Origin of the sequence: Mycobacterium sp. IS-1496, assembly GCF_001499995.1 — a bacterium.
In the GTDB taxonomy this organism is placed as follows: domain Bacteria; phylum Actinomycetota; class Actinomycetes; order Mycobacteriales; family Mycobacteriaceae; genus Mycobacterium.
Genome location: NZ_LQIU01000076.1, coordinates 1 through 57,284 on the forward strand (window position 1 = coordinate 1; position 57,284 = coordinate 57,284).

The 57,284-nt window shown below is 69.9% G+C and carries 56 protein-coding genes; 14 read left to right on the forward strand and 42 right to left on the reverse strand.

All coding sequences use genetic code 11. The features are described from left to right. The 6 genes from AU195_RS24280 to AU195_RS24305 all read right to left on the reverse strand — a co-directional run. A partial coding sequence (locus tag AU195_RS24280; RefSeq protein WP_172800712.1) for a prolipoprotein diacylglyceryl transferase family protein occupies positions 1-313 on the reverse strand: 313 nt, incomplete at its 3' end. Beyond that, positions 310-1,098, reverse strand: coding sequence for a tryptophan synthase subunit alpha (gene trpA, locus AU195_RS24285; RefSeq protein ID WP_059161574.1), 789 nt, complete (start codon positions 1,096-1,098; stop codon positions 310-312). The genes trpA and AU195_RS24280, both read right to left, overlap by 4 nt. After that, a complete protein-coding gene (gene trpB / locus AU195_RS24290) occupies positions 1,095-2,357 on the reverse strand; it encodes a tryptophan synthase subunit beta (protein ID WP_059161575.1) in 1,263 nt (420 codons plus the stop codon). Before trpB ends, trpA begins: the two co-directional genes overlap by 4 nt. 1 nt (position 2,358) lies before the next feature. After that, on the reverse strand, positions 2,359-3,177 hold the full coding sequence (gene trpC / locus AU195_RS24295) for an indole-3-glycerol phosphate synthase TrpC (protein ID WP_059094785.1): 819 nt from the start codon (positions 3,175-3,177) through the stop codon (positions 2,359-2,361). 84 nt (positions 3,178-3,261) lie between these two features. Beyond that, positions 3,262-3,858: a TIGR02234 family membrane protein gene (locus AU195_RS24300; protein WP_059161576.1), complete on the reverse strand. Its 597-nt coding sequence runs from the start codon at positions 3,856-3,858 to the stop codon at positions 3,262-3,264. Beyond that, positions 3,855-5,363 carry an anthranilate synthase component I gene (locus tag AU195_RS24305; RefSeq protein WP_172800718.1) on the reverse strand — a complete coding sequence of 503 codons (1,509 nt, stop codon included), beginning with the start codon at positions 5,361-5,363 and terminating at the stop codon, positions 3,855-3,857. Before AU195_RS24305 ends, AU195_RS24300 begins: the two co-directional genes overlap by 4 nt. A 113-nt stretch (positions 5,364-5,476) precedes the next feature. Between AU195_RS24305 and AU195_RS24310 the strand changes: the two genes are divergently transcribed. Further along, entirely contained in the window at positions 5,477-5,941 is a 465-nt protein-coding gene (locus AU195_RS24310; RefSeq protein ID WP_059161578.1) for a peroxiredoxin, read from the forward strand. Here the strand turns inward: AU195_RS24310 and AU195_RS24315 are convergent. The 9 genes from AU195_RS24315 to hisD form a co-directional block, all read right to left on the reverse strand. Beyond that, positions 5,938-6,924 (reverse strand): alpha/beta hydrolase, encoded by a 987-nt coding sequence (locus tag AU195_RS24315; protein WP_059161579.1) that lies wholly within the window; start codon positions 6,922-6,924, stop codon positions 5,938-5,940. The genes AU195_RS24310 and AU195_RS24315 overlap by 4 nt on opposite strands. 10 nt (positions 6,925-6,934) lie before the next feature. Further along, positions 6,935-7,282 (reverse strand): phosphoribosyl-AMP cyclohydrolase, encoded by a 348-nt coding sequence (gene hisI, locus AU195_RS24320; RefSeq protein WP_059161580.1) that lies wholly within the window; start codon positions 7,280-7,282, stop codon positions 6,935-6,937. A gap of 63 nt (positions 7,283-7,345) precedes the next feature. Further along, positions 7,346-8,131 carry an imidazole glycerol phosphate synthase subunit HisF gene (gene hisF / locus AU195_RS24325; protein ID WP_059094790.1) on the reverse strand — a complete coding sequence of 262 codons (786 nt, stop codon included), beginning with the start codon at positions 8,129-8,131 and terminating at the stop codon, positions 7,346-7,348. After that, entirely contained in the window at positions 8,131-8,946 is an 816-nt protein-coding gene (locus tag AU195_RS24330; RefSeq protein WP_059161581.1) for an inositol monophosphatase family protein, read from the reverse strand. Before AU195_RS24330 ends, hisF begins: the two co-directional genes overlap by 1 nt. A 7-nt stretch (positions 8,947-8,953) precedes the next feature. Continuing rightward, positions 8,954-9,700 carry a bifunctional 1-(5-phosphoribosyl)-5-((5-phosphoribosylamino)methylideneamino)imidazole-4-carboxamide isomerase/phosphoribosylanthranilate isomerase PriA gene (gene priA / locus AU195_RS24335; RefSeq protein ID WP_059161582.1) on the reverse strand — a complete coding sequence of 249 codons (747 nt, stop codon included), beginning with the start codon at positions 9,698-9,700 and terminating at the stop codon, positions 8,954-8,956. Between the two features lie 31 nt (positions 9,701-9,731). After that, the gene (hisH, locus tag AU195_RS24340; RefSeq protein WP_059161583.1) at positions 9,732-10,349 is read right to left on the reverse strand and encodes an imidazole glycerol phosphate synthase subunit HisH; all 618 of its coding nucleotides are present in this window, start codon (positions 10,347-10,349) and stop codon (positions 9,732-9,734) included. Then, complete coding sequence (gene hisB, locus AU195_RS24345; RefSeq protein ID WP_059161584.1) at positions 10,346-10,972, reverse strand: imidazoleglycerol-phosphate dehydratase HisB; 627 nt, start codon at positions 10,970-10,972, stop codon at positions 10,346-10,348. The genes hisH and hisB overlap by 4 nt, the downstream gene beginning before the upstream one ends. Further along, positions 10,969-12,102, reverse strand: a complete 1,134-nt coding sequence (locus AU195_RS24350; protein WP_059161585.1) for a histidinol-phosphate transaminase — start codon at positions 12,100-12,102, stop codon at positions 10,969-10,971. Before AU195_RS24350 ends, hisB begins: the two co-directional genes overlap by 4 nt. Beyond that, positions 12,099-13,412 carry a histidinol dehydrogenase gene (gene hisD, locus AU195_RS24355; protein WP_172800719.1) on the reverse strand — a complete coding sequence of 438 codons (1,314 nt, stop codon included), beginning with the start codon at positions 13,410-13,412 and terminating at the stop codon, positions 12,099-12,101. Before hisD ends, AU195_RS24350 begins: the two co-directional genes overlap by 4 nt. 65 nt (positions 13,413-13,477) lie before the next feature. On the opposite strand from hisD, the gene AU195_RS24360 reads away from it, so the two are divergent. After that, complete coding sequence (locus tag AU195_RS24360) at positions 13,478-13,861, forward strand: nitroreductase family deazaflavin-dependent oxidoreductase (protein WP_059161587.1); 384 nt, start codon at positions 13,478-13,480, stop codon at positions 13,859-13,861. Here AU195_RS24360 and AU195_RS24365 read toward each other — a convergent pair. Continuing rightward, positions 13,819-14,112 carry a helix-turn-helix domain-containing protein gene (locus tag AU195_RS24365; RefSeq protein WP_059161588.1) on the reverse strand — a complete coding sequence of 98 codons (294 nt, stop codon included), beginning with the start codon at positions 14,110-14,112 and terminating at the stop codon, positions 13,819-13,821. The two genes, AU195_RS24360 and AU195_RS24365, sit on opposite strands and share 43 nt — an antisense overlap. Positions 14,113-14,193: 81 nt before the next feature. On the opposite strand from AU195_RS24365, the gene map reads away from it, so the two are divergent. Then, entirely contained in the window at positions 14,194-14,964 is a 771-nt protein-coding gene (gene map / locus AU195_RS24370) for a type I methionyl aminopeptidase (protein WP_059161589.1), read from the forward strand. Between the two features lie 13 nt (positions 14,965-14,977). Here the strand turns inward: map and nadC are convergent, their stop codons facing one another. From nadC to nadA, 3 genes are read right to left on the reverse strand one after another with little or no spacing between them, the layout of a single operon-like run. After that, a complete protein-coding gene (gene nadC / locus AU195_RS24375; RefSeq protein ID WP_059161590.1) occupies positions 14,978-15,844 on the reverse strand; it encodes a carboxylating nicotinate-nucleotide diphosphorylase in 867 nt (288 codons plus the stop codon). Then, the gene (locus AU195_RS24380) at positions 15,835-17,481 is read right to left on the reverse strand and encodes an L-aspartate oxidase (RefSeq protein WP_059161591.1); all 1,647 of its coding nucleotides are present in this window, start codon (positions 17,479-17,481) and stop codon (positions 15,835-15,837) included. Before AU195_RS24380 ends, nadC begins: the two co-directional genes overlap by 10 nt. Then, positions 17,478-18,545, reverse strand: a complete 1,068-nt coding sequence (gene nadA / locus AU195_RS24385; protein ID WP_502687385.1) for a quinolinate synthase NadA — start codon at positions 18,543-18,545, stop codon at positions 17,478-17,480. The genes AU195_RS24380 and nadA overlap by 4 nt, the downstream gene beginning before the upstream one ends. On the opposite strand from nadA, the gene AU195_RS24390 reads away from it, so the two are divergent. Then, positions 18,537-19,235: an NUDIX hydrolase gene (locus AU195_RS24390; RefSeq protein WP_059161593.1), complete on the forward strand. Its 699-nt coding sequence runs from the start codon at positions 18,537-18,539 to the stop codon at positions 19,233-19,235. The genes nadA and AU195_RS24390 overlap by 9 nt on opposite strands. A gap of 42 nt (positions 19,236-19,277) precedes the next feature. Next, the gene (locus AU195_RS24395) at positions 19,278-20,630 is read left to right on the forward strand and encodes a lipase family protein (protein WP_059161594.1); all 1,353 of its coding nucleotides are present in this window, start codon (positions 19,278-19,280) and stop codon (positions 20,628-20,630) included. Here the strand turns inward: AU195_RS24395 and AU195_RS24400 are convergent. The 3 genes from AU195_RS24400 to bioB are packed head-to-tail and all read right to left on the reverse strand — an operon-like array spanning position 20,566 to position 22,408. Then, positions 20,566-21,216, reverse strand: a complete 651-nt coding sequence (locus AU195_RS24400) for a DUF2567 domain-containing protein (protein ID WP_059161595.1) — start codon at positions 21,214-21,216, stop codon at positions 20,566-20,568. The two genes, AU195_RS24395 and AU195_RS24400, sit on opposite strands and share 65 nt — an antisense overlap. After that, positions 21,213-21,413: a biotin synthase auxiliary protein BsaP gene (gene bsaP / locus AU195_RS24405; RefSeq protein ID WP_059161596.1), complete on the reverse strand. Its 201-nt coding sequence runs from the start codon at positions 21,411-21,413 to the stop codon at positions 21,213-21,215. Before bsaP ends, AU195_RS24400 begins: the two co-directional genes overlap by 4 nt. Beyond that, positions 21,413-22,408, reverse strand: a complete 996-nt coding sequence (gene bioB, locus AU195_RS24410) for a biotin synthase BioB (RefSeq protein ID WP_059161597.1) — start codon at positions 22,406-22,408, stop codon at positions 21,413-21,415. The genes bsaP and bioB overlap by 1 nt, the downstream gene beginning before the upstream one ends. A 47-nt stretch (positions 22,409-22,455) precedes the next feature. On the opposite strand from bioB, the gene AU195_RS24415 reads away from it, so the two are divergent. After that, a complete protein-coding gene (locus tag AU195_RS24415; protein WP_059161598.1) occupies positions 22,456-23,052 on the forward strand; it encodes a TetR/AcrR family transcriptional regulator in 597 nt (198 codons plus the stop codon). A gap of 19 nt (positions 23,053-23,071) precedes the next feature. On the opposite strand, the gene AU195_RS24420 is transcribed toward AU195_RS24415, so the two are convergent. Genes AU195_RS24420 through AU195_RS24440 form a run of 5 tightly spaced genes read right to left on the reverse strand, consistent with a single transcriptional unit; the run spans position 23,072 to position 27,633 of the window. Further along, a complete protein-coding gene (locus tag AU195_RS24420) occupies positions 23,072-23,848 on the reverse strand; it encodes a hypothetical protein (RefSeq protein WP_059161599.1) in 777 nt (258 codons plus the stop codon). 34 nt (positions 23,849-23,882) lie between these two features. Continuing rightward, positions 23,883-24,404 (reverse strand): 2'-5' RNA ligase family protein, encoded by a 522-nt coding sequence (locus tag AU195_RS24425; protein ID WP_059161600.1) that lies wholly within the window; start codon positions 24,402-24,404, stop codon positions 23,883-23,885. Then, positions 24,405-25,094: a dethiobiotin synthase gene (bioD, locus tag AU195_RS24430; protein ID WP_059161601.1), complete on the reverse strand. Its 690-nt coding sequence runs from the start codon at positions 25,092-25,094 to the stop codon at positions 24,405-24,407. Then, complete coding sequence (locus tag AU195_RS24435) at positions 25,091-26,239, reverse strand: 8-amino-7-oxononanoate synthase (protein WP_059161602.1); 1,149 nt, start codon at positions 26,237-26,239, stop codon at positions 25,091-25,093. Before AU195_RS24435 ends, bioD begins: the two co-directional genes overlap by 4 nt. A 41-nt stretch (positions 26,240-26,280) precedes the next feature. Then, positions 26,281-27,633 carry an adenosylmethionine--8-amino-7-oxononanoate transaminase gene (locus AU195_RS24440; RefSeq protein ID WP_082703201.1) on the reverse strand — a complete coding sequence of 451 codons (1,353 nt, stop codon included), beginning with the start codon at positions 27,631-27,633 and terminating at the stop codon, positions 26,281-26,283. 38 nt (positions 27,634-27,671) lie between these two features. Here AU195_RS24440 and sucT point away from each other — a divergent pair, with 38 nt between their 5' ends. Genes sucT through treZ form a run of 4 tightly spaced genes read left to right on the forward strand, consistent with a single transcriptional unit; the run spans position 27,672 to position 35,979 of the window. After that, entirely contained in the window at positions 27,672-29,822 is a 2,151-nt protein-coding gene (gene sucT / locus AU195_RS24445; protein WP_059161604.1) for an acetyltransferase SucT, read from the forward strand. 1 nt (position 29,823) lies between these two features. Further along, complete coding sequence (gene glgX / locus AU195_RS24450) at positions 29,824-31,956, forward strand: glycogen debranching protein GlgX (protein WP_059161605.1); 2,133 nt, start codon at positions 29,824-29,826, stop codon at positions 31,954-31,956. Then, a complete protein-coding gene (gene treY, locus AU195_RS24455; RefSeq protein ID WP_059161606.1) occupies positions 31,956-34,250 on the forward strand; it encodes a malto-oligosyltrehalose synthase in 2,295 nt (764 codons plus the stop codon). Before glgX ends, treY begins: the two co-directional genes overlap by 1 nt. After that, positions 34,243-35,979: a malto-oligosyltrehalose trehalohydrolase gene (gene treZ / locus AU195_RS24460; RefSeq protein WP_059161688.1), complete on the forward strand. Its 1,737-nt coding sequence runs from the start codon at positions 34,243-34,245 to the stop codon at positions 35,977-35,979. The genes treY and treZ overlap by 8 nt, the downstream gene beginning before the upstream one ends. A gap of 1 nt (position 35,980) precedes the next feature. Here treZ and ilvA read toward each other — a convergent pair whose 3' ends face one another. Beyond that, entirely contained in the window at positions 35,981-37,261 is a 1,281-nt protein-coding gene (gene ilvA / locus AU195_RS24465) for a threonine ammonia-lyase IlvA (protein WP_059161607.1), read from the reverse strand. A 43-nt stretch (positions 37,262-37,304) separates the two neighbouring features. Next, positions 37,305-37,742, reverse strand: a complete 438-nt coding sequence (locus AU195_RS24470; protein WP_059161608.1) for a nitroreductase family deazaflavin-dependent oxidoreductase — start codon at positions 37,740-37,742, stop codon at positions 37,305-37,307. An 87-nt stretch (positions 37,743-37,829) separates the two neighbouring features. Between AU195_RS24470 and AU195_RS24475 the strand changes: the two genes are divergently transcribed. Beyond that, positions 37,830-38,060, forward strand: a complete 231-nt coding sequence (locus AU195_RS24475) for a hypothetical protein (protein WP_059161609.1) — start codon at positions 37,830-37,832, stop codon at positions 38,058-38,060. On the opposite strand, the gene AU195_RS24480 is transcribed toward AU195_RS24475, so the two are convergent. From AU195_RS24480 to lspA, 8 genes are read right to left on the reverse strand one after another with little or no spacing between them, the layout of a single operon-like run. Then, positions 38,057-38,476: an SRPBCC family protein gene (locus tag AU195_RS24480; RefSeq protein ID WP_059161610.1), complete on the reverse strand. Its 420-nt coding sequence runs from the start codon at positions 38,474-38,476 to the stop codon at positions 38,057-38,059. The genes AU195_RS24475 and AU195_RS24480 overlap by 4 nt on opposite strands. Before the next feature lies 1 nt (position 38,477). Beyond that, a complete protein-coding gene (dnaE, locus tag AU195_RS24485; RefSeq protein WP_059161611.1) occupies positions 38,478-42,041 on the reverse strand; it encodes a DNA polymerase III subunit alpha in 3,564 nt (1,187 codons plus the stop codon). A gap of 12 nt (positions 42,042-42,053) precedes the next feature. Further along, entirely contained in the window at positions 42,054-42,761 is a 708-nt protein-coding gene (locus AU195_RS24490) for a TetR/AcrR family transcriptional regulator (RefSeq protein WP_059161612.1), read from the reverse strand. Positions 42,762-42,801: 40 nt separating this feature from the next. Then, positions 42,802-43,965 carry an RNA polymerase sigma factor gene (locus tag AU195_RS24495; protein ID WP_059161613.1) on the reverse strand — a complete coding sequence of 388 codons (1,164 nt, stop codon included), beginning with the start codon at positions 43,963-43,965 and terminating at the stop codon, positions 42,802-42,804. A 49-nt stretch (positions 43,966-44,014) separates the two neighbouring features. Beyond that, positions 44,015-44,395: a YciI family protein gene (locus AU195_RS24500; protein WP_059161614.1), complete on the reverse strand. Its 381-nt coding sequence runs from the start codon at positions 44,393-44,395 to the stop codon at positions 44,015-44,017. A 36-nt stretch (positions 44,396-44,431) separates the two neighbouring features. Then, positions 44,432-45,364, reverse strand: a complete 933-nt coding sequence (gene rarD, locus AU195_RS24505; protein ID WP_059161615.1) for an EamA family transporter RarD — start codon at positions 45,362-45,364, stop codon at positions 44,432-44,434. Next, positions 45,361-46,290 (reverse strand): RluA family pseudouridine synthase, encoded by a 930-nt coding sequence (locus AU195_RS24510; RefSeq protein ID WP_059161616.1) that lies wholly within the window; start codon positions 46,288-46,290, stop codon positions 45,361-45,363. Before AU195_RS24510 ends, rarD begins: the two co-directional genes overlap by 4 nt. Then, a complete protein-coding gene (lspA, locus tag AU195_RS24515; protein ID WP_059161689.1) occupies positions 46,290-46,937 on the reverse strand; it encodes a signal peptidase II in 648 nt (215 codons plus the stop codon). Before lspA ends, AU195_RS24510 begins: the two co-directional genes overlap by 1 nt. Positions 46,938-46,979: 42 nt before the next feature. On the opposite strand from lspA, the gene AU195_RS24520 reads away from it, so the two are divergent. After that, positions 46,980-47,912: an asparaginase gene (locus AU195_RS24520; protein ID WP_059161617.1), complete on the forward strand. Its 933-nt coding sequence runs from the start codon at positions 46,980-46,982 to the stop codon at positions 47,910-47,912. Positions 47,913-47,915: 3 nt separating this feature from the next. Here AU195_RS24520 and AU195_RS24525 read toward each other — a convergent pair whose 3' ends face one another. Continuing rightward, complete coding sequence (locus AU195_RS24525; protein ID WP_172800714.1) at positions 47,916-49,280, reverse strand: DNA polymerase IV; 1,365 nt, start codon at positions 49,278-49,280, stop codon at positions 47,916-47,918. Between the two features lie 33 nt (positions 49,281-49,313). Between AU195_RS24525 and AU195_RS24530 the strand changes: the two genes are divergently transcribed. Next, positions 49,314-49,532, forward strand: a complete 219-nt coding sequence (locus AU195_RS24530) for an RNA-binding S4 domain-containing protein (protein ID WP_059161618.1) — start codon at positions 49,314-49,316, stop codon at positions 49,530-49,532. Here AU195_RS24530 and AU195_RS24535 read toward each other — a convergent pair. Further along, positions 49,519-50,421 carry a winged helix-turn-helix transcriptional regulator gene (locus AU195_RS24535; RefSeq protein ID WP_059161691.1) on the reverse strand — a complete coding sequence of 301 codons (903 nt, stop codon included), beginning with the start codon at positions 50,419-50,421 and terminating at the stop codon, positions 49,519-49,521. The two genes, AU195_RS24530 and AU195_RS24535, sit on opposite strands and share 14 nt — an antisense overlap. A gap of 32 nt (positions 50,422-50,453) precedes the next feature. After that, entirely contained in the window at positions 50,454-51,944 is a 1,491-nt protein-coding gene (locus tag AU195_RS24540; protein WP_059161619.1) for a carotenoid oxygenase family protein, read from the reverse strand. Between the two features lie 52 nt (positions 51,945-51,996). Between AU195_RS24540 and AU195_RS24545 the strand changes: the two genes are divergently transcribed. Then, positions 51,997-53,217, forward strand: a complete 1,221-nt coding sequence (locus AU195_RS24545) for an acetyl-CoA acetyltransferase (protein ID WP_059161620.1) — start codon at positions 51,997-51,999, stop codon at positions 53,215-53,217. A 1-nt stretch (position 53,218) separates the two neighbouring features. On the opposite strand, the gene ileS is transcribed toward AU195_RS24545, so the two are convergent. Further along, positions 53,219-56,356, reverse strand: coding sequence for an isoleucine--tRNA ligase (gene ileS, locus AU195_RS24550; RefSeq protein ID WP_059161621.1), 3,138 nt, complete (start codon positions 56,354-56,356; stop codon positions 53,219-53,221). Between the two features lie 224 nt (positions 56,357-56,580). Next, positions 56,581-57,231: a hypothetical protein gene (locus AU195_RS24555; RefSeq protein ID WP_059161692.1), complete on the reverse strand. Its 651-nt coding sequence runs from the start codon at positions 57,229-57,231 to the stop codon at positions 56,581-56,583. Positions 57,232-57,284: the final 53 nt, after the last annotated feature.

The following is a 57,284-nucleotide window of genomic DNA, read 5'->3' on the forward strand; positions in this document are numbered from 1 at the left end:
CCCAGATGCCCAGCCCGCCCTCCCAGATCCGGAACGCGGCGATCAGGCCCGCGCCGTCCGGTCCGAAGTACGTCTGCCAGTCCGTGATGACGTGGTAGAGCCGGCCGCCGATCAGCCCGAAAGGCACCGCCCACAGGGCGATGTCGTAGATGACGCCGCGCTCACCGCCGCGCGCCTCCCAACGGCGGTCGCCCAGCACCAGCGCGACGATGATGCCCACGATGATGCACAGCGCATACGCCCGCAGCGGGAACGGCCCGAGCTGCCACACGCCCTGCGACGGGCTGGGGATGTAGGCCAGCGTGCTCGTCACGCGGGGACCCTCTGGCGCACTCCCTCGGCTAGTTCCTCGGTCAGCGCCCGCACCGCAGGCAATCCGTCCTTCAGCGCCGAGACGAGTGCCGAACCCACGATCACCCCGTCGGCGTACGCGCCGATCTCGGCGGCCTGCTCCCGCGACCGCACGCCGAGGCCGACGCCGACCGGGATGTCGGACACCTCCTTGACGCGCGCTACGAGTTCGGGTGCGGCGCTCGAGACCGCGTCGCGGGCACCGGTGACCCCCATGGTCGACGCGGCGTAGACGAATCCGCGGGTCGCCTCGACGGTCCTGGCGAGCCGCTCGGGCGTCGACGCCGGCGCCACCAGGAAGATCCGGTCCAGATCGTGAGCGTCCGAAGCGGCCATCCACTCGTCGGCCTCGTCGGGGATGAGGTCGGGGGTGATCAGGCCCAACCCGCCCGCGGCGGCGAGGTCCCTCGCGAACGCGTCGATCCCCCACCGCAGCACCGGATTCCAGTACGTCATCACCACTGCGCGGCCACCCGCGTTGCTGATGGCCTCGACCGCCGCCAGCGTGTCACGCACCCGCACACCGCCCTGCAGCGCCGCCTCCGTGGCGGCGGCGATGACCGGGCCGTCCATCCCCGGATCGGAGTACGGGATGCCGACTTCGATGATGTCGCAACCGGATTCGACCAACGCCGTCATCGCCGAGATCGACGCCGGCACGTCGGGGAACCCGGTCGGCAGGTATCCGATGAGCGCCGCGCGCTTCTCCGCGCGGCAAGCGTCGAACAAGCCACCCAACCGACTCATGAACCGCCTTTGTCCAGCAGACCGAACCATTTCGCCGCGGTCTCGACGTCTTTGTCACCACGCCCCGAGAGGTTGACCAGGATCATCGAACCCGGCCCGAGCTCCTGGCCCAGTTTGAGCGCACCGGCGACCGCGTGCGCGGACTCGATGGCCGGGATGATGCCTTCCGTGCGGCACAGCAGCGAGAACGCGTCCATGGCCTCGGAGTCGGTGATCGGCCGGTATTCGGCGCGGCCGATGTCCTTGAGCAGCGCGTGCTCGGGACCCACGCCCGGGTAGTCCAGACCGGCCGAGATCGAATGCGATTCGATGGTCTGGCCGTCCTCGTCCTGCAGCAGGTAGGAGAACGACCCCTGGAACGCGCCGGGTGAGCCGCCGGTGAACGTGGCGGCGTGCCGACCGGTCTCGACGCCGTCACCGGCCGCCTCGTACCCGATCAACCGCACGCCGGGATCGTCGATGAAGGCGTGGAAGACACCGATCGCATTGGACCCGCCGCCGACGCACGCCGTCACCGCGTCCGGAAGCCGGCCGGCCTGCGCCTGGATTTGCGCCCGCGCCTCGAGGCCGATGATCCGCTGGAAGTCGCGCACCATCAGCGGGAACGGGTGCGGGCCCGCCGCCGTGCCGAAGCAGTAGTACGTCTCGTCGGCGTTGGTGACCCAGTCGCGGAACGCCTCGTTGATCGCGTCCTTCAACGTCTTGGAGCCGGACTCAACCGAGACCACCTCGGCGCCGAGCAGGCGCATCCGCGCCACGTTGAGCGCCTGGCGGGCCGTGTCGACGGCGCCCATGTAGATCACGCAGTCCAGGCCGAGCAGTGCACAGGCCGTGGCCGTCGCGACGCCGTGCTGGCCTGCGCCGGTCTCGGCGATGACCCGGGTCTTGCCCATCTGGCGGGCGAGCAGGGCCTGCCCGAGAACGTTGTTGATCTTGTGGGATCCCGTGTGGTTGAGGTCTTCCCGCTTGAGGAAGATGCGGGCGCCGCCGGCGTGTTCGCTCAGTCGGGTGGCCTCGTACAGCGGCGACGGGCGCCCGCTGTAGTGGCGCTGCAGCCGGTCGAGTTCGTCGAGGAACGTCTGGTCGCCGCGGGCTTTCTCGTACGCCGCGGTGACCTCCTCGATGACCGCCATCAGCGCCTCGGGAACCAGACGTCCGCCGTACGGGCCGAAGTGGCCGCGGGCGTCGGGGTCGTGGCTGGTGGGTTCGGCGACGGCCGCACTGGAGCGCGGCAGGTCCGAGTCGAGGAGTTCGGCCACGCTATCGGGACGGCTTCGGGCAGGACGGATGTGTTCCGGCGGTCACCAGATCGGCCACCGCGCTGCGGGGGTCGCGGCTGGTGACCAGGCCCTCGCCGACGAGCACGGCGTCCGCCCCTGCGCCGGCGTAGGCCAGCAAATCGGCCGGGCCGCGCACGCCGGACTCCGCGACGCGGATGACGTTGGACGGTAGCCCCGGGGCGATCCGCGCGAAGCAGTTCCGGTCCACCGACAGCGTCTTGAGGTCACGGGCGTTGACGCCGATCACCCGGGCACCGGCCTGCAGGGCACGGTCGGCTTCGGCTTCGGTGTGGACCTCGACCAGCGCCGTCATCCCCAGCGACTCGGTGCGCTCCAGCAACGACTCCAACACGGGCTGCTCGAGGGCAGCCACAATGAGCAGCAACATGTCGGCGCCGTGGGCGCGCGCCTCGTGGATCTGGTACGGCCGGACGATGAAGTCCTTGCGCAGGACGGGGATGGACACCGCGGCCCGGACGGCGTCGAGATCGTCGAGCGAGCCGTTGAACCGGCGCTGTTCGGTCAGCACGCTGATCACGCGGGCGCCGCCGTCCTGATAGGCGCGGGCCAGGTCGGCCGGATCACCGATGTGGGCCAGCGCCCCACGCGACGGACTGGCCCGCTTGACCTCGGCGATGACACCGATGCCGGGTTCACGCAGGGCGGCCATCACATCCAGCGGAGGCTTCGCGCGCTGCGCCCGTTCCTTGATTTCGGTAAGGCTGACCACGGCCTCTCGAGCGGCAACGTCGGCGCGGACTCCCTCGATGATGGAGTCGAGCACGGTCGCCGAACTCATAGCCCGTCGATCCCCCTCTGGTACGTCGCCGGCAGATGCCGGATGGTTCTCATCGAAGGGTAGTCGCAGCGACCCCATCGCCTGTCACCGACCCTTCGTGTCGCGATCGGTGGGATCGTGGCCCTCGTCGAGCGCGTCCCACAGCATCCGTTCCGACATCGGCTCCCCCTGTTCCTCCTGTTTCACCGCGGTGGCGCGCCGCGCCGACGGCGCCGCGTACCTGTTCGCCGTCGCGGTCCCCTTCACCGCCGCGCGCATCAGCAACACCGCGCCGGCCAGCACCAGCGCGGCCGCCACCAGCGTGAGCACCGCCCCGGCGAAGTGACGTTCGGTGCCGGTCAGGTCGGCGACCGGCACCTCGGCCAGGTTGGCCGCCCGCGGGGCGACGTCGACGATCACCCACAGCGTGATCCCGAGATAGGCCATCCCCGCGCTCGCCGCCGCCACCAGCACGGCCAGGATCCGCAGCGGCCATCCCCGCACCGCGAGCACCGCGACGGCCGCCGCCGACACCAGCAGCGCAAGTGGGATCAGCGCGGTGGACCACTCCGCCCCGGGCAACGTCGAGGTCTTCGGCTGACCCAGCCCGTCGAACGAGTGCACGTCGACCCATGTCAGCCGCGACGCCACCCACAGCACCGCGGCACCGAGGACGAGGACGAGTTGGGCGATCCGGGTCATGGTTCGCGCAGAGTCTCGGCGGCGGCGACGGCGGCCAGCACCGCCTTGGCCTTGTTGGCCGCCTCGTTGAACTCGTAGGGACCGTTGGAGTCGGCCACAACTCCCCCGCCGGCCTGCACGTAGGCGATCCCGTCACGCATCAGCGCGGTGCGGATCGCGATCGCGAAGTCGGCGTTACCGGCGAAGTCGAGGTAGCCCAGCACCCCACCGTAAAGTCCGCGGCGGGTCTTCTCGACCTCCTCGATGAGCTCCATGGCCCGCACCTTGGGGGCGCCCGACAGCGTGCCCGCCGGGAAACAGGCCGTCACCGCGTCGAGTGCGGTCCTGCCCTCGGCCAGCCGCCCGGTGACCGTCGACACCAGGTGCATGACGTGGCTGTACCGCTCGATGTGGCTGTAGTCCTCGACCCGGACGGTGCCCGGCTCACACACCCGGCCCAGGTCGTTGCGGCCCAGGTCCACCAGCATCAGGTGCTCGGCGCGTTCCTTCTCGTCGGCCAGCAGCTCCTTCTCGAGCAGCAGATCCTCCTCCTCGGTGTCGCCCCGCCAGCGGGTGCCGGCGATCGGATGGGTCGTGGCCTTGCCGTCGGCGACGGTCACCAGCGCCTCCGGACTGGAGCCGACCACCGAGAAGTCCAGTCCCCCAGCCTCATCGGGCACGTTGAGCAGGTACATGTAGGGGCTGGGGTTGGTGACCCGCAGCATCCGGTAGACGTCGAGAGGATCGGCGGCGGTGTCCATCTCGAACCGCTGCGACGGCACCACCTGGAACGCCTCACCGGCCTCGATGTCGCCGACGAGCTTGTCGACGATCGCGGTGTACTCCTCGACGGTGCGCTGCGCCCGGTGCGTGGGGGCCGGCCGGGCGAACGTCGCCACCGCCGAGGGCAGCGACTGTCCCAGCGCCTGAGTCATCACGTCGAGCCTGGCGACGGCGTCGTCGTACGCCCCGTCGACGTTCTCGTCGGTGCCGTTCCAGTTCACGGCGTTCGCGATCAGGGTGATGGTGCCCTCGTGGTGGTCGACGGCGGCGATGTCTGTCGCCAGCAGCAGCAACATGTCGGGCAGTCCGAGATCGTCGACGGCCAGCGAGGGCAGCCGCTCCAACCGGCGGACCATGTCGTAGGCGAAGAACCCGACCAGACCGCTCGACAGCGGCGGCAGACCCGGCAGCGGCGCGGTCTCCAGCAACGCCAGCGTCGACCGCAGCGCCTGCAGCGGATCACCGCCGCTCGGCGCGTCCTTCGGCGTCACACCGAGCCACACCGCCTCGCCGTCGCGGACCGTCAGCGCCGACGGTGCGCCCGCCCCGATGAACGACCACCGCGACCACGACCGTCCGTTCTCGGCGGATTCGAGCAGGAAGGTCCCGGGCCGGTTGGCGGCGAGCTTGCGGTACGCCGACAGCGGCGTCTCGCTGTCGGCGAGCACCTTGCGCACCACCGGCACCACGCGGTGCTCGGCGGCCAGTGCCCGGAAGTCCTCGCGAGAGGTGGTCGTGGCCAGCGACGAGCGCTCGCGCGCGGTGTCGAGGGCGGAGCCGGCGGTGGTCTGCACGTCGCGATTCTCCCAGACCGGTGCGGACCCGTTCGCCGGCAGGAGGCGTAGCGTGAGCGCTCATGAAACGCGGTGACCGAGTCGAGGATTTCCAACTGCCCGACCAGACGGGCGCTGCACGCAGCCTGACGGGTTTGCTGGCCGACGGGCCGGTGGTCATGTTCTTCTACCCGGCGGCGATGACGCCCGGGTGCACGAAGGAGGCCTGCCACTTCCGCGACCTCGCCGCCGAGTTCGCAGCCGTGGGCGCAACGCGCGTCGGCATCAGCACCGACACGGTCGACAAACAGGCCCGCTTCGCCGATACGCAGCGTTTCGACTATCCGCTGCTCTCCGACACCGACGGGGCGATCGCCGAACGGTTCGGCGTCAAGCGGGGCCTATTGGGCAAGTTGATGCCGGTCAAGCGGACGACGTTCGTGATCGACACCGACCGCACGGTGCTCGAGGTGTTCTCCAGTGAGCTCAACATGGACGCCCACGCGGACAAGGCGCTGACCGTGCTGCGCCAGCGCCAGTCCGCCTAAACCAGCTGTGCCCGCATGAAATTCAGCATGCTGGCGCGAAACGTCTTCATCGACAACGCCCTGGCGGCGATGGCGTCGGCGGCGTGGTACATCCCGGGCACGGTGATGAGTTCGCACGGCACCCCACCGGCCGTCAGGCGCTCGGCGTAGTCGACACCTTCGTCGTAAAGCAGGTCGAGCTCACCGACGCCGAGCCAGGCAGGGGGCAGGCCGCCCTGGTCGTGCCTGCGGGCGGCCGCCGCGTACTCGGGAGCGTCGGACACGCGGGGCTCGTGGCCCAGATACGAGGTCCAGCCGAACCGGTTGGACGCCGGCGTCCACACGAACCGACCGCGCCCGGCGTGGTCGTCGCGAAGGACGGTGCGGTCGTCGAGCATCGGGTACACGAGCGCCTGACCCCGCAGCCGAACACCCTGGTCATGACTGCGCTGCGCAACCGTGGCAGCCAGGCCGCCACCGGCGCTCGCGCCGCCGACCACGATCCGGTCCGCGTCGATGCCGAGCGTGGCTGCGTTGGCGCGCATCCACATCAGAACCGCCATGCAGTCGTCGAGCGCTGCGGGGAACGGGTGTTCCGGCGCCAGCCGGTAGTCCGGCGCCACCACGGTGGCGCCGAGTTCGCGCGCCAGCTGACCGGTGATGAAGGCCTCGAATTGCGGTGAGCCGACGACGAACCCGCCGCTGTGAATCCACAGCACGGCGGGACGCGACGAACCGCTTCCCGTCGGAGAGGTGATCACGACCCGGCACCGATGGTCGCCGACACGCGCCTCCGTCACGGTGACACCGCGACCGGACGGGGTGGGCAACCTCATCGCCCTGCGGGTCACGAGCATCGTCGCTCGGTTCGACGGTGCGGACACCAACGGCAGGACCGGGCTGCGCAGATCGCGAGCCACGGAGGCCAACGCCTTCCGCGCGACGATGTACCGCCCCGCCACGACCGCCGCCGCGACACCGAGGATGGCCGCCGACTTCTTCACACCCGGGAGCTTAAGCCTCCGGGGTCAGCAGCACGTCGGCGTCGAAGCAGGTGTGCGTGCCGGTGTGGCATGCCGCGCCGGTCTGGTCGACCTCGAGCAGGACGGTGTCACCGTCGCAGTCCAACCGAACCGAGTGCACGTACTGGGTGTGGCCCGACGTCTCGCCCTTGACCCAGTGCTCACCACGGGAGCGCGACCAGTAGGTGGCCTTGCGGGTGCGCAGTGTGCGGTCCAGTGCGATGTCGTCCATCCACGCCACCATCAGCACCTGACCGGTGCCGCGCTCCTGCGCGACCGCGGTGAACAGGCCGCTGGCGTCGCGCTTGAGGCGCGATGCGATATCCGGGTCGAGAGGCATCAGTGCCCTCTGTTCTTCGCGCAAGCGCTCACCAGTGCCCTCCGTTCTTCGCGCAAGCGCTCATCACCGCACCGTGATCCCTTCCGCCGCCATCGCCGCCTTGACCTGACCGATCGTCAGTTCCTTGAAGTGAAAGACGCTGGCGGCCAACACGGCGTCGGCGCCCGCTTTCACCGCGGGCGCGAAGTGCTCCACCGCACCCGCGCCGCCGCTCGCAATGACGGGCACGGTGACCGCGCCCCGCACCGCACGCAGCATCGGCAGGTCGAACCCGGCTTTGGTGCCGTCGAAGTCCATCGAGTTCAGCAGGATCTCGCCCACGCCGAGTTCCGCTCCGCGCGTTGCCCATTCGACGGCGTCGATACCCGTGCCGCGGCGTCCGCCGTGCGTGGTCACCTCCCACCCGGACGGGGTGGGCGGTTCCCCCTGCGGCACGGTCCTGGCGTCCACCGACAGCACGATGCACTGCGAGCCGAACTGACGGGCCAGTTCGGCCAACAGTTCCGGGCGCGCGATGGCGGCGGTGTTCACCGAGACCTTGTCGGCGCCGGCCCGCAGCAACGCGTCGACATCGGCGATCGCCCGCACACCGCCACCGACGGTCAACGGGATGAACACCTGCTCGGCCGTGCGGCGCACCACGTCGAGCATCGTGGAACGGCCCGACGACGACGCGGTGACGTCGAGGAACGTCAACTCGTCGGCGCCCTCCGCGTCGTAGACCGCGGCGAGTTCGACCGGATCGCCGGCGTCGCGCAGGTTCTCGAAGTTCACGCCCTTCACGACGCGGCCCGCGTCGACGTCCAGGCACGGGATCACGCGGACGGCGAGTTCTCTGTCGGCGGCCATCAGAAGTCCTCCGGCGCGCCGACCGACGCGACGATGTCGAGGATCTCGCCGTGCACCTGTGGCGAACCGGCCAGCACCGACCTCGACTGCGGGGTCCAGTCCGCCCCGGCCAGATCGGTGACCACACCACCGGCGGCCCGCACCAGCGCGACGCCGGCGGCGTGATCCCAGATGTGGTGACCGAAGCTGATCGACGCACCGAGGACACCGGCGGCGGTGTAGGCCAGGTCGAGTCCGGTGGCGCCGTGCATCCGGATCCGATTGCACTGCCTGCTCAGGTTCTCCAGCAGCGCCACCCGCCAGCGGCCGGGGAAGCGCCCACGCGAGTCGATGTTGAACGTCCCGGTGCCGACGACGCAGTCCGACAGCGCACCCTTCTGCAGCGCGGGTTGCTCGACACCGTTGACGTACAACGGTTTTCCCGCAACAGCGGTGTAGCGCTGGGACATGAACGGCAGCCACGTCAGCCCGGCGACCGGCTCCCCGTCGCGCAGCAGGCCGAGCAGGATCGCGGCGGTGGGCAGCCCGGCGGCGTAGTTGAAGGTGCCGTCGATCGGGTCGAGCACCCACACCAGCGGTGAGTCGATGTCGGCGCCGCCGTACTCCTCACCGTGCACCTCGATGCCGGTCGCCGCGGTCAGCGCATCGACGACCTGGCGCTCGATCCTCAGGTCCACCTCGGTGGCGAAGTCGTTGCCCTTCTTCTGCACCGCCGAGTCGGCGCGGTGACCGTTGATGAAGGGTTCGGACGCGGCGTCGAGAATCGCCGCGGCCTCGTCGACCAGACCTTGCAGGTCGGTCTCGTCCAGTGCCATCGACGCCCTACTGCCCCATCGCTGCCAACGCCTCGGGCAGCGTGAAACGCCCGGCGTACAACGCCTTGCCGACGATCGCACCCTCGACGCCACGGTCGGTCAGCGTGCCGATCGCGCGCAGATCGTCGAGGCTCGACACCCCGCCGGAGGCGATCACCGGCACATCGGTGCGGTCGGCGACGCGGCCGAGCAGATCGAGGTTCGGGCCCTCCAGGGTGCCGTCCTTGGTCACGTCGGTGACGACGTAGCGCGAACAGCCCTCGGAGTCGAGGCGGCTGAGCACCTCCCACAGGTCCCCACCGTCGGTCTCCCAGCCCCGCCCGCGCAGGCGGTGCCTGCCGTCCTCGATGAGGACGTCGAGCCCGACCGCGACCCGGTCGCCGTATTCGGCGACGACCTTCGCGCACCACTGCGGGTTCTCCAGCGCGGCGGTGCCGATGTTGACCCGCGCACATCCGGTGGCCAAGGCCGCCTCGAGCGAATCGTCGTCGCGGATGCCCCCGGACAGTTCGACCGCCACATCGAGCTGACCCACCACCTCGGCGAGCAGTTCGCGGTTCGACCCGCGGCCGAAGGCGGCGTCGAGATCGACGAGATGGATCCACTCCGCCCCGTCGCGCTGCCAGCCGAGTGCGGCGTCGAGCGCCGACCCGTATTCGGTCTCACTGCCGGCCTTGCCCTGGACCAGGCGCACGGCACGGCCTTCGACGACGTCGACGGCGGGAAGGAGGATCAACGGCCTTTTCTCAGACACGGACTTCTCTGGCACGACGGACAACCTTAGATCAGAGCCCCTCGACCCAGTTGCGGAGCAGCGTCGCACCGGCGTCGCCGCTCTTCTCGGGGTGGAACTGGGTGGCCGACAACGGACCGTCCTCGACGGCGGCGAGGAACGGCACGTGGTGGGTGGCCCAGGTGAGCAGGGCGTCCGGACTGCCCTCCCACTGCTGGGCGGCGTAGGAGTGCACGAAGTAGAACCGTGTGTCGGGGTCGAGTCCGCGGAACAGCGTCGTCCCGGCCGGGGCGTCGACGACGTTCCAGCCCATGTGCGGGATCACCGGAGCGTCGAGCCGCACCACCGATCCGGGCCACTGCCCGCATCCGGCGGTCTCGACGCCGAATTCGACCCCGCGCGCGAACAGGATCTGCATGCCCACGCAGACGCCGAGGACCGGTCGGCCTGCGGCGATCCGCTCGGCGATGATCTTGTCCCCGCCGATCTCGCGCAGGCCGGCCATGCACGCCTCGAACGCCCCGACGCCCGGCACCACCAGGCCGTCGGCGTTCAGCGCGGCGTCCGCATCGGCGGTGACCTCGACGTCGGCGCCGGTCCGCTCGACCGCGCGCTGCGCCGACCGCAGATTGCCCGAGCCGTAGTCGAGAACTGTGACTTTCTTGCTCACAGGGAGCCTTTCGTGGACGGCACCCCGGTCACGCGCGGGTCGGGTTCGACGGCCTGGCGCAACGCCCGGGCCACGGCCTTGTACTGCGCCTCGGTGATGTGGTGCGGATCCCGGCCGTACAGCGTGCGCACGTGCAGCGCGATGCGGGCGTTGAAGGCCAGCGACTCGAAGACGTGCCGGTTGATCACCGTGTGATACGGCGCGCTCGACCCGGCGATGGTGAACTCGACCATGTAGTCGGGCTCGCCGGTGTGCACGAAGTACGGCCGGCCGGACACGTCGACCGCGGCGTGCGCGAGCGTCTCGTCCATCGGGATGAACGCGTCACCGAAACGACGGATGCCCTTCTTGTCGCCGAGCGCCTGCCCGAGGGCCTGCCCGAGCACGATCGCGGTGTCCTCGACCGTGTGGTGGCCTTCGATCTCGATGTCGCCCGTGGCGTGCACGGTGAGGTCGAAGCTGGCGTGGCTGCCCAGCGAGGTGAGCATGTGGTCGAAAAACGGCACACCCGTGCGGATGTCGACGATCCCGGTGCCGTCGAGGTCCAGATCGACGACGATGTCGGATTCCTTGGTCCTGCGTTCGACGCGGGCCCGGCGGGTGCCGGTCAGCATGTCGGTCATGAGGCTCCTAATCTTGCCGCGAGTTCGGTCTCGACGAGGCGGGCTGAGGCGGCCAGCAGCGCATCGTTCTCTTCGGCCAGCCCGGTGGTGGCCCGCAGATAGCCTGGTATGCCCACATCGCGGATGAGCACACCCTGATCGAGGTAGCGCTGCCAGGTGGCGGGTGCGTCGGCGAACTCCCCGAACAGGATGAAGTTGGCGTCACTGGGCACGACGCGGAAACCGAGCTGGCTCAGGCCGTTCGCCGTCCGGTCCCGTTCGGCGATCAGGGTGGCGACGCTGGCCAGCGTGTCGTCGGCGTGGCGCAGCGCCGCCCTGGCGGCGGCCTGGGTCAGCGACGACAGGTGATACGGCAACCGCACCAGCAGCATCGCGTCGATCACCGCAGGGGCGGCGACCAGATAGCCGAGCCGCCCGCCGGCGAACGCGAACGCCTTGCTCATGGTGCGGCTGACGACCAGCTTGGTCGGGTACTCGTCGATCAGCGCCACACCGCTGGGCTGCGCGGAGAACTCACCGTAGGCCTCGTCGAGGATGAGGATGCCCCCGGTCATCGCGTCGAGCAGCTGCCGGAGGTCATCGAGCGGAACGCTCTGCCCGGACGGGTTGTTCGGGCTGGTGACGAACACCAGGTCGGGGCGCCGGGCGGTGATCTCACCCACGGCGGTGTCGACGTCCAGAGAGAAGTCGTCGGCGCGCAGCGCCTGCAGCCATTCGGTGCGGGTGGCGTCGGCGATGATCGGGTGCATCGAATACGACGGCACGAACCCGATCGCGCTGCGCCCCGGGCCGCCGAACGCCTGCAGCAGCTGCTGCAGCACTTCGTTCGAACCGTTTGCCGCCCAGAGGTTCTCCACGCTCAGCTCGACGCCCGTCCGCAGGTTCAGGTAATCGGCGAGATCGCTGCGCAGTGCCACCGCGTCGCGGTCGGGATAACGGTGCAGCTCGGCGGCCGCCTCGCCCACCGAGCGGGTCACGTCGTCGACGAGCGCCTGGCTCGGCGGGTGCGGGTTCTCGTTCGTGTTGAGCCGCACCGGCACCTGCAATTGCGGTGCGCCGTAGGGCGACTTGCCCCGCAGGTCCTCACGCAGGGGCAGATCCGCCAGGGTGATGCGCTCCCCCACGCTCATGACTCGAACCTCCGCCGCACCGCTTCGCCGTGGGCGGGCAGGTTCTCGGCCTTCGCCAGCGTGATGACGTGACCCGACACGTCCTTGAGCGCCGCCTCGGTGTAGTCGACGACGTGGATGCCGCGCAGGAACGTCTGCACCGACAGACCGCTCTGATGACGCGCGCAACCGGCCGTCGGCAGGACGTGGTTTGACCCGGCGCAATAGTCACCGAGGCTGACCGGGGCGTAGGGACCGACGAAGATGGCTCCGGCGGAACGGATCCGGCCGGCCACCTCGGCGGCGTCGACGGTCTGGATCTCGAGATGCTCTGCGGCGTAGGCGTTGACGACCCGCACCCCGCTGTCGAGGTCGTCGACGAGCACGATCGCGGACTGCTCGCCGGTCAGCGCCGTGCTGACGCGCTGCCGGTGCACCGTGGTCTCCAGCTGCCGCCGCAGTTCGCGGTCGGTGGCGTCGGCCAGATCGGTGCTGGTGGTCACGAGCACGCTGGCGGCCATCTCGTCGTGTTCGGCCTGGCTGATCAGGTCGGCCGCCACGTGGACCGGGTCGGCGGTGTGGTCGGCCAGCACCGCGATCTCGGTCGGCCCTGCCTCGGCGTCGATGCCCACGGCCGACCGGCAGATCCGCTTGGCGGCGGTGACGTAGATGTTGCCCGGCCCGGTGATCATGTCGACCGGCGCGAGTTCGGTGCCGTCGGTGTCGGTGCCCCCGTAGGCCAGCAGCGCGACGGCCTGGGCGCCGCCGACCGCCCACACCTCGTCGACGCCCAGCAGTGCGGCGGCCGCGAGGATGGTGGGGTGCGGCAGACCGCCGTGTTCCGCCTGCGGCGGGCTGGTGATGACCAGTGAGTCGACGCCCGCGGTCTGGGCGGGCACCACGTTCATCACCACGCTCGACGGGTAGACGGCGTTGCCGCCCGGTACGTAGAGGCCGACCCGTTCGACGGGCACCCATCGTTCGCTGACCGTGGCCCCGGGCGCCAGGGTGGTGGTGGTGTCGGTTCGGCGCTGATCGGCGTGGACGGCCCTGGCCCGGTCGATCGCGACCTGCAGCGCCGCGCGGACGTCGGGGTCGAGGTCGGCCAGCGCCGAGGCCAGCCGCTCGGCGGGCACGCGCACCGCGCCGGGACGGACGCCGTCGAACGACTCGCCGTATTCGAGTGCGGCCTCGGCGCCGCGGTCGGCCACGGCGTCGACGATCGGACGGACCTTCGGCACGACGGCGTCCACGTCGACGCCCCCGCGAGGCAGCGCCGACCGCAACTGCGCGGCGGACAGCGTCCTGCCGCGCAAGTCGATGCGGGCCATCGTCACCGGCGATACATTCACGCTGTCCATTGTCCCAGAGCAGGCCAAATCGTATTGGAGCCGTCGTGTCGGAGCTACCGAAGATGTTCCCGGAGTGGCTGGATCGCCTTCAGATCAAGTACTTCAATCCGGTCATCAGGCCGCTGGCGGGCCGCGTACCCGGCCTGGCGCTCATCAAACACACTGGTAGACGGTCCGGGCGGCAGTTCGAGACGCCGGTGACGGCCTACCGCAAAGGCGATGAGCTCGCGATCGTGCTGGGCCACGGGATGACCGACTGGGCGCGCAACGCGATCGCCGCGGGCGAGGCCGACCTGCGGCTGTTCCGTGACGAAGTGCACATCGTCAACCCGCGGATCGTGCCCAACGGGCGCGAGGTCGCGGCCCTGCCGTCGTTCGCCCGCCGTCAGGCCCGCAACATCGCGGTGTTCGTCGCCGACGTGAGCTGAGGGTCCGGTTCGGGCAGGCAGGTGCGGGCGAGGTCCTCCAGGGGGATCCCCAGCACGGCCGCCAGCGCGGCGACCGTGGCGAACGCGGGCGTCGCCAGGCGCCCGGACTCGATCTTGCGGAGCGTCTCGGGTGAGATCGACGCGGCCTGCGCGACCTCGACGAGCTTGCGGTCGCCCCGTGCCTGCCGAAGGTGGGCGCCGAGCCGCTTGCCGGCGGCGCGTTGCTGCGGCGTCAGGGGCGATCGGACCATGGAACGAGGATACGCCATCTCCGGTATGAAAATACCGGTCGCTCCGCTACTCTGGTATTTCTATACCGACAAGGAGAGCGTGTGCTGGAACTCAAGACCCCCCGCGAGATCGCGGCGATGCGCACCACCGGCGCCTTCATCGCAGACCTGCTCGACGATATGGCGTCGCGGGCACAGGTCGGGGTGAACCTGCTCGACCTCGAACACCGCGCCCGCCAGTTGATCGCCGAGCGCGGCGCGGTGTCCTGCTACTGGGACTATGCGCCGTCGTTCGGCCGCGGCCCGTTCCGCAACGTCATCTGCCTGTCGGTCAACGACGCAGTCCTGCACGGCCTCCCGCACGACTACACGCTGCTCGACGGCGACCTGCTCAGCATGGACATCGCGGTCTCGATCGATGGGTGGGTGGCCGACTCGGCACGCAGCATCATCGTCGGCACTCCACGCGACGGCGATCAGCGGCTGATCGAGGCCACCGAACAGGCGCTGGCCGCCGGCATCGACGCCGCCCGGCCGGGCAACCGCCTCGGCGACATCTCGGCGGCGATCGGGACCGTCGCCGCCGACTACGGCTATCCGGTCAACACCGACTTCGGTGGGCATGGACTCGGCAGGACCATGCACGAAGACCCCCACGTGCCCAACCGCGGACGGCCAGGGCGCGGCCTGACGCTGCGACCCGGACTGACACTCGCCCTCGAGCCCTGGCTGGCCCGCGGCACCGACCGGATCGTCTACGACCCCGACGGCTGGACCATCCGGTCGGCCGACGGCTCACGCACCGCCCACAGCGAACACACCATCGCCGTCACCGACGGCGACCCGCTGGTGTTGACGCGTCGCGCGGCCTGACGCGGACCGCGTCTCAGATGTCCAGTCCGATGTCGAGGACACGGACCGAGTGGGTGAGCGCCCCGACGGCGAGGTAGTCGACCCCGGTGCCCGCGTATTCGGCCGCCGTCGCCAGGGACAGCCCGCCGGAGGACTCCAGCCGGGTCGCCGGCGAGCGGGAGTCGCGACGCTGCACGGCGATCTGGGTCTGCCAGACCGGGAAGTTGTCGAGCAGGACCAGCTCGACGTCCTCGGCGAGCACCTCGTCGAGTTGTTCGAGCGAATCCACCTCGACCTCGCAGGTCAGCCCCGGCGCGGCGGCCCGCACGGCCCGCAGCGCGGCGACCACGGAACCGGCGGCCGCCACGTGGTTGTCCTTGATCAGCGCCGCATCGCCCAGACCCATGCGGTGGTTCTCGCCGCCGCCGACGCGCACCGCGTACTTCTGCAACGTGCGCAGGCCCGGCAGCGTCTTGCGGGTGTCCCGGATCCTGGCGTTGGTTCCCGCAACCGCGTCCACCCAGGTCGCGGTCGTGGTCGCGATGCCCGACAGGTGTGAGACGAGGTTGAGCATCGTGCGTTCGGCGGTGAGCAGACCGCGGGTCGGGGCCTCGAGGGTGAGCAGCGCCGCGCCGGGCAGCAGGCTGGCGCCGTCCTCGACGCGGTCGGTCACGCGGTAGCCGTCGGGACCGAGGACCTCGTCGAGCACGAGCAGCGCCACGTCGATGCCCGCGGCGACCCCTGGTTCGCGGGTGCGCATCGCCGCGGTGGTGGCCGCGTCGGCGGGAACGGTCGCCTGAGTGGTGATGTCCGGTCCGTACCGCAGATCCTCCTCGAGTGCGCGCGACACCACCGCACGCGCCTCGGCGATCTCCGCTTTCGACAGTTGACTCAGCAGCACGCGTCCGCCCTCACCTTCAGTCGTACGTGTCCGTGTTCGTCCAGGTCTACCGCGCCGCTGACGGCGTGCGCCGGGTCGGCGCCGGGGTGGTCGGCGCGGTGGTGGCACCCCCGCGACTCGGCGCGCTGCAGCGCGGCGACCGACACCGCCTGCGCCGTCAGGGTGAGCGCGGCGTCCTCGACGTCGGTGCGGGAGCGCAGTGGGCGCGCGGTCGCCGTCGCGAGGAGGTCGCCCAGACGCAGCAGCCCCTCGACGTCGCGCACCACCGAGGCGTCGCGGCTCATCGCCGCCTGCAGGCCCCGGCGGCCGAGCGCCTCACCCACGAGGGTCTCGGGGGCGACGGCCCGGCTCGGACCCGCCGCGGCCGCGTGATCAGCGGCGCCGCGGCCCGCGCGGCCCCCGACGACCAGGCCTTCGAGCAGGCTGTTGGACGCCAGCCGGTTGGCGCCGTGCATCCCGGTGCGGGCCACCTCGCCGGCGGCGAACAGCCCGGGCAGCGTGGTGCGACCGTCGACGTCGGTGACGACGCCGCCGCAGCTGTAGTGCGCCCCGGGCACGACGGGAATGGGCTGACGCGCGGGGTCGATGCCGGCCTGCCGGCACGCCGCCGTGACGGTCGGGAAACGGTGCGCGATCCCGCTCAGATGACGCGCGTCGAGATAGACGCACAGATCCCCGGTGGACCTCAGCCGCGCGTCGATCGCGCCGGCGACCACATCACGCGGAGCCAGGTCACCGAGCGGATGCACCCCCGCGGTCACCGGATCCCCGTGCGCGTCGACCAGCCGTGCGCCTTCTCCGCGCAGCGCCTCGGTGATCAGCGGGCGCCTGCCGCCGGTGCGCCCGTCGAACAGCATGGTCGGGTGGAACTGCACGAACTCGATGTCGCTGACCGGTACGCCGGCCCACAGCGCCAGCGCGATCCCGTCGCCGGTGGCGGCCTCCGGATTCGTGGTGGCGGCGTAGAGGTGGCCGAGACCGCCGGTCGCCAGGATAACCGCCGGGGCGTGCACGATGCCGGGTCCGTCCTCGTTGAGGACCAGCACGCCGGTCACCGCGGCGTCGTCGCGCAGCACCCGGACCGCCACGTGGTCGTGGCGGATGTCGAGCACCCGCGCCGCGCAGTCGAGCGCACGCTGCACTTCGGCGCCGGTCGCGTCGCCGCCGGCGTGGATGATCCGTCGCCGGGAATGGCCGCCCTCGCGCGTCAGCGCCCAGCGGCCGGCGGTGGATTCGTCGAAGCGGGCGCCGTCGTCCACGAGATCGCACACCCCGCGGTACCCGTCGGCCACGATGGACCGAACCGCCTCGGCGTCACACAGACCCCCACCCGCGGCGAGCGTGTCATCGACGTGCGCGTCCACCGAGTCGCCGTCGTCCCGCAACGCGCCGGGCAGCACCACCGCGATCCCGCCCTGGGCGTATCCGGTGGCCGTCGACCCGGCCTGTTCGGAGGCCTTGCTGAGCACGATGACGCGGCGGCCGCGGCGGTGCGCCGCCAGCCCCGCCACCAGACCGGCGACCCCGGTGCCGATCACCACGACGTCAGCGCGCTGCTGCCAGTGCGTGGTGCCGCCGCAACCGCGAAGGGACGCCTTCCCCCCGGTCGCTGCGCTCCTGCCCCCGGGGAGGGTCATTCCCCGCCGCCGGGCTGCCCGATCTCGATCATCCGCTGCACGCTGCGCCGAGCCAGCCGTGCGGTCTCGTGGTCGACGTGCACCTCGTCGGCGCCGACGGTCAGGCAACGCAGCAGCGCGGCGGGCGTGATCATCTTCATGTACCGGCACGAGGCCCGGTCGTTGACCGCCTGGAAGTCGATCTCGGGGGCCGCACGGCGCAGCTGGTGCAGCATGCCGACCTCGGTGGCGACCAGCACCTGACTCGCGCGGCTCTCACGGGCCGCGTCGAGCATGCCGCCGGTCGAGAGGATCTTCACCCGGTCGGCCGGAAACGCGCCCTCGCCGGCGAGGTAGAGCGCCGAGGTGGCGCACCCGCACTCGGGGTGGACGAACAGTTCGGCCTCCGGATGCGCGCGGGCCTGATCGGCCAGTTCGTCACCGTTGATGCCGGCGTGGACGTGGCACTCCCCCGCCCAGATGTGCATGTTCGTCCGGCCGGTGACGCGGCGGACGTGGGCTCCGAGGAACTGGTCCGGGCAGAACAGCACGTCACGGTCGGCCGGGATGGACGCGACGACGTCGACGGCGTTCGAGGACGTGCAGCAGATGTCGGTCTCGGCCTTCACCGCGGCGGTGGTGTTCACGTACGACACCACCACCGCGCCGGGGAACTCGGCCTTCCACTCCCGCAGTTCGTCGGCGGTGATGGAGTCGGCCAGCGAGCAGCCCGCCCTGGCGTCGGGGATCAGGACCGTCTTGTCCGGCGACAAGATCTTGGCCGTCTCCGCCATGAAGTGCACGCCGCAGAACACGATGGTGTCCTCGGGCGCCTCGGCCGCGATCCGCGACAGTGCCAGGGAGTCCCCGACGTGATCGGCGACGTCCTGGATGGCCGGCAGCTGGTAGTTGTGCGCGAGCACGGTCGCCCCGCGCTGCCGGGCCAGGCGGCGCACTTCGGCGGCCCACTCCTCGGTGGGTTCGACGTCGCCGAACTCCGCCGGAAACGTCTCGTCAAGCAGCGTCACGGTGGGCTCCCTCGGTGTCGATTCGGTTTTCGACTTACAATCGAAAACATGGCTCATACTAGCACCGCGCACGAAGTGCTCGCCGTCGTGTTCCAGATTCGCGGCATCGGCCCCGGCGCGGGACACCCCGCCCTGCACGTGCTGTTGTGGCAGCGAGCACTCGATCCGGAGCGGGGCCGGTGGTCGCTGCCGGGCGGCCGGCTCGGCCACGACGAGGACCTCACCACGTCCGTGCGGCGCCAGCTGGCCGAGAAGGTGGACCTGCGTGAGGTAGCCCACCTCGAACAACTCGCCGTGTTCTCCGACCCGGCCCGCGTGCCCGGCGCGCGCACCATCGCCTCGACGTTCCTGGGCCTGGTGCCCTCGCCCGCCACCCCGGCGCTACCGCCGGACACCTGCTGGCACCCGGTGTCCGAGTTGCCGCAGATGGCGTTCGACCACCGCCCGATGGTCGAACACGCCCATACCCGCCTGGCGGCCAAGCTGTCCTACACCAATATCGGATTCGCGCTCACACCAACGGAATTCGCGATCTCGACGCTACGGGACATCTACGGTGCGGCGCTGGGCTACCAGGTGGACGCCACCAATCTGCAACGCGTGCTCGAACGCCGCAACGTCATCACCAGGACCGGCTCCACCGCCCGCTCCGGCCGGGCGGGGGGCCGGCCACCGGCCCTCTACCGGTTCACCGAGTCCCGCTATCGGGTGACCGACGAATTCGCCGCACTTCGCCCGCCCGGGTGAGGCGAGTGGAATCTCATAGACCTCTTAAGTAGCCTTGGCCGGATGGACTTGGGCAGTGTGGCGCGGGAAACCGGCGCCGAGTGGATCGGCCAGCCGTACCACGAGGACGTTTCCCGGGGGGCGCGGCCGTCGGTACCGGCCAAGGACCACTTCTACGAACCGCCCGCGGGTTTCGAACACGCCCGGCCCGGCACGATCCTGCGCTCACGTGACGTCGAATTGGCTTTCATGGGGCTCGTCCCCCAGAAGTTCACCGCCACCCAGCTGCTGTACCGCACGACCGACTTCCGCGGTGATCCGCAGGCCACCGTGACCACCGTCGTGGCACCGACGCAGCGGGATCCCAAGAAGCCGTGCCCGATCGTGTCCTACCAGTGCGCGATCGACGCGGTCGCCGGGCGCTGCTTCCCCTCCTACGCGCTGCGGCGCGGCGCCAAGGCCGTCGGTGCGCTGGCCCAGGCCGAGTTCCTGCTGATCGCCGCCGCGCTCGCCGAGGGCTGGGCCGTCTCCGTACCCGACCACGAGGGCCGGCACGGTATCTGGGGTGCGCCCCACGAACCCGGCTACCACGTGCTCGACGGGGTCAGGGCCGCGCTGAACAGCGACCGTCTCGGGCTGTCGGCGGAGGCGCCGGTCGGCCTGTGGGGCTACTCCGGGGGTGGGCTGGCCACCGCCTGGGCGGCGGAGACCTGTGACGACTACGCCCCCGAGCTCAACATCGTCGGCGCGGTGCTCGGTTCACCGGTGGCCGATCTGGGCAACGCGTTCCGCCGACTCAACGGCAGCCTCTATTCGGGTCTGCCCGCGATGGTCGTGGCGGCGCTGACTCAGAGCTACCCCGACCTCGACCGCGTCATCCAGGAGCACGCGACCGACTCCGGCAAGGCGATGCTGCTGCGCATCCAGAAGATGACGACGGCGCACGCGGTGCTGCGGTGGGTCGGCATGGACATGGGCAAGCTGGTCGACCGGCCGCTGGAGGAGATCCTGCAGACCCAGGAGGTCCAGGAGGTCTTCGACAGCATCAAGCTCGGCACCGCGACCCCGAGGCCGCCGGTGTTGATCGTGCAGGCCGTGCACGACCGCATCGTCTCGGTCGACGACATCGACGCGCTGATCGACACCTACAGCAGCGGCGGCGCCCACGTCACCTATCACCGGGACATGTTCAGCGAGCACATGCTGCTGCACCCGATGTCCGCACCGATGACGTTGCGCTGGCTGCGGGACCGGTTCGCGGGACGCCCGCTGAGCGAGAACCTCACCCGCACCAAGTGGCCGACACTGCTGAACCCGTCGACCTACCGCGGCATGCTTCGGCTCGCGGTAATCAGCGCGAAGGTGATTGCGGGCCAACGGGTAGAGCGCCGTCCACTGTCTCAGTTCGACCGCTGACCGGCTGATACTCCTGCGGCGGCCAGCCGCCGAGGTCGTCCCGGGAGGTCGAGACCGCGCACATCGCGTAGACCAGTGCGCCCAGAGCGGCCGGGAACACCAGCGAACACGCGATCTGCAGCGACGTGTGACCGAAGAACACCGCGGGTGCCTCGACGACGTAGTGCACCCGGCGCTCGGGCGTCACCGGTGCGCCGGCGATGTCGACCACGCCGTACCGCATACGCATCAGGGCCGCTCCGACGCCCGCCGCCGCCGCAGCGGCGCCAGCACCGCCGACCGCGAGCGCCGTGATCAGCACGGGCCCGCGGTGCGCCCGCCACTGCCAGAGCCAGACCGCCGCCACGACGCCGACCACCGACAGCATGCCGACGAACAGGAACGCCGAGGTGAAGAAGTGGTCGGCCTCGCTGCCCAGGTATGCCCGGACGCGGTCACCGGCCCGCGTCAGCGCGACGACACCGTGCACCGGCGGCGCGAGCAGCGACCACAGCGCACCGGTGGCCGCACCGGCCGCCACCAACCCGGCGACCGTGAGCAGCGCGGCCTTTCGCCGCGAATATCGCGGTGCCGCAACATCGTTCACCGTTGTGTCTCCAGATCGTGGGAGTCCAGGACGCCGTGCCTGGAGCACTTCGCCCACCACCCGTCGGGACGGACCTGCACCACCATCCGGCGTCCGCACTCGGCGCAGAACCGGGGCGGTTCCAGACCCAGCTGCGCCGCGGTCGGGACCGCGCCGCCTGCGGGTTCGCCAGTGTAGACGTTGAATTTGGGCGCCATCACAGGCTGGCGTTGAGCGCCTTGATCGGCATCTGCAGGTCGTCGAGCAGTTCGAGATCGGCTTCCGCGGGCCGCCCGAGCGTGGTCAGGTAGTTGCCGACGATGACGGCGTTGATCCCGCCGAGTATGCCCTTCTTGGCGCCGAGGTCACCGAGGGTGATCTCGCGGCCGCCCGCGAAGCGCAGCATGGTCCGGGGCAGCGCGAGCCGGAAGGCGGCGACCGCCTTGAGCGCCTCGGAAGCAGGAAGCACCTCGAGGTCTCCGAAAGGGGTGCCCGGCCGCGGGTTGAGGAAGTTCAACGGCACCTCGTGCGGATCGAGTTCGGCCAAATTCGCGGCGAACTCCGCGCGCTGCTCGAGGGTCTCACCCATGCCGAGGATGCCGCCGCAGCACACCTCCATGCCCGCCTCTCGGACCATGCGCAGGGTCTCCCACCGCTCCTCCCAGGTGTGCGTGGTGACCACGTTGGTGAAGAACGACCGCGCCGTCTCGAGGTTGTGGTTGTAGCGGTGCACGCCCATCGCCGAGAGGCGCTCGACCTGGTCGGCGGTGAGCATGCCCAGCGAGCAGGCGATCTGGATGTCGACCTCGTTGCGGATCGCCTCGATCCCGGCTGCGACCTGCGCCAGCAGTCGCTCGTCGGGGCCGCGGACCGCGGCGACGATGCAGAACTCCGTCGCGCCGGTCTTGGCGGTCTGCTTGGCGGCTTCCACCAGGCTCGGCACGTCGAGCCACGCGCTGCGCACCGGCGAGGCGAACAGGCCGGACTGCGAACAGAAGTGACAGTCCTCGGGGCAGCCGCCCGTCTTGAGGCTGATGATGCCCTCGACCTCGACATCGGGGCCGCACCAGGCCATGCGGACCTCGTGCGCGAGAGCGAGCAGATCGTCGAGACGATCGTCCGACAGTTGCAGCACCTGCAGCGTCTGGTCCTGGTTCAGACCCTCGCCGCGTTCCAGCACCTGTTCGCGCGCCACCGCCAGAATGTCGCTCACCTGGGCTCCCTTCGGTTCTTGAACAGCGTTCAGGTTAGGGTAGCGGTGTGCAGCTGCACAAACGCGACGTGGTGAACGCGGCGACGGCGATCCTGGACGCCTACGGCATCGCCGACCTGACGATGCGCAGGCTCGCCCGCGAGCTCAACGTCTCCCCCGGCGCCCTGTACTGGCACTTCGCCAACAAGCAGGAGCTCCTCGGCGCGGTGGCCGACCAGATCCTGGAACCCGTCGACGATGTGGCCGAAAGTCGGCGCGACCGCGTCACGGCGCTGTGTTCCGCGCTGCGCGACGCGCTGCTGTCGCATACCGATGGCGCCGAGCTGGTGTCGGCCAGCTTCGCGGCCGGCCGGTCGCGGGCGATGACTCGAATCCTCGACTGGCTGGCCGGCGCCGCGGCCGACGCGGGGGTGGCTCCCGAGCACGCCGAACTGGCGGCCCGCACCGTCGTCTACTACGTGCTCGGCTTCACCGTCGACGAGCAGTCGCGCCTCCAGTGGGACGCCGCGGGCGCCCAACTTCCCGACGGGCAGTCCGTGCTCACCGACGACCCGACGGTCAGGTTCACGTTCGGACTGGACCTGCTCGTGGACGGCATGCACGCCCGAACCCGTTCGCGGACATCGACATTCGACCCGACGTGACGGCCGCCGTCGGCCGAGGTCAGAAGCCGCGGTAGCCGGCGATGTCGTTCATCCACTGAGGGTCTCCCGCGTCCACCGACGCGGTCAGCGCCCACATCTGGACTCCCTGATCGTGACCGGACACCACCGCGAAACCGAGTTCACGGCGCGTCTCGCTCGGGCCCGGTCGGATGATCACCTCGACGATCTTGTTCGCACGGCCCTCCGCGGTGACTCCGGCGAATTGGCCCTGCAGGTAAACCGGGCTCTCCGCGACCACCAGATTGTCGGCCTTGGGGACGTCGTTACCGCTGCCGACGAGGGCGTCCACGTCCGGATAGGTGTGGCTCGGACCCGTCCGCAGCGCGGGCGAATAGACACACGAGAGCAGGTTCTCGCCTTCGTCGGTGGGCGCCGACTTCTCGGCGTAGTCGACCACCGCCAGGTACGTGTTGACGATCGCCTGGCCCGAGGCGCCCGCATCGCCGAGCGCCGCGAAGGGCACCGGCGGCTTCTGGTGTGAGCCGCCGGTCTCGCTCAAGGCGCTTCGCCACCGATCGCGCCACGAGTCGAGGTGCTCCGAGATGTACGGAACGCATCGGTCGATCCGGTCCGAGTAACTCAGCTTCATGAACTCCGAGTGGCCGGACTCGATCGTGGTCGGCGGCGCGCCGGGGTGGTAGAAGAAGTTCATGATCAGCGACGTGCCACCGACGATCGCGCCGATGACGGCGATCGCCGTTGTCGTCCACCAGTGCAGTCGACCGGGACTCCAGTGAGAGGCCCCGCCGGACTCCTCGTCGGATCGTTTGGCCACTGACCCGTAAGTTACCCCCAGCAGGTGCGGACGGTCAGCTGATCGGATACTCGACGCGGTTGTCGCCGTCCCAGTGGCGCAGGCCCACGATCCGGCAGCGGATGTCGGAGGCCAGGCCCGGCACCCCCACCGCGGCGGGTAGCTGCTCGGGCGGCATGCGGCGCGCCAGCGTGACGTGGGGGGTCCACTGCCCGGGCGCGGTGTGCGGAAGCGGGGCGCCGTCGACGAAGGGCCGGCACACCCGGTCGACCTCGCGGTGCAGATCGAGCAGGGGCGCCGACGGCACCAGCAGTCGCACGAGGATCAGCGCGCGGACACCGAACAGCATCGGCGCCCCGATCAGCCCGTCGATCGGCAGTCGCTGCAGGAGCGGGCGCAGCGCCTCGTCCACCCCGTCGGCCATGTGCCCGGCCACGGTGAGCGTCACATGCGGTCGGTTGCTGGGTGAGCGGTTGGCGGCCTGACTGCGTACCCCGGCGGCGTCCAGGTCAGCCCAGACGCGGCGCACGGCCGCGTCGGTGCGGGGGTCGAAGAGCAACTCGACCGAGTGGACCATCTACAGCAGGCCCGCGAGCCAGACCGGGTCGAAAGCCGTCGCGCAGATCCGTTCGAAGTCGACGGCGCTGACCGAACCGGCGCCGGCGGGCAGCGCCGCCCGCACCGGGGCGAGCCGGGCCAGCGCGTCGCGGTTGTCGATCTCGGCCGCACCCGGTTGGGCGGGCCAGGCGCCGATCACCAGGCCCGCGCATGGAATGCGCCGGGCGCCGAGCGATTCCAGGGTCAGCGCGGTGTGGTTGAGGGTGCCGAGACCCGGTGCGACCACCACCAGCACGGGCGCGGCGAGTTCGGTGGCGATGTCGCGCAGCGTGACACCGCCCTGGCCGAGTTCGACCAGCAGCCCGCCCGCACCCTCCACGAGCGTCAGCCGGCCCGGCGCGTCGGCCCCGCGGATCATGCCGATCAGCTCGTCGCGCGTCGGCAGTGCGGTGCCCGCGCGCTGCGCCGCGGCCACCGGCGCCAACGGGTCCGGGTAGCGCCATCCCGAGTGCAGGGCGTCCACCCCGGCCAGCCTGCCGATCTCGACGAGGTCGTCGTCCCCCGCACCGCCGGCCGGACCGATCCCGGTCTGGACGGGTTTGCACACCGCGACGTCTATTCCGGCGACACGGGCGGCGCAGGCGAGCGCCGCGGTGGCCACGGTCTTGCCGACGCCGGTGTCGGTCCCGGTGACCACGAGCACGCTCATCGGCGCGCCGCCGTCAGCACGTCGGTGAGCACCCGCCGGGCGGTGTCGAGGTCCTCGGGGGTCAGCGACGCCCGCGCGGTCAGGCGCAGCCGGGAGGTGCCCTCGGGCACGGTGGGCGGCCGGAAGCACCCGACGCGCACACCCCGCTCGAGGCAGGCGGTCGCCGCGGCCAGTGCCACCTCGGGTTCTTCGAGGATCACCGAGACGACGGCGGAGTCGGGCCGTGCGGGCACGTCGCACGCCTGTGCCAGTGCGGCGGCGTTGTCCAGCACCGCGCGGGCACGCGACGGTTCGTCGACGAGCACCTCCATCGCCGCCCACGCCGCACCGACCGCGGCCGGCGCCAGGCCCGTGTCGAAGATGAACGGACGAGCGGCGTCGATCAGGTGGTCGCGCACGGCGAGGGGGCCGAGGACGACCCCGCCCTGGCTGCCCAGGGCCTTGGACAGCGTGGTGGTCATGACCACGTCCGGGGCGCCGGCCAGACCGACCTCGTCGAGCAGCCCGCGGCCGCCGTTGCCGCGCACGCCGAGTCCGTGCGCCTCGTCGACGATGAGCAGTGCGCCGTGTCGGCGGCACACCTCGTGCATGTCCCGAAGCGGCGCCAGCACCCCGTCCGCGGAGAACACCGAATCGGTCACCACGACCGCTCGGTGTTCGTCGCGGGTGGCCAGCGCGGTCTCGATCGCGGTGACGTCACGGTGCGGGGTGACCACGACGCGGGCCCGCGACAGCCGGCTGGCGTCGACGAGCGACGCATGGGTCAGCGCGTCGGACACCAGCAGCGAACCGCGGCCGGACAGTGCCACCACCGCACCGAGGTTGGCGGTGTATCCGGAGGAGAACACCAGCGCGGACTCGGCGCCGGTGAATGCGGCCAGCGCGCGCTCGAAGCCTTCGTGCAGTTCGGTGTTGCCGGTGACCAGCCGCGAACCAGTCGACCCGGCGCCCCACTCGCGCAGCGCGCGCACCGCGCCCTCGACGACGCGTGGATGCGTGGACAGGCCGAGGTAGTCGTTGGAGGCCAGGTCCACCGCGGTACCACCCGGCGGCCTGCTGCGCAGTGCGCGGCGCAGGCCAGCGGCGCGCCGCTGGTCGGCGACATCGTCGAGCCAGGCCAGGGGCGACAGACCGGCGCGGGTCACGGGCGACCTCCTCGGCGACTGAACGGTCAATTGAACACCGTTCAGGCTAGTGCACGGGCCACACCCACCACGGCGGAGGTGATCTGGGCGAGTTCCTCGGCCGTGCAGATGTACGGCGGCATGACGTAGACGAGGTTGCGGAACGGCCGCAGCCAGACCCGGTGGCGCAGCGCCGCGGCGGTCGCCGTCGCCATGTCGACCGGACGTTCCAGTTCGACGACGCCGATCGCGCCGAGCATCCGGACGTCGGCGACTCCCGGCACCTCACGCGCCGGCCGCAGACCGTCGGCCAGTGCCCGTTCGATCCCGGCGATCGTGGCGCGCCAATCCCCCGCCAGCAGCAGTTCGACCGCGGCCACAGCGACCGCGCAGGCCAGCGCGTTGGCCATGAAGGTCGGGCCGTGCATCAACGCACCGGCCTCCCCGGTGCTGATGGTGTGGGCGATCTCGGCGGTGCAGAGCGTCGCGGCCAGGGTCAGATAGCCGCCGGTGAGCCCCTTGCCGACGCACATGATGTCGGGGCTGATCCCAACATGGTCGGCGGCGAACAGTTCGCCGGTGCGCCCGAAGCCGGTGGCGATCTCGTCGAAGATCAGCAGGACGTCGTGCCGGTCGCACAGGGTCCGCAGGTCACGGAGGTAGCGGGGGTCGTGGAACCGCATCCCGCCTGCGCCCTGCACCACCGGCTCCACGATCACCGCGGCCAGTTCGCCGGCGTGCTCGGCGAGCTGCCGCTCGAACGCGGCGACATAGCCGGGGTCGTGGTCGCGCGGCACCGGCGGGGCGAACACCTGCCGGGTCAGGACGTCGGTCCACATTCCGTGCATGCCGCCGTCGGGATCGCACACGCTCATCGGGGTGAAGGTGTCGCCGTGGTAGCCCCCGCGCCAGGTCATCAGGCGGGTCTTGCCCGGCCGTCCGGCGGCCCGCCAGTACTGCAGCGCCATCTTGACGGCCACCTCCACCGACACCGACCCGGAGTCGGAGAAGAACACGGTCTCCAGGCCGGGCGGGGTGATCTGCACCAGCAGCTGCGCCAGCCGGGCGGCGGGTTCGTGGGTCAGCCCGCCGAACATCACGTGGTTCATGGTGGCGAGCTGCCGGCTGATCGCCGCGTCGAGCACCGGGTGGCCGTGGCCGTGGATCGCCGTCCACCACGAGCTCATCGCGTCGATGACGTCCACCGGGCGGCCGTCGTCGGGGTCGGCGATCGTGATCCACGCCCCCTTGGCGGCCAGCGCCACCACGGGCGGCAACGCACCGGCGCCGATGGTGCTGTAGGGATGCCAGACGTGCGCGGCATCGAGGGCGCTGATCTGGTCTGGGGTCAACGCGGACACGGAAATCGACACTAACGCCTGCGCCCGCCGCGGCGTCCCCTCGATGCGCGGCATGAGGTGTGCGGCGTTATTCGGTAAATTAGCCGCCGACCATGATGACCCTCGCCTTCCGGCGGCCGGCGGCCGGCACCGACCCGGAACCCGTCCGGCCCACCGCGACGGGGACCCGGTCATCGGGCTTCTACCGGCACGATCTGGACGGTTTGCGAGGTGTGGCGATCGCGCTCGTCGCGGTCTTCCACGTCTGGTTCGGCAGGGTCTCCGGTGGCGTCGACGTCTTCCTGGCCCTGTCGGGGTTCTTCTTCGGCGGCCGGTTGCTGCGCATGGTGTTGACCCAGGACGCCCCGCTGCGCCCGTTCCCCGAGTTCACGCGGCTGGTGCGGCGCCTGCTGCCCGCGCTGGTGGTGGTGCTGGCCGCCTCGGCGGTGCTGACCATCCTCATCCAGCCGGAGACCCGGTGGGAGACGTTCGCCGACCAGAGCCTGGCCAGCCTCGGGTACTACCAGAACTGGGAACTGGCGATCACCGCGTCGGACTACCTGCGGGCCGGGGAGACGGTCAGCCCCCTGCAGCACATCTGGTCGATGTCGGTGCAGGGCCAGTTCTACATCGCCTTCCTGGCGCTGATCTTCGCGTTCGGGCTGTTGTTCCGGCGGGTCCTGCGCCGCCACCTGCGTGCGGTCCTGGTGGTGCTGCTCACCGCGCTGACCGTCGCCTCGTTCGTCTACGCCGTCATCGCCCACAACGACGACCAGGCCACCGCCTACTACAACAGCTTCGCCCGGGCCTGGGAGCTGCTGCTCGGGGCGCTGGCCGGGGCGCTGGTGCCCTACATCCGATGGCCGATGTGGCTGCGCGGCATCGTCGCCACCGCCGCGTTGGCCGCGATCCTGTCGTGCGGATGGTTCATCGACGGCGTCAAGGAGTTCCCCGGTCCGTGGGCGCTGGTTCCGGTCGGGGCCACGGTCGCCTTCATCCTGTCGGCCGCCAACCGCGGGCCGGGCGGCCGGCTGCCCGCACCCAACCGGCTGCTGGCCACCGCACCGTTCGTGACGCTCGGGTCGATGGCCTATTCGCTGTATCTGTGGCACTGGCCGCTGCTGATCTTCTGGCTGTCGTACACCGGCCACTCGCGGGTCGACTTCTGGCAGGGCGCGGGCGTGCTGGCCGTCTCCGGCGTACTGGCCTGGCTGACCATGCGCTACATCGAGGAGCCGCTGCGCTACCGCGCCCCGGCGACGGCCGTCGCGACGGCGCCGCTGCGCACCCGGCTGCGCAGGCGCACGATCGCGCTGGGCTCGGTGGTGGCGCTGTTGGGCGTCGCGCTCACCGCGACGTCGTTCACCTGGCGCGAGCACGTCACCGTCCAGCGGGCCAACGGCGCGGAACTGGCCGGTCTGTCCCTGCAGGACTATCCCGGTGCGATCGCGTTGCTCGACAAGGTCCGGGTGCCCAAGCTGCCGATGCGCCCGTCGGTTCTCGAGGCCAAGAAGGATCTGCCCGCCAGCACCATCGACGGCTGCATCAGCGACTTCGACAACGTCGGGGTGATCAACTGCACCTACGGCGACAAGTCGGCGCCGCGCACCATCGCGCTGGCAGGCGGCTCGCACGCCGAACACTGGATCACCGCGCTCGACCTGCTCGGCCGGACCCACAACTTCAAGGTGGTCACCTACCTCAAGATGGGCTGTCCGCTCACCACCGAGGAGATGCCGCTGGTGATGGGCGACAACCGGCCCTATCCCAAGTGCCACGAGTGGAACTCCCGGGTGATGCCGAAACTGCTTGCCGACAAACCGGACTACGTGTTCACGACCTCGACGCGGCCGTGGAACGTCAAGGACGGCGACGTCATGCCGTCGACGTACCTGGGCATCTGGGAAACCTTGTCGCGCAACAAGATCCCGATTCTCGCCATGCGCGACACGCCGTGGCTGGTGCGCGACGGCGAACCGTACATCCCGGCGGACTGCCTGGCCGACGGCGGGGATGCGGTGTCCTGCGGTATCGAGCGCTCCAAGGTACTCTCCGACGACAATCCGACACTGGCCTACGTCAACCGGTTCCCGATGCTCAAGCCACTGGACATGAGCGACGCGGTGTGTCGGGAGGAGTACTGCCGGGTGGTGGAGGGAAATGTGTTGCTGTATCACGACGCTCACCACATCTCCACCACTTACATGCGCACCATGACCGACGAACTCGGACGTCAGATCGCCGCCGCCACCGGCTGGTGGTGACGTGACCTCGCATACGGTCTGGCCCGGTGAGGCCTACCCGCTGGGCGCGACGTACGACGGAGCCGGCACCAACTTCTCGCTCTTCTCCGAGGTCGCCGAACGCGTCGAGTTGTGCCTGATCGCCAAGGACGGCAGCGAGGAACGGATCGACCTCGACGAGGTGGACGGTTACGTCTGGCATGCCTACCTGCCCACCGTCAGCCCCGGCCAGCGCTACGGGTTCCGTGTGCACGGCCCGTGGGATCCGCCCGCGGGACACCGGTGCGACCCGAGCAAGCTGCTGCTCGATCCGTACGGGAAATCGTTCCACGGCGACTTCCGCTTCGGTCAGGCGCTGTACTCCTACGACCTCGATGCCGAGGACCTCGCCTCCGGCGGCACTCCCCCGCGGATCGACTCGCTGGGGCACACGATGACCAGCGTCGTCATCAACCCGTTCTTCCAGTGGGGTTCGGACCGCGCGCCGCGCACGCCGTACCACGACACCGTGATCTACGAGGCCCACGTCAAGGGGATGACCCAACGGCACCCCGCCATCCCCGCGCAGTTGCGCGGCACCTACGCCGGGCTCTGCCACCCCGCGATCATCGACCACCTCAGATCGCTGAACGTCACCGCCATCGAGCTGATGCCGGTGCACCAGTTCATGCACGACCACCGGCTCCTCGACCTCGGACTGCGAAACTACTGGGGTTACAACACGTTCGGCTTCTTCGCCCCGCACAACGAGTACGCGGCCAATCAGCACGCCGGCGGCGCGGTCGCCGAGTTCAAGGCCATGGTGCGGTCCTTCCACGCGGCGGGCATCGAGGTCATCCTCGACGTCGTCTACAACCACACCGCTGAGGGCAACCACCTCGGGCCGACGGTCAACTTCCGCGGTATCGACAACGCCGCCTACTACCGGCTCCTCGACGGCGACCGGCGGCTCTACAAGGACTTCACCGGCACCGGCAACAGCCTCAACGCCCGCCATCCGCACACCCTGCAGCTCATCATGGATTCGCTGCGCTACTGGGTGCTGGAGATGCACGTCGACGGGTTCCGCTTCGACCTGGCCTCGACGCTGGCCCGCGAGTTCTACGACGTCGACCGGCTCTCGGCGTTCTTCGACCTCGTGCAGCAGGATCCGGTGGTCAGCCAGGTGAAGCTGATCGCCGAACCGTGGGACGTCGGTGAGGGTGGCTACCAGGTCGGGAACTTCCCAGGTTTGTGGACCGAGTGGAACGGGCAATATCGCGACACTGTGCGTGACTACTGGCGGGGAGAACCCGCAACCCTCGGCGAATTCGCCTCCCGGCTGACGGGATCATCAGACCTCTACGAGGCCACCGGACGGCGCCCCAGCGCCTCGATCAACTTCGTGACCTGCCACGACGGGTTCACGATGCAGGATCTGGTGTCCTACAACGAGAAACACAACGAAGCCAACGGCGAGCACAACCGCGACGGCGAGAGCCACAACCGGTCCTGGAACTGCGGGGTCGAGGGTCCCACCGACGATCCGGAGATCACGGCGTTGCGCGGTAAGCAGATGCGCAACATGCTGGCCACGCTGATGTGCAGCCAGGGCACGCCGATGATCGCCCACGGTGACGAGATCGGCCGCACCCAGCAGGGCAACAACAACGTCTACTGCCAGGACTCCGAACTGTCCTGGATGGACTGGTCGCTGTGCGAGACGAACGCCGATCTGCTGGAGTTCACCCGCAAGGTTGTCGCGTTCCGCAAGAGCCATCCGGTGTTCCGGCGACGGCGGTTCTTCGAGGGCAAACCGATCCGCAGCGCCGATCAGGTCCGCGACATCGCGTGGCTGACACCCGCGGGCGCCGAGATGACCCCCGAGGACTGGGGCACCGGCCTGGGCAGGTGCGTGGCGGTCTTCCTCAACGGCGAGGCGATCCCCACCCCCGACGCGCGCGGCGAACGCGTCGTCGACGACTCGTTCCTGCTGTGCTTCAACGCCCACGACCACGTGCAGGACTTCGTCACCCCCGACGGCGACTACGCCGAGATGTGGACCGCCGACCTGGACACCGCCGACCCGACCGGCCACACCGACGTCGTCGTCCCGGCTGGCGAGAAGATCTCGCTACAACCCAGATCGCTGCTCGTGCTGCGGAAGACCGCCTGATGGCCGCCGCCCGGCCCGTGTTGTCGACCTACCGGCTGCAGATGCGCGGTGACGCCTTCACCCTCGCCGACGCCGAGGCGCTGGTGGACTACCTCGACGCACTCGGGGTCTCACACCTGTACCTGTCGCCGATCCTGACCGCGGTCGAGGGTTCGACCCACGGTTACGACGTCACCGATCCCACGACCGTGTCGGCGGCGCTCGGCGGCGCCGAGGCGCTCGCCTCGCTGTCGGCGGCGGCCAAGAGGCGGAAGGTCGGCCTCATCGTTGACATCGTGCCCAACCACGTCGGCGTCGACGATCCGACGCAGAACCCGTGGTGGTGGGATCTGCTCACCCACGGCCGCGACTCCGCGTACGCCGACTACTTCGACGTCGACTGGACCGCCGACCCGGACGGCCGGATCCTGCTGCCCGTGCTCGGATCCGACGGCGACGTCGCCGATCTCACCGTGGACGGTGACCGGTTGCGCCTGGGCGACCTGGTGTTCCCGATCGCGCCCGGTACGGGTGAGGGCACCGGTCCGGACGTCCACGACCGTCAGCACTACCGGTTGATCGGGTGGAAGCGCGGGATCTGCGGATACCGCCGGTTCTTCTCGATCACGTCGCTGGCGGGACTGCGCCAGGAAGACCCCGCGGTCTTCGAGGCGACCCACACCGAGGTCAAACGGTGGTTCACCGATGACCTCGTCGACGGCATCCGCATCGACCACCCCGACGGATTGTCCGATCCCCCCGGATATCTGGCCTGGCTGCGGGAGCTCGTCGGCCCGCAGGCCTGGATCGTGATCGAGAAGATCCTCGCCGTCGACGAACCGCTGGACCCGACCCTGCCGGTCGCGGGCACCACCGGATACGACGCGTTGCGCGAGGCGGGCGGGGTGTTCATCGATCCCGCAGGCGCCGACGCGCTCGGCACGCTCTACGAATCCACCGGTGTTGACTACGCCGCGATGCCCCGTACCGCGCGGGCGCTCAAGGTGCAGGCCGTCACCACCACCCTGGGCAGTGAGCTGGCTCGGCTCTGCCGCACGATCGTCGCCGCCACCGGCCAGGACCACGACGACCTGCCGAATGCGGTCGCCGCGGTGATCAGCCACCTCGGTGTGTACCGGTCCGACTATCCGGCGCTGGCGACGGTGCTGCCGGTCGCGATCGCCGAAACGCTCTCGGAGCAGCCGCGTTTCGCGCCGGCTCTGCAGATCCTGTCCGCGGCGCTGTCCCGTGGCCGGGAGACCGCGGTGCGGTTCCAGCAGTTGTGCGGTGCGGCCACCGCGAAGGCCATGGAGGACTGTCTGTTCTACCGGGACGCCCGCCTGGTGTCGCTCAACGAGGTCGGCGGCGAACCCGAGTGGTTCGGCGTGTCCATCGCGGAGTTCCATCAGCGCGCCGCGGCCCGGGCCGCGATGTGGCCGCACGCGATGACGACGCTGTCGACCCACGACACCAAACGCGGTGAGGACGTGCGCGCCCGCATCGGCGTGCTCTCCCAGGTGCCGTCGCTGTGGGCGCAGTACGTGGAGGCCTGGGCGGATCGGACCCCGCCGCCCGATTCCGGCACCGGACTGTTCCTGCTGCAGAACGTGTTCGGCGTCTGGCCGGCCGACGGGGTGGTCACCGACGAACTACGCGAGCGCTTACACGCCTACGCGGAGAAGGCGATTCGCGAAGCGGCGACCCACACGACGTGGAACGACCCGGACAGCGAGTTCGAGAGCGGCGTGCACGCGTGGCTGGACAGCGTCATCGACGGCCCGGTGGGCACCGAACTCACCCGCCTAATCGAACAACTCGACCCGCATGCCCGCAACGACAGCCTCGGCCAGAAACTCCTGGCGCTGACCGGCCCCGGCGTCCCCGACGTCTATCAGGGCACCGAGCTGTGGGAGGACAGCCTGGTCGATCCGGACAATCGCCGTCCGGTCGACTACGCGCAGTGCCGCACCGAACTGGAGGCGTTGCGCCATCCCAAGATGCGCGTGGTGCACGCGGCACTGCGCGTCCGCCGCGACCGCCCGGCCACCTTCGTAGAGGGCGGGTACACCCCGATCCTCGCCCGCGGTGCGGCCGCCGAGCACGTCGTGGCGTTCCTACGCGGCGACGACGTGCTGACCGCCGTCAGCCGTCACACCGTGCGACTGCACGAAACTGGCTGGGGTGACACCGAATTGACACTTCCCGACGGCAACTGGACCGACCGCATCACCGGCAGCCGCTTCACCGGCACCGTGACGGCCGCCGATCTGTTCGCCGAACTGCCCACCGTGCTGCTGGAGCGTGACGATGCCTGAGTTCGCGGTGTGGGCGCCGCTGCCCGAGCGGGTGCGACTCGACGTCGACGGGACCCTGCACCCGATGACACGCGGTGACGACGCCTGGTGGCGCGCCGAGGTGGACACCGCGCCGGACGCGCGGTACGGCTTCGTCCTCGACGACGACCCGAAGGTGCTGCCCGACCCCCGCTCGGCGCGTCAGCCCGACGGGGTCCACGAACGCTCCCAGCTGTGGCGGCCGGCTTCCGACGCGTGGACCGACGGAGCATGGGCGGGTCGCGCGATCGAGGGGTCCGAAAAGGGCCAGGTGATCTACGAACTGCACACCGGGACGTTCACCCCCGAGGGCACGTTCGACGCCGCGATCGGCAAGCTCGACCACCTGGTCGACCTCGGTGTCGATTTCGTGGAACTGATGCCGGTCAACGCGTTCGGCGGTACCCACGGCTGGGGGTACGACGGGGTGCTCTGGTATGCCGTGCACGAACCGTACGGTGGCCCCGACGCGCTGATCCGTCTCATCGACGCCTGTCACGCCCGCGGGCTCGGGGTGCTGATCGACGCGGTCTTCAACCACCTCGGACCGTCGGGCAACTATCTGCCCAAGTTCGGCCCGTATCTGTCGTCGGGCAGCAATCCGTGGGGCGAGTCGATCAACATCGCCGACGCCGGCGCCGACGAGGTGCGCCGCTACATCCTCGACTGCGCGCTGCGGTGGATGCGTGACTTCCACGCCGACGGGCTGCGCCTGGACGCGGTGCACGCCCTCGTCGACACCACCGCGATCCACATCCTCGAGGAGCTCTCGGCCGAGACCGACGCGCTGGCAACCGAACTCGGCCGGCCGCTGTCGCTGATCGCCGAGAGCGACATGAACGACCCCCGGCTGATCACCCCGCGTGATCAGGGCGGCCTCGGCATGACCGCGCAGTGGGACGACGACATCCACCACGCGATCCACGCCGCGGTGTCGGGTGAGACGCAGGGCTACTACGGCGACTGGGGCACCGTCGAGGCGCTGGCGCAGACGCTGAAGGGCGGATACTTCCACGCGGGCACGTACTCGACGTTCCGGCACCGGCGCCACGGCCGCCCGCTGGACACCGCGACCATCCCGGCCACCCGGCTGCTCGCCTACACGCTGACTCACGATCAGGTCGGCAACCGGGCGGTCGGCGACCGTCCGTCACAGAACCTCGACACCGGACAGCTCGCGGTCAAGGCCGTCCTCGCGCTCGGGTCACCTTATACAGCAATGCTTTTCATGGGCGAGGAGTGGGGCTCGTCGTCTCCGTTCCAGTTCTTCAGCAGCCATCCGGAGCCGGAACTTGCCCGCGCGACGGCGGAGGGCCGCAAGCGGGAGTTCGCCGAACACGGGTGGGACGCCGACGAGATCCCCGACCCCCAGGACCCGCAGACCTTCCTGCGCTCCAAACTCAAGTGGGACGAGATCGACGACGGCGACCACGGCCGCCTGCGCGCCCTCTACCGGGACCTGATCGCGCTGCGGCACACCGAGCCGGACCTGGCCGACCCGTGGCTGGACCACCTGCGCGTCGAGTACGACGAGGCGCAGCGCTGGATCGTGATGCACCGCGGCGCGCTGTCGATCGCGTGCAACCTGGGCTCCGACGCGGTGACGGTGCCCGTCACCGGCGACGTGGTGCTCGCCTGGGGCGACCCGGCGGCTGACGGCGACGGGACGCGGCTGGCCGGGCATTCGTTCGCGGTCGTGCGGAGCGGGTAGCTCAGAGCAGGTAACGGTAGGCCGGCGAATCCGGCTCCAGCGCTTCGACATGCATGTCCGAGGAGCGCATCCGGGTGAGCAGGCCGTCGAAGTCGGCGGCCGATCCCAGTTCGATCCCGACGAGCGCCTCCCCCGTCTCCCGGTTGTTGCGCTTGACGTACTCGAACAGCGTGATGTCGTCGTTCGGGCCGAGCACCTCGTCGAGGAACCGCCGCAGTGCGCCCGGCTCCTGCGGGAAGTCGACCAGGAAGTAGTGCTTGAGCCCCAGGTGCACCAGCGAGCGCTCGAGGATCTCGCCGTAGCGGGATACGTCGTTGTTGCCGCCCGAGATCAGGCAGACCACGGTCGAGCCGGGTTCCACCGTCGTCTCGAGCAGCCCGGCCACCGACAGCGCGCCTGCGGGTTCGGCGATGATGCCCTCGTTTTGGTACAGGTCCAGCATCGCGGTGCAGACCGCGCCCTCGTCCACGGTGGTCAGCGAGACCATGTCACCGGCCGCCTGCAGCGCGGCGAACGGCAGACGCCCGGCGCGGTTGACCGCCGCACCGTCGACGAACTGGTCGACGTGGTCGAGTGTGACCGGTTCGCCGGCGCTCAGCGCCGCGATCATCGACGCCGCGCCTGCCGGCTCCACGCCGAGCACCGCGGTGCCTGAGGTGCGTTCGGCCAGATAGGTGGTGATGCCGGCGATGCACCCGCCGCCACCGACCGGGACGATCACCAGATCGGGTTCGGCGTCGAGGTCGTCGAGGATCTCCGCGGCGATGGTGCCCTGCCCCGCCATGGTGCGCACGTCGTCGTAGGGCGGAACGAGGGTGGCGCCGGTGCGGGCGACGTCGTCGATCGCCGCCGCGGCCGCCAGATCGTAGGTGGCCCCGACGGCGATCAACTCGATGAACTCGCGGCCGTGGTAGCGGATGCGGTCGCGTTTCTGCTTCGGCGTCTTCGCCGGGACGTAGACCCGGCCCTTGATGCCCATGGTCCGGCACGCCATCGCGAACCCCTGGGCGTGGTTGCCCGCCGACGAGCAGACCACACCGGCGGCGATCTCGTCCTCGGTGAGCTGTGACAGCAGGTTGAACGCGCCGCGCAGCTTGTAGGACCGCACCGCCTGCAGGTCTTCCCGCTTGAGGTAGATGTCGGCGCCGGTGACCTCCGACAACCGCTCGGAGTACTGCAGCGGTGTGCGCACGACGACGTCGACGATCCGCCGGGCCGCCTCGTCGATGTCGGCCGCGGTGATCGGCGACGTGCGAGGGGTCTGGGTCAGTTCAGCGGACACCGGTCAATGGTGCCACTGCTGCGCAGCGGGAGAAAATCCGGTTTCACTCGACCGGAGTGAGCACGAAGACCGGGATCTCCCGGTCGGTCTTCTTCTGGTAGTCCGCGTAATCGGGCCACACCTCGACCGCGCGTTCCCACCATTCGGCCTTCTCCTGGCCGAACACCTCGCGGGCGTCGTACTCCCGGGTGACGGTCTGGTCCTGGAGTTCGACCCGGGGGTTCTTCTTGATGTTGTGGTACCAGACCGGGTGTTTGGGCGCCCCTCCGAGCGATGCGACGACCGCGTACTCGCCCTGGTGCTCGACCCGCATCAGCGGGGTCTTGCGCAGCTTGTTCGACTTGGCGCCGACAGTCGTGAGCAGGATGATCGGCTTGCCGTTGAGTTCGGTCGCCTCGGTTCCGCCCGACTCCATGAACTTCTCGGCCTGTTCGCGGGCCCAGTCCGACGTGCTCGGTTCGTATTCTCCGGTGAGTGGCATGGAACCAGCTTAGGCGGGTACGGACGAGTGCTCCTGAATCGGAGTTTCGGTTGCCCGAAATCTTTGTTGAGAGGTATCGTTGACGTCATGACCACCGCCGGGAACTTCCGTTCGACCGTCGCTCGCGCGGCGTGCGATGTGAGCGTTGCCGGTGTCCCCTGGCCCGCCTACAAGGTGATCGCGCTGATCGTCGGAATCGTGGCGTTCACGGTCGTGGGCCTGCTGACGATGAGCGCCGCGCCCGCGGTGCTGTCGGGCGCGGCCGCCGCCGCCGTCACCTGGGTGGGCTTCGGCACGGTCTGCTCGAGCCGCCGCTAGTCCTCGACGAGGGCGCGCAGCGCCTCGAGGTCGGCCGCCACCGCCGCCGCGTCATCCTCGAACTGGTCGTCGGTCATGTCCGCACGCCGGCGCAGGCTGAACACCACCTCGCAACGCTGCTCCCCCCGGCCGGCCGGCACCACCCGCAACGGGTTGTAGACCGCCTCGCCGGACGGCATGCGTACGACATGGTCGAGTACGCCGAACTCGTTGGCCGGGGAGAACTCGACGGTCACCTCGCCCATCGGCGAGTCGGCGACCCACCCCTGTGCGGTCTGCCGCAACCCACCCTGCGCCAGACCGGCGGCCCACCGCGGCCAGGTCTGCGGATCCGCGGCGAGGTCGTACACCGCGTCGGCCGGGGCGGAGATCCAGACGGCGATGTGGCGGGACTCGGGGTGGTTCGCTGCGGCCACGTCAGCCTCCCAGACACCCAGGGCCGAGCAGCGCCTTGAGGTCACCCATCAGCGCCGACGACGGGGTGACCCGCAACGACTGGTCGAGTTCGAGGGTCGTGATCCGCTCCCCGCTGATCAACCGCAGGTGGACCTGCGAGGTGCCGGGATGGTTGGCCAGCACCTGCTTGAGCGCGGTGACCTTGTCGACCGTGCACTGCCGGGTGGGCAGGCTGACCGCCAGGGGCCGGTCGGCCTGCGCGCTCGAGAAATCGGGCACCACGAGTTCGTGGGCGATCAGCGCGATGCGGTCGTCACGGGCAGCCACCTTGGCCTTGACCAGCACCACCACGTCGTCGGCGATCTCCGCACCGAACACCGAGTAGGTCTGCGGGAAGAACAGCACCTCGATACCGCCGGTGAGGTCTTCCAATTGCGCTGACGCCCAGGGCAACCCGTTCTTGTTCACGCGACGGTTGACCGAGGCGAGAATGCCACCGACGAGCACCTGGGCATCGTTGGCCACATCACCGTCGAGGATCGCGGGGATCTGGGTGTCGACCTGATTGGCGAGCAGATGGGCGACACCGTTGAGGGGATGGCCGGACACATAGAGCCCGAGCATCTCCCGTTCCAGGGCCAGCTTGTGCTTGTCCTCCCACTCCTCCTCGGGCACCTTGATACTGAACGCGGAATCCCCCATGTCGGCGCCCGACCCGTCCGCGCCGCCGAACAGGTCGAACTGACCCATCGCCTCGGCCTTCTTGGTGCCCAGCACCGAGTCGACGGCATCGGTGTGGATGAGGAACAGGCCCTTGCGGGGGTGGCCGAGCGAATCGAACGCGCCCGCCTTGATCAGCGACTCCGTCACCTTCTTGTTGCACGCGGCGATGTCGATCTTGTTCAGGTAGTCCGAGAAGTCGGCGTACTTACCCTTCTCGGTGCGCGTGTTCACCAGCGAGGCAACGACATTGGCGCCCACATTGCGCACCGCGCCCAGCCCGAACCGGATGTCGTTGCCGACCGAGGCGAAATTCTGCACCGATTCGTTGACGTCAGGCGGCAGCACCGTGATCCCCAGCCTGCGGCAGTCCGCCAGGTACACCGCGGCCTTGTCCTTGTCGTCGCCGACGGAGGTGAGCAGGCCCGCCATGTACTCGGCCGGGTAGTTGGCCTTCAGATACGCCGTCCAGTACGACACCAGGCCGTAGCCGGCGGCGTGCGATTTGTTGAACGCATAGCCGGCGAACGGAAGAATGGTGTCCCACAACGCCTTCACCGCCGCCTGCGAGAAGCCGTTGGCGATCATGCCCTCCTGGAAGCCCTTGTACTCGGCTTCGAGCACCTCGAGCTTCTTCTTGCCCATGGCCTTCCGCAGCGCATCGGCCTTGCCCATCGTGTAGGAGGCGACCTTCTGGGCGATGAACATGATCTGCTCTTGGTAGACGATCAGGCCGTAGGTCTCGGCGAGGATCTCCTTGAGCGGTTCCTCGAGCTCGGGGTGGATCGGCTTGATGGCCTGCCGGTTGTTCTTGCGGTCGGCGTAGTCGTTGTGGGCGTTCATGCCCATCGGCCCCGGCCGGTACAGCGCCAGCACGGCGACGATGTCGTTGAACTCGGTGGGTTGCATCCGGCGCAGCAGGTCGCGCATGGGGCCGCCGTCGAGCTGGAACACGCCGAGGGTGTCACCACGGCCGAGGAGTTCGTAGGCCTTGGGATCGTCGAGCGCCAGCGACTCGAGGTCCAGGTCGATACCGCGGTTGGCCTTGATGTTCTCGATGCAGTCGCCGATGATCGTCAGGTTCCGCAGGCCGAGGAAGTCCATCTTCAGCAGGCCGATGGCCTCACAGGACGGATAGTCCCAGCCGGTGATCACCGCACCGTCCTGTGGGCGGCGCCACAGCGGGATGGCGTCGATCAGCGGCTCCGAGCTCATGATCACCGCGCACGCGTGCACACCGGCGTTGCGGACCAGCCCCTCGAGGCCGCGGGCGGTCTCGTAGATGGTCCGCACGTCCGGATCGGTGTCGATCAGGGCGCGCACCTCGGCGGCTTCCTTGTACCGCTCGTGGGTGGGGTCGGTGATGCCCGAGACCGGGATGTCCTTGGCCATGATCGGCGGCGGAAGCGCCTTGGTGATCCGGTCGGCGATCGCGAACCCGGGCTGCCCGTAGTGCACCCGCGCCGAATCCTTCAGGGCGGCCTTGGTTTTGATGGTGCCGAACGTGATGACCTGCGCGACGCGGTCGCTGCCCCACTTGTTGGCCGCATACCGCAGCATCTCGCCACGGCGACGGTCGTCGAAGTCGATGTCGATGTCGGGCGCCGACGGGCGCTCCGGGTTGAGGAACCGCTCGAACAGCAGGCCGTGCGGGATCGGGTCGATGTTGGTGATGCCGAGCGCGTAGGCCACCAGCGACCCGGCGGCCGACCCGCGGCCCGGCCCGACCCGGATGTCGACCGACTTCGCGTAGTTGATCAGGTCGGCCACGATGAGGAAGTACGACGGGAAGCCCTTGTCGCAGATGACCTTGATCTCGTACTCGGCGCGTTCGACGTAGTCCTGGCCGACCCCGGACGGGAAGCGGCGCTCCAGCCCCGCCATCACCTCGTGGTGCAGCCACGACGCCTGATCGTGACCCTCGGGGACGGGGAACACCGGCATCCGGTCGCGCGGTGCCCACACGTCGGCGTAGGACTGCACGCGTTCGGCGATCAGCAGCGTCGAGTCGCAGGCGCCGGGAACCTGGGAGTCCCACAGCGCGCGCATCTCCGCCGCCGACTTCAGGTAGTAACCGTCACCGTCGAACTTGAAGCGGGTGGGGTCCGACAACGTCTTGCCGGTCTGGATGCACAGCAGCGCCTCGTGGTTCTGCGAGGCGTCGCGGGTGACGTAGTGACAGTCGTTGGTCGCCAGCGGCGGGATGCCCAGCTTCTGCCCGATCTCGAGCAGGCCCTCTCGAACGCGGCGTTCGATGTCGAGCCCGTGGTCCATCAACTCGAGGAAGAAGTTCTGCGGCCCGAAGATCTCGCGCCACCTGGCGGCCGCCTCCAACGCCTCACGCTGGTGCCCCAGCCGCAACCGGGTCTGCACCTCGCCGGACGGGCAGCCCGTGGTGGCGATGATGCCCTCGGCATGTTCGGCGATGATCTCGGCGTCCATCCGCGACCACTTGCCGAGTTGACCCTCGAACGACGCCAGCGAGGACAGCTTGAACAGGTTGCGCAGACCGGTCGCGTTCTCGGCGACCATCGTCATGTGGGTGTAGGACCCGCTGCCGGAGACGTCGTCGGACTTCTGGCTCGGATCGCCCCACAGGACGCGCTTGGTGTCGAACCGCGACGCCGGCGCGATGTAGGCCTCGATCCCGATGATCGGCTTGATGCCGGCGTCGGTGGCCGCGTTGTAGAACTCGCTGGCGCCGAACATGTTTCCGTGGTCGGTCATCCCGATCGCCGGCATCTCCAGGCGCTGGGCCTCGGCGAGCATCGGCTTGACCTTCGCGGCGCCGTCCAGCATCGAATACTCGGTGTGGTTGTGCAGGTGAACAAAAGACCCCGAGGACCGACCGTCTGAACCACTCATAGGGTCGCCAGTCTAGGACCGCGGTCCGACACCGTCGGGCGTGTCGCGAAGCGTGTCTCCACCTCCCCCGGCGGGACTGAGTCCGGGCGGGGCGGGGACCAGGCCGTGGGCGAACAGTTCGATCAGTTGCTTGGCAATCACCCCCAGCGCGGCGGGGCCGTCGGTGAAACCGGCGTAGAACGCCATCCCGTAGAGGATGACGTGGAGCATGTCGGAGACGCCTTCGAGGTCGGTGTCCTCGCCGAGTTCCCCGCGACGGATCGCGTCGGACACCAGTCGCACCAGGAACGCCCGGACCGGCGAATCGCTGACCGCCCGCAACTCGGGGTTGCGCTGCGGTTCGAGGCGCGCGGTGATCAGGAACGGCACGATGGACGGGTCCCGCCCGTCCACCCGCCGCACGGCGGCCACGAAGGCCTCCAACCGGTCGAGCAACCGTTCGTGCCGCAGCGACTGGTCGACACAGTCGACGACGACGTCGCGCATCTCCGTCACGATGGCCTCGTACACCTCTTCGCGGGTGGAGAAGTAGTAGTGCAGTGTCGGCCGGCTCAGGCCGGTCCGTTCGGCGATGGCCTGAAACGTCATTCCGGAGTAGCCGCGCTCGATGAGGACCACGCGCCCGGCGCGGACGATCTGCTTGCGGGTTTCCGCGGAATCGGCCCCGACCGGCCGCCCCCGGGCGCGCGCCGCTGCCCTGGCCCGCCCCTTCCGCTGCACGTAGCAAACGCTAGGACATAGCTGCACAGCTGGCAACCGGCTATCCGGCAAACGAACTCCCGTCACGGCCGAGGCGTTGCCGCAGATGCGCACACACGGCGGGATCCCTGGTGAACAAGATCGCCTGCTCGAGTGCCTGGTTTGCCTGCTCGTGTCGGCCCGCGGCGCGCAACAGGTGTGCGCGAGTCGTCCACGCGGGGGCGAACGCCGCCAGCGCGGCGTCGTCGATACCGTCGAGGACCCGCAGACCCGCCGCGGGGCCGTCGATCTCACCTTCCACGGCGGCGAGCGCCACGGCGGCCCCGAGCGACGGAGCGACCCGCGACAGCGCCCGGTAGAGCTTGCGCAGCGCGTGTCGATCGACCGGACGGTGACAGTGGGCGGACTGGATGGCCGCCTCGTACTGGAAGCGGCCCGGCCGGCCCGCGGCATGGGCCCGCCTCAGCAGTGCTTCGGCGTGCTCGATGAGCCCGTCGTCCCAGAGCGAGCGGTCCTGGTCGTCGAGCGGGACGAAGGTTCCGTCCGCCGCCCGCCGGGCCGGCCGGCGCGCCTCGATGAAGCACATGAGCGCGGCCAGGCCGAGCACCTCGGGCTCGGTGGGCAGCAGGTCGGTCAGCAGCGTCGCCAGGTGCATCGCCTCGGCCGACAGCGACGTGGGCCCCGGCACGACCGCGGTCTCCCAGTCGATGGCGTAGGCGCCGTAGACCGCCGAGAGCACCGCCGGCAGTCGCTCGGCGAGATCGGTCTGTTGGGGGATCACGAAAGGGATTGCGGCGTCGCGAATTCGCCGTTTGGCTCGCACCAGGCGCTGCGCCATCGTGGCGGGCCGGACCGCGAACGCGCGGGCGATCGCGGCCGCGTCGACTCCGAGTACCGCCTGCAGCATCAGCGGGGTGCGGGCATCGGGGGCGACGGCCGGATGGGCGCACACCAGCATCAGCTCCAGCCGCTTGTCCGCAAAGACCGGTAACTCGGCATCGTCGGATGGGGTGTCGGGAAGATCCTCGAGGCGGCCGGTCATGCGGTGGCCGGCGGACCTCCACCGGTCGCGCAGCCTGTTGCGGGCGACCGTGAGCACCCAGGCAGCCGGGTTGTCGGGCACGCCGTCGCGACGCCACCGCTCGAACGCGCGCTCGAGCGCGTCGGCAAGTGCGTCCTCGGCCGCGGCGATGTCACGGCTCGGTGCGGCCAGGATCGCCAGCAGTCGTCCGTAGGAGTCGCGGGTCAGAGCGGTCAGGGCTTCGGCCGCGGGGTCATTCAGGGCGCCACCACCCCCGTCCGCGGGTGTAGGTCACCGCGACCGGCCGGATCTCGATGGAGCCGAACGCCGCGGCCGGGTTGCGCTTCGCCCACGCGAGCGCCTCGTCGAGGTCGGCGACGTCGATGACGAAGATGCCGCCCAGCCGCTCCTTCGTGTCGGCGAACGGGCCGTCGTGCACGTCGACCGTTCCGGTCCGGGCAGTGACGGTCGTGCTCAGCGCCGCCGGTGCCAGCACCTGCGTGCCGACCAGCACCCCGGCGGCGTCGAGATCATCGGCGTACCGGGCGAACGCCGCCTGGGTCGGCGCCATGTCCTGTTCGGTCAGCCCGGCGTCGGGGCCCTCCTGGTAGTGCATGATCAGGCAGTACTGCATGGTGTCCTCCGCTGTCGTCGACCCGGTGTGTCACCGTCATGACGATCGTGGCGCAGCCGGATCGACAGTCGCCGGAGATTCGGCCACTGCCGGCTCCCGTGGAGTCCTGCGCCGCACCGCGTCCGCGGCGAGCAGCGCCAGCGCCACCCAGATCAGCGCGAAGCCGACCCACCGCCCGACCGGCATCGGTTCGTGCCCGATCACCACACCCCAGGCCATCTGCAGGCCGGGGTTGATGTAGAACAACAGGCCCAGCGTCACCAGCGGGAGCCGCTGCGCGGCCGCCCCGAACAGCAGCAGGGGGACGGCGGTGACCGGGCCCGCCAGCAGCAGCAGACCCGCGTGTCCCATCCCCTCGCTGAGGAAATGGCCTCGATCGGTGAACTCCAGGAACAGCACGTAGCCGCCGGCGAACGGCAGCGCGATCAGCGTCTCCACCGCGACGCTGACCCGTGGGTCGGCGGTGACCACCTTCTTGACCAGCCCGTAGAGCGCGAACGAGACCGCGAGCGCGAGCGCGATGTAGGGCGGTGCGCCGACCTCCACGGTGAGCAGGACGACCGCGACGACGGCGAGCACGAGGGCCACCTGTTGCCAGCGGTTGATCCGTTCCCGGAAGACCAGCACACCGAGCGCCACGCTGAGCAGCGGGTTGATGAAGTACCCGAGGGCGGCGTCCACCACGTGCGAGTGGGTCGCCGCGTAGATGTAGACCCCCCAGTTCGCCGACACCAGTGCCGACGCCGCGAGCAGTTGCAGCCATGTGCGCCAGGACAACCGGAGCAGATCACCGAGGCGGCGGGCCACGGCGAGGATCAGCAGCAGGAACGCCACACTCCACACGATGCGGTGTGCCAGGATCTCGAGCGACCCGGCGGGCAACAGCAGCAGGAAGAACCCCGGGCACAACCCCCACCAGACGTAGGCGCCGATGCCGAAGAGCAGGCCGCTGCGGCGCGTGTCGGTCACCGCGCGTGATGGCGCAGGACGTCGAGGGCGTGCTGCAGATCGGCCGGGTAGGGACTGGTGATCTCGACCCGGCGGCCGTCGGCCGGGTGCGCGAACGCCAGCGAACGGGCGTGCAGCCACTGGCGTTCGAGGCCGAGGCGGCGGGCCAGCGTCGGATCGGCGCCGTAGGTCAGATCGCCGCAGCACGGATGGTGCAGCGCGGCGAAGTGCACCCGGATCTGGTGCGTGCGGCCGGTCTCCAGTTCGATGTCGAGCAGGCTGGCCGCCTGGAACGCCTCGAGGGTGTCGTAGTGGGTGACGCTGTGCCTGCCGCCCTCTGTGACGGCGAACTTCCAGTCGTGGCCCCGGTGGCGTCCGATCGGCGCGTCGATGGTGCCGCTGCTGGGATCGGGATGGCCCTGTACAAGGGCGTGGTACCGCTTCTCGACGGTGCGCTGTTTGAACGCCCGCTTGAGCACGGTGTACGCGCGTTCGGACAGGGCCACGACCATGACCCCCGACGTGCCGACGTCGAGGCGGTGCACGATGCCCTGACGTTCGTGGATGCCCGACGTGCTGATCCGGAAGCCGGCCGCGGCCAGCCCACCGAGCACCGTGGGGCCGTGCCATCCGACCGTCGCGTGGGCGGCCACGCCCGGGGGTTTGTCGACGGCGACGATGTCGTCGTCGGAGTACAGCACCGCCATCCCCTCGATCTCGACCGGGGTGTTCTCCACCGGGGGCGGCGCCTCCGGCAGCCGAACCTCCAGCCATGCGCCCGCGGTGAGCCGATCCGACTTCCCCGCGGGCGCCCCGTCGAGGTCGACCCCGCCGTCCTCGGCGATCGCCGCTGCCGCGGTTCGCGACAGCCCGAGCAGCCGCGACAGCCCGGCGTCGACCCGCATCCCGCCCAGCCCCTCGGGCACGGGCATCGACCGTGTGGACACTATGACGGGTCAGCCTCGGCACGAGTGCCCGGCCGGCGCTGTCCGACGGGTTCGGACTCGTCTCCCGGCTGGCGCCTGCCCACGGTGTCGAAATCGAAGCCGAACAGCGACAGCACCACCAGCAGGATCGCCCCGCCGACGACGGACGGGTCGGCCACGTTGAACACCGGCCACCATCCGATGGACAGGAAGTCGACGACGTGGCCGCGCAGCGGTCCGGGCGACCGGAAGAAACGGTCGATCAGGTTGCCCATGGCGCCACCGAGGATCAGACCGAGTCCGAGCGCCCACCACGGCGACACCAGCCGCCGGCCCATCCAGATGATGCCGACCACCACACCGGTCGCGACCAGGGTGAGCACCCAGGTGTAACCGGTGGCCATCGAGAACGCCGCGCCGGAGTTGCGGACCAGTGTCCACGTCACGGTGTCACCGATGATCGACACCGGTTGACCCGGCGTCAGCAGCCGCACCGCCAGCACCTTCGTCACGATGTCGAGGACCAGCACCACCGCCGCGACCGACAACAGCAGGCCCAGGCGCCGTCGCGGCCGGGGTGCCGGGTCGTCGGCGACGTCCTGGGGCTCGACGGCGCCGGTCGTGGGCTTCGCCTTGTCCGATGCCTTGCCCGGAGTTTCGTCAGTCACCACACCATCATCCCAAACGACCGATACGCGACAATTCCGCACGTGAGCCTCGTCGTGATCACCACCGGCGGCACGATCGCCACCAGCACCGACGCCGACGGCGTACGCCGGCCCACCCGCCGCGGCGCCGAGTTGACCGCGGGACTCGGCGTCTCCGCCGATGAGGTGCGCGTCGTCGACGTGCCTAACAAGGACAGTTCCCAGCTCACCCCGGCCGACTGGGACCGCATCCGCGACGCGGTGGCGGCCCACGGTGCGGAAGGAGTCGTCGTCACCCATGGCACCGACACCATGGAGGAGACGGTACTGTGGCTCGAACTCACCTACGACGGCGCCGCCCCGGTGGTGCTGACCGGTGCGCAACGCGGGGCGGACGCGCCCGACGCCGACGGCCCGGCCAACCTGCGGGATGCGCTGACGGTCGCGGGGCACGGCGATGCCCGCGGTCTCGGAGTGCTGGTCGGCTTCGCCGGGACGGTCCGGCAGCCACTCGGCCTCCGCAAGGTGGCGACCGAGGACCTCGACGGATTCGACGGACCGGTGGTGGGCCGGGTCGCCGACGGCCGGTTCACCGTCACCGGACCCAAGCGGCGCCCCTATCTGGGCGCGCTGTCGGCGGCGCGCGCACCGCGCGTCGACATCGTCACCACCTACCCGGGCGGTGACGCCGCCGCACTGCACGCCTGTGCGGCCGCGGGCGCGCGGGCGGTCGTGCTCGAGGCACCGGGTGCTGGCAACGCCGCGCAACCGGTGATCGACGGGGTCCGCCGGCTGTGTGCGGACGGGGTGGTGGTGGCGGTGGCGACGCGGGTGCCCGGCGGGCGGGTCCGCCCGGCCTACGGCCCCGGGCGCGACCTCGCCGACGCCGGCGCGCTCGCCGTGCCGACGCTGCGACCCGCGCAGGCGCGGGTGCTGCTGATGGCCGCGCTCGCCGCGGAGGTCCCGGCCGCCGACGTGCTCGCCGAATGGGGCTGATTGTCAGGGGGTTTCGTGCTCCGCCAATTGCTGGACGTACTCCGGCCAGTCGAGACTGTCGACCGGATTGGCCCTGACCACGTCGGGCATGCTGTCGGGGAACGTCCGCGCCTGGCCCGGCCCGGTGCTGCGTGTCTCGAACCGGATGGTCATGACGCCGTGACCGGCCCCCTGGATCCACCCGTGTCCCAGCTCCGGGTGCGCGACGTCGTCGCCGACCCGCCACGCGGGTGGCCGCGCGGCCGCCTCGCTCACCGACGGGGGCACCGCCGGACGGGCGGCGGGTTCGTCCTCCACGAGTTCGAGGTCGGGGAACAGCGACTCCTGGCGCACCTCCGACAGACCCGAGAACCCCACTCCGACAAGCCGGATGGGCCCGATCTCGACGGGGTCGACGAGGAGTCGGCGGGCGGTCGCGCTCAGCGTCGCCGCGTCGGTGGTGGCCGACGGCAGGGTGGCCGACCTGGTCAGCGTGCTCATATCCGATTTCTTCAGTTTCACCGTGACCGTCCGGGCTCCGCGCCCGTCCTTCTCCAGCCGGCGGTGGGCGTGGTCGGCGATCGGTCCGATGGCCTCGCGGACCTGGTCGAGCGTGATCAGGTCCTGCGGAAAGGTGGATTCGGCGCTGATCTGTTTGGCCTCGGCCCGTTCGGCGACGGGCCGGTCGTCGATGCCGCGGGCGAGCCGGTGCAGCGCCGGACCGACCGTCGCGCCGAGGATGTCTGCGACCTCGGCCTCCGAGAGCGCCGCGAGCTGACCGATGGTCTCGATGCCGAGGCGGTGCAGCCTGTCCTCGGCCACGGGCCCGATCCCCCACAGCTTGCGCACCGCCAGCCCGTCGAGCAGACGACGTTCGTCGTCGCGGCGCACCACCCGGATACCGTCCGGTTTGGCCAGCCCCGAGGCGATCTTGGCGATCTGCTTACCCGATCCGGCGCCCACCGAGGCGACCAGCCCCGTCTCATCCAGCACCCGCGCCCGGAGTCGTTCGCAGAATCCTTCGACGTCGGCCGCCGACGCGCCCGCCAACTCCTGCGGTTCGCCGAACGCCTCGTCGAACGACAACTGCTCGAGCACCGGAACCAGGGTCCGCACGGTGTCGAACACGCGGCGGCTGGCCAGGCCGTAGACCACGCCTCGCGGCGGCAGCACCACGGCCGGCGCGCCGACCATCCGGCGGGCCTGGTGCATCGGCATCGCCGACCGCGCGCCGTGCACCCGGGCCTCGTAGCTCGCGCCGGCCACCACACCGCGCCCGCCCAGACCGCCGACCAGCACCGGCCGCCCCCGCAGGGTGGGCCGGGTCAACTGCTCCACCGACGCGAAGAACGCATCCATGTCCAGGTGCAGGACCCAGCGCACGTCCACACCTGCTGATGCTAGGGCGTTAGCCTGACGGTCATGGCGGCGCACGAGGTTCCGATCACGGACGACACGATCCGTCTCGGGCAGTTCCTCAAACTGGCCTCGCTGATCGACAGCGGCGCCGACGCCAAATCCGTGATCGCCGACGGGCAGGTGAGCGTCAACGGCGAGATCGAGGTGCGCCGTGGGCGTCAACTGCGTCCCGGTGACACCGTGACCCTCGGCGCCGACTCCGCACGGGTCACCCGTGGGTGAGTAGACGTTCGCCGTCGCGCGGCAGGATCCGGACCGCGTCGGCGGCCAGTGTCCGTTCACACTGATCGCAGGCCAACTCGGGGACGAACCGCTGCCCGCACGCGGTGTGGGTGAGCACCAGCGCGGGCCCCTCGGGTGTGCCGAACCACTCCTCGGCCCAATGGATCGACGATGCGACGACGGGGAAGAACGCCCGGCCCTTCGGGGTGAGGTGGTACTCGGACCAGTCCGACCGCTGCGGGAGCGCGGCCGCCTGCAGCACCCCGATACCGCAGAACACCCGCAGGTGCTCGGCCACCAGCGCGCCCGGCGCGCCGAGGCGGCTCTGGAAGTCGCTGAACCGCCGTGTCCCCAGGAACGCCGCACCGATGATCGCCGACGCCCAGCGGTTACCGAAGATCGCCATCGTCTCCGGGAAAAGCCCGGCCTGCGCCGTGGTGTCGCGGGCGCGGCGGCGCGTCGCGGCGCGGGGAACGGACCGCTGCCAGCCCCCGCTGGGGCCCCACAGGCCGTCGAGGTCGGATGCTTCGACGCCCAGGTGGCAGGTGGCGCACCGCAGCACCGGGGAGAACCCGCGCCCGCAGTCACGGTGGGCCATCGCGGGCAGTGACCGGACGTGGTCGTCGACCCAGGTGCGCTCCCAATGCCAGATCGACACCAGCAGCGGCCACAGCGCGAGACAGCGTTCGGTGGGCAGGTACCCGGCGCGCAGCGGCTGCTCCTGGTAGACCTGCCGGTCCAGCAGCCCGTCACGCACCAGTGACCGGAGCCGGTTGGTCAGCACCGCGGTGGAGATCGGCAGTGCGGTGTAGTCGGTGAATCGCCGTGCGCCGAGCAGTGATTCCCGGACGATGAGAAGGGTCCACTCGTCGCCGAGCAGGCCGAGCATCCGGCCTATCGCGTTGACGTCCCGGTTCTCGGTCACCGCGGGCTGTGCCAGCGCCGCAGCTCTCCGCCGGACACCCAGGTGGAATGCGTTCCGCTGCAGATTCGTTCGGGTAGACGCAGAGTGCAGACGGGGCCGTCGGTGAGCCGCGCGGCGTCGAAGACCAGGCAGTACGAGGCGTCGTCGTTCATGTCCGTGGTCAGGGTGACCAGGTAGCCGTCGTCCTCGGCCGTACCGTTCGCGCGCGGCGCCATCGCGGTCTCGCTTCCGAACACGCCGTCTCCGAACGTGATCCGTTCCTCGGTCCCGTTGCGCAGGTCGTGTTTGACCAGACCGTCGAACAGGAACCAGCCGGGTTTCCCGGTGGCGGCGTAGACGTAGCGGTAGGGCCGGGTCTGGAAGTCGCCGTTCATCATGCCGAACTCGGTGAGACGGTCGGAGAGCCGCTCCTCGGTGGCCGCACCCGTGGTCAGGTTGAACCGCCAACGATGCAGGTGCGATTCGAACCCGTCCAGGGCGAGATAGCGAAAGGCCGCTTCCTCCAACGATTTCGCACCCTTCGTCGACGGCGACGGGTTGTCCTGGAAGAACCCGTCGAGCACGATCTCGTCACCGTCCTCGAAGGCGTTGACGAAGTGCAGGGTGTACGTCGGGTCGGTCTCGAACCATCGCACCTGTGACTGGTCACCACGGCGGGGCAGCACGGCGAACCGGCTCGGCATGTCGCGGTGGAAGACCGGCGCGTGGATGTTCTTTGCGAGCAGCGACGGCTCCCAGAACAACGGGAAGTCGTTGAGGATCACGTAGTTCTCGGTGAACGCCATGTCGTGCGGCATCCGCGGCCCCGGCAACGGGACGTCGGTGTGATGCACCAGGTTCGCGTCCTTGTCGACCACCCCGTAGCGGAGGTGGGGCGCCTCCTTGCTGTAGCTGAAGAACAGCAGTTCGCCGGTGACCGCATCGACCTTGGGGTGCGCGGACACGCCCCATGCGGGGAAGTCGCCGTGCCAGGTCTCCTTGCCGACCGTGTCGGCGGTGTACGGGTCGACCTGGTAGAGGTCGCCGCACATGTAGAAGCTGGTGAGTGCGGTACCGCGGTGGACGACGACGTCGGTGCTCGACGCGTCCTTCATCCGCGTGCGCGCGCCCCAGCCATCGGTGCGTTTGGCCGCCGACGGCATCTCGATGAACCCGGCCCACAGCGGGCCGCCTGCCTCGTTCTCGGCGAGAAAGCCCTCGGTACGCACGAACCGGTTGCGGTAGGACGCTCTCCCGCCGCCGAACTCGACGATGTGGATCATGCCGTCGCCGTCGAAGGGATGGTAGGACGTCGCGGCCGGGTGCAGCGGGTTCTCGGTGTTGCGCAGGTACATGCCGTCGAGATCGTCTGGCACCTCCCCGGCGATGACGTCGAGGTCGTCGGCGCGCCATTCGGTGAGCTGCGGACGCCACGGCCCGGTGCGGTACGGGTGGTCGTCGTCCGCCGGAAGCGTCGAGGCGAAGGTCTCGAGGCGTTGCGCTCGCATGGGCAAAAACTACAGTTGACAGAGTTACTCTGTCAACTGAACTATAGGGCGCATGCAGGACATCTGGATCCTCGGCGCCTATCAGACCGACTTCGCCCGCAACTTCACCCGGGAAGGTCGCGACTTCGCCGATCTGACCGCAGAAGTCGTCGACCGGACCCTCGCCGCAGCCCGGTTGGACGCGGGCGCCGTCGAGGTCATCCACGTCGGCAACGCGTTCGGCGAGTTGTTCGCCGCCCAGGGGCATCTCGGTGCGATGCCCGCGACGGTCGACGCTGCGCTGTGGGGCGTGCCCGCGTCCCGTCACGAAGCCGCGTGCGCATCGGGCAGCATCGCCGCGCTCGCGGCGATCGCCGACCTGCGCTCACGCGCCTACGATGTGGCGCTGGTCGCCGGGCTGGAACTGGAGAAGACCGTGCCTGGCTCCGTCGGCGCGGCCCATCTGGCGGCGGCCGCCTGGACCGGGCACGAGGGAGCCGACGCGAACAATGTCTGGGCTCAGACGTTCTCACGGATCGCCGATGACTACGACCGCCGCTACGGCCTCGACGAGGTGCACCTGCGCGCGATCGCCGACCTCAACTACGACAACGCCCGCCGCAACGGCAACGCCCAGGCGCGCGGATGGACGGTGCCCCGCCTGGTCACCGACGGTGACGACGACGAACGCAACCCCATCGTCGAAGGCCGGCTCCGGCGCTACGACTGCAGCCAGCTCACCGACGGCGGCGCCGGTGTCGTGCTGGTGACCGACGATTTTCTTCGTGCGCATCCCGACGCCCGCCCGCTGGCCCGCATCGAGGGTTGGGGGCACCGCACCGTCGGGCTCGGGCTCGCCCAGAAACTCGAGCGCGACGCTGCCTCACCGTACGTGCTCCCCCACGTGCACCGCGCCGTCCACGACGCCTTCGGCCGGGCCGGGGTCGCCCTCGACGCCGTGGACGGTTTCGAGGTGCACGACTGCTTCACCCCCACCGAGTACCTGGCGATCGACCACATCGGCCTGACCGCGCCGGGACAGTCCTGGCAAGCCGTCGAGAACGGCGAGATCGCGATCGGCGGCCGGCTCCCGATCAACCCCGGCGGCGGGCTGATCGGCGGCGGACATCCGGTGGGCGCCACCGGAGTCCGCATGCTCGCCGATGCGGCCAAGCAGGTCAGCGGCATCGCCGGCGACCACCAGGTGGACGGCGCGGCGCGCTTCGGGACCCTCAACATCGGCGGCAGCACCGCGACCACCGTCAGCTTCGTCGTCGGGGCGCCGCCGCGCTGAGTCAGGCCTTGGCGATCGCGACCCGCACCCCGTCGCCGATCTCGGCGCCGTCGGCCGGCTCACCGAACTCGAACGCGGTCGCGAGGATCTCCCCGGCGATCAGGTCGCGGTGCGCGTGCGCCCACTCCTCGTGGGTCTGCGGCACCGACATCACCACGCTGATCCGGTCCGAGACGTCAAGGCCGCTGGACTTGCGCAGCTCCTGCAGTTCCCGGATCCGGTCCTTGGCCCAGCCTTCGGCCTCGAGTTCCGGCGTGACCGTGCCGTCGAGCACCACCAGACCCGCGCCGTCGGGCAGCGCCGCGGTGAACTCGGCATCGGCCGCCACCAGCCGGGAGGTGTACTCACCGGGCTGCAGCACCGCGGGTCCGGCGGTCAGCGTCCCGTCCGGGTTGACGACGCCGTCGCCCGCCTTGACCGCCTTGATCGCCGCCTGCACGTCCTTGCCCAACCGGGGACCGGCGACGCGGGCGTTCACCGTGAGCTCGAACCGGCCGTAGGTGTCGATGTCGCCGGTCAGCTCGACCGCCTTGACGTTGAGCTCATCGGCGATGAGATCGGCGAACGGTTCGAGCTGAGCGGGGTTCTCCACGGCGACAGTCAGTTTCGGCAGCGGCAACCGGACCCGCAGCTTCTTGGCCTTGCGCAGCGAGGAGGCGGTCGAGCACACCGAGCGGACCTGGTCCATCGCGGCCACGAGCGTCGGATCCTTCGGCAGCTCGTCGGCCGAGGGCCAGTCGGTCAGGTGCACGGAGCGCTCCCCGGTGACGCCACGCCAGATCACCTCGGTGATCAGCGGCAGCAGCGGCGCCGCCAGCCGTCCCGTCACCTCGAGCACGGTGTGCAACGTGTCGATCGCGTCGCGATCCTCTACCCAGAACCGCGAACGTGACCGGCGCACATACCAGTTCGTCAGCGCCTCGGTGAACTGCCGCAACTCGTCGCACGCGCCCGAGATGTCGCAGACGTCCAGCGACTCGGTCAGGTCGTCGCGCAGTTGCGCCAGCTTGGCGAGGATGTACCGGTCGAGCACGTGCGAGCTGTCGGTGCGCCAGGTGCCCTTCTGCGGCGCGTAGAGCGCCAGGAACGTGTAGGCGTTCCACAACGGCAGCAACACCTGCCGCACACCCTCGCGGATGCCCTGTTCGGTGACAACCAGGTTGCCGCCGCGCAGGATCGGCGAAGCCATCAGGAACCAGCGCATCGCGTCGGATCCGTCGCGGTCGAACACCTCGGTGACGTCGGGATAGTTGCGCAGCGACTTGCTCATCTTCTGCCCGTCGTTGCCGAGCACAATGCCGTGGGACACACACGTTTTGAAGGCGGGCCGGTCGAACAGCGCCGTGGCCAGCACGTGCAGGGTGTAGAACCAGCCCCGGGTCTGGCCGATGTACTCGACGATGAAGTCGCCCGGGAAGTGCGGCTCTTCACCCCCGGAACCGTCGAACCAGTCGGCGTTCTCGAACGGATAGTGCACCTGCGCGTACGGCATCGACCCGGAGTCGAACCACACGTCGAGCACATCCTCGATGCGGCGCATGGTCGCTTTACCCGTCGGGTCGTCGGGGTTGGGCCGGGTCAGTTCGTCGATGAACGGGCGGTGCAGGTTCGTCGGCCGTACCCCGAAATCGCGTTCGAGTTCGTCGAGGCTGCCGTACACGTCGATACGTGGGTACTGCGGGTCGTCGGACATCCACACCGGAATCGGCGTGCCCCAGTAGCGGTTTCGCGAGATCGACCAGTCCCGGGCGCCCTGCAGCCACTTGCCGAACTGGCCGTCCTTGACGTGTTCGGGATACCAGGTGATCTCCTGGTTGAGTTCGACCATGCGGTCCCGAAACTCGGTGACCTTGATGAACCAGGACGACACCGCCCGGTAGATCAGCGGATTGCGGCAGCGCCAGCAGTGCGGATACGAGTGTTCGTAGGTCTCGTGCCGGACCAGCACCGCACCGCCTGCGCCGGCCGATCCGGAACCGTTCTTCAGGTCACGGATGATCTGCGGGTTGGCGTCGAAGACGTGCTGGCCCTGGTAGTCCGGCACGCTCGCGTCGAACCTGCCCTTGGAGTCGACCGGGGTGACGGGCGTGATGCCGACGGTGTCGGTGGTCGCCTTGTCGTCCTCACCGTAGGCGGGCGCCATGTGGACGATTCCGGTGCCGTCCTCGGTGGTGACGAAGTCACCGCGCAGCACCTGCCAGGCGTTGTGCGCCTCGGGCTTGTCGGTGAAATACGGGAACGGCGGCAGGTAGCGGGTGCCGAGCAGGTCGGCGCCGGTGACCGTGGCCAGCACCTCCGGGTCCTCGCCGAGTTCGCGGGCGTAGGCGGCCAGCCGGGCCTCGGCCAGCACGTAACGACGGCCCTCCCCGGCCGCGACCTGCACGTAGGTCACGTCGGGGTGGACCGCGACCGCCTGGTTCGACGGCAGCGTCCACGGCGTCGTCGTCCACACCAGCAGATGCGATCCGGCCAGCGGGCCGTCGACCACCCGGAGGCCGACGGTGATCGCCGGATCCTGCCTGCTCTGGTAGACGTCGTCGTCCATCCGCAGTTCGTGGCTGGACAGCGGCGTCTCGTCGTTCCAGCAGTACGGCAGCACCCGCACCCCCTGGTAGGCCAGGCCCTTGTCCCACAGTTGCTTGAACGCCCAGATCACCGACTCCATGAAGCCGAGATCCAGCGTCTTGTAGTCGTTGTCGAAGTCGACCCACCGGGCCTGCCGGGTGACATAGCTGCGCCACTCGTCGGTGTACTTGAGCACCGAGGCACGGCAGGCGTCGTTGAACTTCTCGATGCCCATCGCGTCGATGTCGGCCTTGTCGGTGATGCCGAGCTGGCGCTGCACCTCGAGTTCGGCGGGCAGGCCGTGGGTGTCCCAGCCGAAGCGGCGCTCCACCTTGTAGCCGCGCATGGTCCGGTAGCGCGGAACGATGTCCTTGACGTAGCCGGTCAGCAGGTGCCCGTAGTGCGGGAGCCCGTTGGCGAAGGGCGGACCGTCGTAGAAGACGTACTCGGGGGCCCCGTCGCGGCCGGCGATGCTGGCACGGAAGGTGTCGTCGCTGTCCCAGTAACCCAGGACGTCGGCTTCCAGCTCGGGGAAGTTCGGCGCTCCGCTGGCCGGTTTGGGATAGGCGGTCACTCGCGTTGTCTCCTGTGCCTGAACGATCCGGCACGGGGACGACGTCACGCCGTTGCGTGAGCGCCGCGGTACCACCCCGCTTGCGCACTCCGGTGTGCGCCGCTTGATTGAGGCTGTGACGGGCCCACCCGTCCGGGTCTACTGGGCCACCCGCGAGGTGACCGTTCTTCCGGAGGCTCCCCGGTGATGGCCGGATCAGTGCCGCTGAACAGCGATTCTAGCGGCTACGCCGACGGCATCGCTTCCGAGGTCAACCCGATGAGCGCGAACGGGAACTGTTCGGCGAGCTCCTGCACGGTGGCGCGGTCGAACCGCTGGCTGTCGAACCACCAGTCCACCTGCATCACACCGCGGTCGCGGTAGGCGCGGACCTCCAGGGCGTGTCCGAGCAGCGGTGGCTCGTTACCGCGGGCCGGCGTGGTGCCGACGTAGTTGAAGAAGATCTCCGCGGCGGGTGCGGACTCGCCGAAGAAGCCGCCGAGACGGCCGGCGGGCACGTCGGTCAGCGCATGGTGCGCCATGAGCACCATCTCGGTCGCGTCGAGCTCCCCCTCACCGACGCAGTGCAGATCGACCAGCGCCGTTACCGAGCGGCCGTCCCGGACCACGTCGACGGCGACGAGGCCTTCGCCCATGGTGCGCGCGACGGTGCGGCCCAACGCCGCGAGCAGCAGTTCGTCGGCCGCCAGACCGAGCGCGAACGCCGCTCCGTCGAGTTCCAAAGTCAGTACCGTGTCGAGCGGCGCCGAGAGGCGGACCGGGTTGCCGGGACGCGCTCCCAGCGGTGCGTCGCGATCGGTGACGCGCAAGCACAGGGCGGATGCCGCGACGTCCGCCGCGAGGTCGTGCGGTTTAGCCAGGTGGGGAGCAACCATGATGATCACGCTACGCGGTGTGTCCCAGAATTGGGAGACCACTGCCAAAACTG

Bases quoted from the DNA above. Each gene is read 5' to 3' on its own strand.
- bsaP (WP_059161596.1), bottom strand. From the start codon at position 21,413: ATGGCGCCCAAATTCAACGTCTACACTGGCGAACCCGCAGGCGGCGCG.
- AU195_RS24530 (WP_059161618.1), top strand. From the start codon at position 49,314: ATGGCGGCGCACGAGGTTCCGATCACGGACGACACGATCCGTCTCGGG.
- AU195_RS24500 (WP_059161614.1), bottom strand. From the start codon at position 44,395: ATGCAGTACTGCCTGATCATGCACTACCAGGAGGGCCCCGACGCCGGG.
- hisI (WP_059161580.1), bottom strand. From the start codon at position 7,282: ATGCCTCTCGACCCGGATATCGCATCGCGCCTCAAGCGCGACGCCAGC.
- AU195_RS24380 (WP_059161591.1), bottom strand. From the start codon at position 17,481: ATGACCCTCCCCGGGGGCAGGAGCGCAGCGACCGGGGGGAAGGCGTCC.
- AU195_RS24555 (WP_059161692.1), bottom strand. From the start codon at position 57,231: ATGGTTGCTCCCCACCTGGCTAAACCGCACGACCTCGCGGCGGACGTC.
- AU195_RS24545 (WP_059161620.1), top strand. From the start codon at position 51,997: ATGCAGGACATCTGGATCCTCGGCGCCTATCAGACCGACTTCGCCCGC.
- AU195_RS24425 (WP_059161600.1), bottom strand. From the start codon at position 24,404: ATGGTCCACTCGGTCGAGTTGCTCTTCGACCCCCGCACCGACGCGGCC.
- AU195_RS24395 (WP_059161594.1), top strand. From the start codon at position 19,278: ATGGACTTGGGCAGTGTGGCGCGGGAAACCGGCGCCGAGTGGATCGGC.
- treY (WP_059161606.1), top strand. From the start codon at position 31,956: ATGGCCGCCGCCCGGCCCGTGTTGTCGACCTACCGGCTGCAGATGCGC.
- hisB (WP_059161584.1), bottom strand. From the start codon at position 10,972: ATGACCGACATGCTGACCGGCACCCGCCGGGCCCGCGTCGAACGCAGG.
- AU195_RS24310 (WP_059161578.1), top strand. From the start codon at position 5,477: ATGAAACGCGGTGACCGAGTCGAGGATTTCCAACTGCCCGACCAGACG.
- AU195_RS24535 (WP_059161691.1), bottom strand. From the start codon at position 50,421: ATGCTCGGCCTGCTCGGCGACGAGTGGACCCTTCTCATCGTCCGGGAA.
- AU195_RS24475 (WP_059161609.1), top strand. From the start codon at position 37,830: ATGACCACCGCCGGGAACTTCCGTTCGACCGTCGCTCGCGCGGCGTGC.
- trpA (WP_059161574.1), bottom strand. From the start codon at position 1,098: ATGAGTCGGTTGGGTGGCTTGTTCGACGCTTGCCGCGCGGAGAAGCGC.
- AU195_RS24470 (WP_059161608.1), bottom strand. From the start codon at position 37,742: ATGCCACTCACCGGAGAATACGAACCGAGCACGTCGGACTGGGCCCGC.
- AU195_RS24390 (WP_059161593.1), top strand. From the start codon at position 18,537: ATGGCTCATACTAGCACCGCGCACGAAGTGCTCGCCGTCGTGTTCCAG.
- trpC (WP_059094785.1), bottom strand. From the start codon at position 3,177: ATGAGTTCGGCGACCGTGCTCGACTCCATCATCGAGGGAGTCCGCGCC.
- treZ (WP_059161688.1), top strand. From the start codon at position 34,243: ATGCCTGAGTTCGCGGTGTGGGCGCCGCTGCCCGAGCGGGTGCGACTC.
- AU195_RS24350 (WP_059161585.1), bottom strand. From the start codon at position 12,102: ATGAGCGTGGGGGAGCGCATCACCCTGGCGGATCTGCCCCTGCGTGAG.
- hisD (WP_172800719.1), bottom strand. From the start codon at position 13,412: ATGGCCCGCATCGACTTGCGCGGCAGGACGCTGTCCGCCGCGCAGTTG.
- bioD (WP_059161601.1), bottom strand. From the start codon at position 25,094: ATGAGCGTGCTCGTGGTCACCGGGACCGACACCGGCGTCGGCAAGACC.
- dnaE (WP_059161611.1), bottom strand. From the start codon at position 42,041: ATGAGTGGTTCAGACGGTCGGTCCTCGGGGTCTTTTGTTCACCTGCAC.
- AU195_RS24300 (WP_059161576.1), bottom strand. From the start codon at position 3,858: ATGACCCGGATCGCCCAACTCGTCCTCGTCCTCGGTGCCGCGGTGCTG.
- nadA (WP_502687385.1), bottom strand. From the start codon at position 18,545: ATGAGCCATGTTTTCGATTGTAAGTCGAAAACCGAATCGACACCGAGG.
- AU195_RS24440 (WP_082703201.1), bottom strand. From the start codon at position 27,633: ATGCCGCGCATCGAGGGGACGCCGCGGCGGGCGCAGGCGTTAGTGTCG.
- AU195_RS24330 (WP_059161581.1), bottom strand. From the start codon at position 8,946: ATGGCACTGGACGAGACCGACCTGCAAGGTCTGGTCGACGAGGCCGCG.
- sucT (WP_059161604.1), top strand. From the start codon at position 27,672: ATGATGACCCTCGCCTTCCGGCGGCCGGCGGCCGGCACCGACCCGGAA.
- AU195_RS24365 (WP_059161588.1), bottom strand. From the start codon at position 14,112: ATGGTCCGATCGCCCCTGACGCCGCAGCAACGCGCCGCCGGCAAGCGG.
- hisF (WP_059094790.1), bottom strand. From the start codon at position 8,131: ATGGCCGCCGACAGAGAACTCGCCGTCCGCGTGATCCCGTGCCTGGAC.
- AU195_RS24540 (WP_059161619.1), bottom strand. From the start codon at position 51,944: ATGCGAGCGCAACGCCTCGAGACCTTCGCCTCGACGCTTCCGGCGGAC.